At 60.0% G+C, this 56,805-nt stretch carries 51 protein-coding genes (1 of these 51 only partly in view); 36 read left to right on the top strand and 15 right to left on the bottom strand.

Translation table 11 applies throughout. From position 1 onward, the window contains the following. From PSAKL28_RS21250 to PSAKL28_RS21225, 6 genes are all read left to right on the top strand, one after another. On the top strand, positions 1–1,097 hold the 3' portion of the coding sequence (locus PSAKL28_RS21250; protein ID WP_038614269.1) for an ABC transporter substrate-binding protein. The gene continues 166 nt to the left of window position 1, outside the view; 1,097 of the gene's 1,263 nt are visible here — the last part of the coding sequence; its start codon lies beyond the left edge, outside the window; it ends in the stop codon at positions 1,095–1,097. A gap of 96 nt (positions 1,098–1,193) precedes the next feature. After that, positions 1,194–2,102: a carbohydrate ABC transporter permease gene (locus PSAKL28_RS21245; protein ID WP_038614266.1), complete on the top strand. Its 909-nt coding sequence runs from the start codon at positions 1,194–1,196 to the stop codon at positions 2,100–2,102. After that, positions 2,095–2,940, top strand: a complete 846-nt coding sequence (locus PSAKL28_RS21240) for a carbohydrate ABC transporter permease (RefSeq protein WP_038614265.1) — start codon at positions 2,095–2,097, stop codon at positions 2,938–2,940. Before PSAKL28_RS21245 ends, PSAKL28_RS21240 begins: the two co-directional genes overlap by 8 nt. Positions 2,941–2,946: 6 nt before the next feature. Beyond that, complete coding sequence (locus PSAKL28_RS21235; protein WP_038614263.1) at positions 2,947–4,104, top strand: ABC transporter ATP-binding protein; 1,158 nt, start codon at positions 2,947–2,949, stop codon at positions 4,102–4,104. A gap of 54 nt (positions 4,105–4,158) precedes the next feature. Beyond that, positions 4,159–5,505 carry a carbohydrate porin gene (locus PSAKL28_RS21230; protein ID WP_038614261.1) on the top strand — a complete coding sequence of 449 codons (1,347 nt, stop codon included), beginning with the start codon at positions 4,159–4,161 and terminating at the stop codon, positions 5,503–5,505. Positions 5,506–5,621: 116 nt separating this feature from the next. Further along, entirely contained in the window at positions 5,622–6,476 is an 855-nt protein-coding gene (locus PSAKL28_RS21225; RefSeq protein WP_038614258.1) for a D-hexose-6-phosphate mutarotase, read from the top strand. Here PSAKL28_RS21225 and hexR read toward each other — a convergent pair. Further along, on the bottom strand, positions 6,469–7,329 hold the full coding sequence (gene hexR, locus PSAKL28_RS21220; protein ID WP_174242320.1) for a DNA-binding transcriptional regulator HexR: 861 nt from the start codon (positions 7,327–7,329) through the stop codon (positions 6,469–6,471). The two genes, PSAKL28_RS21225 and hexR, sit on opposite strands and share 8 nt — an antisense overlap. Before the next feature lie 214 nt (positions 7,330–7,543). Between hexR and zwf the strand changes: the two genes are divergently transcribed. The 4 genes from zwf (at position 7,544) to PSAKL28_RS21200 (ending at position 11,328) form a co-directional block, all read left to right on the top strand. Further along, positions 7,544–9,013 carry a glucose-6-phosphate dehydrogenase gene (zwf, locus tag PSAKL28_RS21215; RefSeq protein ID WP_038614254.1) on the top strand — a complete coding sequence of 490 codons (1,470 nt, stop codon included), beginning with the start codon at positions 7,544–7,546 and terminating at the stop codon, positions 9,011–9,013. Further along, positions 9,000–9,713, top strand: coding sequence for a 6-phosphogluconolactonase (gene pgl, locus PSAKL28_RS21210; protein ID WP_038614253.1), 714 nt, complete (start codon positions 9,000–9,002; stop codon positions 9,711–9,713). The genes zwf and pgl overlap by 14 nt, the downstream gene beginning before the upstream one ends. Before the next feature lie 17 nt (positions 9,714–9,730). After that, positions 9,731–10,405, top strand: coding sequence for a bifunctional 4-hydroxy-2-oxoglutarate aldolase/2-dehydro-3-deoxy-phosphogluconate aldolase (locus PSAKL28_RS21205; RefSeq protein ID WP_038614251.1), 675 nt, complete (start codon positions 9,731–9,733; stop codon positions 10,403–10,405). Between the two features lie 182 nt (positions 10,406–10,587). Next, entirely contained in the window at positions 10,588–11,328 is a 741-nt protein-coding gene (locus PSAKL28_RS21200; protein WP_051939511.1) for a monalysin family beta-barrel pore-forming toxin, read from the top strand. Positions 11,329–11,384: 56 nt separating this feature from the next. Here PSAKL28_RS21200 and leuA read toward each other — a convergent pair whose 3' ends face one another. Next, positions 11,385–13,058: a 2-isopropylmalate synthase gene (leuA, locus tag PSAKL28_RS21195; RefSeq protein ID WP_038614250.1), complete on the bottom strand. Its 1,674-nt coding sequence runs from the start codon at positions 13,056–13,058 to the stop codon at positions 11,385–11,387. Between the two features lie 534 nt (positions 13,059–13,592). On the opposite strand from leuA, the gene PSAKL28_RS21190 reads away from it, so the two are divergent. The 9 genes from PSAKL28_RS21190 to PSAKL28_RS21150 all read left to right on the top strand — a co-directional run bounded on the left by PSAKL28_RS21190 (position 13,593) and on the right by PSAKL28_RS21150 (position 24,866). Then, positions 13,593–15,608: a type VI secretion system Vgr family protein gene (locus PSAKL28_RS21190; protein ID WP_038614248.1), complete on the top strand. Its 2,016-nt coding sequence runs from the start codon at positions 13,593–13,595 to the stop codon at positions 15,606–15,608. Further along, complete coding sequence (locus PSAKL28_RS21185) at positions 15,605–16,483, top strand: DUF4123 domain-containing protein (RefSeq protein WP_038614246.1); 879 nt, start codon at positions 15,605–15,607, stop codon at positions 16,481–16,483. Before PSAKL28_RS21190 ends, PSAKL28_RS21185 begins: the two co-directional genes overlap by 4 nt. Further along, on the top strand, positions 16,483–19,965 hold the full coding sequence (locus PSAKL28_RS21180) for a T6SS effector BTH_I2691 family protein (RefSeq protein WP_038614244.1): 3,483 nt from the start codon (positions 16,483–16,485) through the stop codon (positions 19,963–19,965). The genes PSAKL28_RS21185 and PSAKL28_RS21180 overlap by 1 nt, the downstream gene beginning before the upstream one ends. An 8-nt stretch (positions 19,966–19,973) precedes the next feature. Next, on the top strand, positions 19,974–20,720 hold the full coding sequence (locus PSAKL28_RS21175; protein ID WP_038614242.1) for a hypothetical protein: 747 nt from the start codon (positions 19,974–19,976) through the stop codon (positions 20,718–20,720). Between the two features lie 40 nt (positions 20,721–20,760). After that, on the top strand, positions 20,761–21,297 hold the full coding sequence (locus PSAKL28_RS21170; RefSeq protein WP_038614240.1) for a hypothetical protein: 537 nt from the start codon (positions 20,761–20,763) through the stop codon (positions 21,295–21,297). 5 nt (positions 21,298–21,302) lie between these two features. Next, positions 21,303–22,052, top strand: coding sequence for a hypothetical protein (locus tag PSAKL28_RS21165; protein WP_038614237.1), 750 nt, complete (start codon positions 21,303–21,305; stop codon positions 22,050–22,052). 100 nt (positions 22,053–22,152) lie between these two features. After that, complete coding sequence (locus PSAKL28_RS21160; RefSeq protein WP_157687062.1) at positions 22,153–22,629, top strand: hypothetical protein; 477 nt, start codon at positions 22,153–22,155, stop codon at positions 22,627–22,629. Between the two features lie 8 nt (positions 22,630–22,637). Then, on the top strand, positions 22,638–23,393 hold the full coding sequence (locus PSAKL28_RS21155; protein ID WP_038614232.1) for a hypothetical protein: 756 nt from the start codon (positions 22,638–22,640) through the stop codon (positions 23,391–23,393). Positions 23,394–24,113: 720 nt separating this feature from the next. Next, positions 24,114–24,866, top strand: a complete 753-nt coding sequence (locus PSAKL28_RS21150; RefSeq protein ID WP_038614229.1) for a hypothetical protein — start codon at positions 24,114–24,116, stop codon at positions 24,864–24,866. A gap of 22 nt (positions 24,867–24,888) precedes the next feature. Here the strand turns inward: PSAKL28_RS21150 and PSAKL28_RS21145 are convergent, their stop codons facing one another. The 3 genes from PSAKL28_RS21145 to PSAKL28_RS21135 are packed head-to-tail and all read right to left on the bottom strand — an operon-like array spanning position 24,889 to position 28,095. After that, positions 24,889–25,713: a M23 family metallopeptidase gene (locus tag PSAKL28_RS21145; protein WP_038614227.1), complete on the bottom strand. Its 825-nt coding sequence runs from the start codon at positions 25,711–25,713 to the stop codon at positions 24,889–24,891. 3 nt (positions 25,714–25,716) lie between these two features. Then, on the bottom strand, positions 25,717–27,096 hold the full coding sequence (xseA, locus tag PSAKL28_RS21140; RefSeq protein ID WP_038614224.1) for an exodeoxyribonuclease VII large subunit: 1,380 nt from the start codon (positions 27,094–27,096) through the stop codon (positions 25,717–25,719). A 54-nt stretch (positions 27,097–27,150) separates the two neighbouring features. Further along, positions 27,151–28,095: a LysR family transcriptional regulator gene (locus PSAKL28_RS21135; RefSeq protein WP_051939510.1), complete on the bottom strand. Its 945-nt coding sequence runs from the start codon at positions 28,093–28,095 to the stop codon at positions 27,151–27,153. Between the two features lie 102 nt (positions 28,096–28,197). On the opposite strand from PSAKL28_RS21135, the gene PSAKL28_RS21130 reads away from it, so the two are divergent. The 5 genes from PSAKL28_RS21130 (at position 28,198) to PSAKL28_RS21110 (ending at position 33,309) form a co-directional block, all read left to right on the top strand. Next, the gene (locus tag PSAKL28_RS21130; protein ID WP_038614221.1) at positions 28,198–28,980 is read left to right on the top strand and encodes a sulfite exporter TauE/SafE family protein; all 783 of its coding nucleotides are present in this window, start codon (positions 28,198–28,200) and stop codon (positions 28,978–28,980) included. An 18-nt stretch (positions 28,981–28,998) separates the two neighbouring features. After that, positions 28,999–29,556, top strand: a complete 558-nt coding sequence (locus tag PSAKL28_RS21125; RefSeq protein WP_038614219.1) for a sugar ABC transporter ATPase — start codon at positions 28,999–29,001, stop codon at positions 29,554–29,556. Positions 29,557–29,642: 86 nt separating this feature from the next. Continuing rightward, positions 29,643–31,112, top strand: coding sequence for an IMP dehydrogenase (gene guaB, locus PSAKL28_RS21120; protein WP_038614216.1), 1,470 nt, complete (start codon positions 29,643–29,645; stop codon positions 31,110–31,112). A 79-nt stretch (positions 31,113–31,191) separates the two neighbouring features. Beyond that, a complete protein-coding gene (gene guaA / locus PSAKL28_RS21115) occupies positions 31,192–32,769 on the top strand; it encodes a glutamine-hydrolyzing GMP synthase (protein ID WP_038614213.1) in 1,578 nt (525 codons plus the stop codon). Between the two features lie 177 nt (positions 32,770–32,946). Beyond that, positions 32,947–33,309 carry a YcgJ family protein gene (locus PSAKL28_RS21110; protein ID WP_257011823.1) on the top strand — a complete coding sequence of 121 codons (363 nt, stop codon included), beginning with the start codon at positions 32,947–32,949 and terminating at the stop codon, positions 33,307–33,309. 178 nt (positions 33,310–33,487) lie between these two features. On the opposite strand, the gene PSAKL28_RS21105 is transcribed toward PSAKL28_RS21110, so the two are convergent. From PSAKL28_RS21105 to PSAKL28_RS27780, 4 genes are all read right to left on the bottom strand, one after another. Further along, on the bottom strand, positions 33,488–33,973 hold the full coding sequence (locus PSAKL28_RS21105) for an ester cyclase (RefSeq protein WP_038614209.1): 486 nt from the start codon (positions 33,971–33,973) through the stop codon (positions 33,488–33,490). Positions 33,974–34,042: 69 nt separating this feature from the next. Beyond that, the gene (locus tag PSAKL28_RS21100) at positions 34,043–34,768 is read right to left on the bottom strand and encodes a cache domain-containing protein (RefSeq protein ID WP_038614207.1); all 726 of its coding nucleotides are present in this window, start codon (positions 34,766–34,768) and stop codon (positions 34,043–34,045) included. Beyond that, on the bottom strand, positions 34,765–35,520 hold the full coding sequence (locus tag PSAKL28_RS21095) for a FadR/GntR family transcriptional regulator (RefSeq protein ID WP_038614205.1): 756 nt from the start codon (positions 35,518–35,520) through the stop codon (positions 34,765–34,767). Before PSAKL28_RS21095 ends, PSAKL28_RS21100 begins: the two co-directional genes overlap by 4 nt. After that, positions 35,513–35,668 carry a hypothetical protein gene (locus PSAKL28_RS27780; protein WP_157687061.1) on the bottom strand — a complete coding sequence of 52 codons (156 nt, stop codon included), beginning with the start codon at positions 35,666–35,668 and terminating at the stop codon, positions 35,513–35,515. Before PSAKL28_RS27780 ends, PSAKL28_RS21095 begins: the two co-directional genes overlap by 8 nt. A 95-nt stretch (positions 35,669–35,763) precedes the next feature. Between PSAKL28_RS27780 and PSAKL28_RS21090 the strand changes: the two genes are divergently transcribed. The 4 genes from PSAKL28_RS21090 to tadA all read left to right on the top strand — a co-directional run bounded on the left by PSAKL28_RS21090 (position 35,764) and on the right by tadA (position 40,837). Beyond that, positions 35,764–37,257 carry an aldehyde dehydrogenase gene (locus PSAKL28_RS21090; protein WP_038614203.1) on the top strand — a complete coding sequence of 498 codons (1,494 nt, stop codon included), beginning with the start codon at positions 35,764–35,766 and terminating at the stop codon, positions 37,255–37,257. Between the two features lie 54 nt (positions 37,258–37,311). Further along, entirely contained in the window at positions 37,312–38,817 is a 1,506-nt protein-coding gene (locus tag PSAKL28_RS21085; protein ID WP_038614201.1) for an APC family permease, read from the top strand. Between the two features lie 158 nt (positions 38,818–38,975). Continuing rightward, entirely contained in the window at positions 38,976–40,355 is a 1,380-nt protein-coding gene (locus tag PSAKL28_RS21080; protein ID WP_038614199.1) for a multicopper oxidase family protein, read from the top strand. Further along, a complete protein-coding gene (gene tadA / locus PSAKL28_RS21075) occupies positions 40,355–40,837 on the top strand; it encodes a tRNA adenosine(34) deaminase TadA (RefSeq protein ID WP_038614197.1) in 483 nt (160 codons plus the stop codon). The genes PSAKL28_RS21080 and tadA overlap by 1 nt, the downstream gene beginning before the upstream one ends. A gap of 73 nt (positions 40,838–40,910) precedes the next feature. On the opposite strand, the gene mltF is transcribed toward tadA, so the two are convergent. After that, entirely contained in the window at positions 40,911–42,371 is a 1,461-nt protein-coding gene (mltF, locus tag PSAKL28_RS21070; protein WP_038614195.1) for a membrane-bound lytic murein transglycosylase MltF, read from the bottom strand. Between the two features lie 245 nt (positions 42,372–42,616). On the opposite strand from mltF, the gene purL reads away from it, so the two are divergent. Next, complete coding sequence (gene purL, locus PSAKL28_RS21065) at positions 42,617–46,516, top strand: phosphoribosylformylglycinamidine synthase (protein ID WP_038614193.1); 3,900 nt, start codon at positions 42,617–42,619, stop codon at positions 46,514–46,516. A gap of 2 nt (positions 46,517–46,518) precedes the next feature. Beyond that, positions 46,519–46,830, top strand: a complete 312-nt coding sequence (locus PSAKL28_RS21060; protein ID WP_038614190.1) for a YqfO family protein — start codon at positions 46,519–46,521, stop codon at positions 46,828–46,830. A gap of 160 nt (positions 46,831–46,990) precedes the next feature. Here PSAKL28_RS21060 and PSAKL28_RS21055 read toward each other — a convergent pair whose 3' ends face one another. Beyond that, positions 46,991–47,548 carry a L,D-transpeptidase family protein gene (locus PSAKL28_RS21055; protein WP_038614187.1) on the bottom strand — a complete coding sequence of 186 codons (558 nt, stop codon included), beginning with the start codon at positions 47,546–47,548 and terminating at the stop codon, positions 46,991–46,993. A gap of 19 nt (positions 47,549–47,567) precedes the next feature. Beyond that, complete coding sequence (locus PSAKL28_RS21050) at positions 47,568–48,122, bottom strand: NUDIX hydrolase (RefSeq protein ID WP_038614185.1); 555 nt, start codon at positions 48,120–48,122, stop codon at positions 47,568–47,570. Positions 48,123–48,255: 133 nt separating this feature from the next. Here PSAKL28_RS21050 and PSAKL28_RS21045 point away from each other — a divergent pair, with 133 nt between their 5' ends. The 5 genes from PSAKL28_RS21045 to purT all read left to right on the top strand — a co-directional run bounded on the left by PSAKL28_RS21045 (position 48,256) and on the right by purT (position 51,444). After that, positions 48,256–48,855 carry a CoA pyrophosphatase gene (locus tag PSAKL28_RS21045; RefSeq protein WP_038614183.1) on the top strand — a complete coding sequence of 200 codons (600 nt, stop codon included), beginning with the start codon at positions 48,256–48,258 and terminating at the stop codon, positions 48,853–48,855. Between the two features lie 43 nt (positions 48,856–48,898). Beyond that, complete coding sequence (locus PSAKL28_RS21040; RefSeq protein ID WP_038614181.1) at positions 48,899–49,423, top strand: gamma carbonic anhydrase family protein; 525 nt, start codon at positions 48,899–48,901, stop codon at positions 49,421–49,423. After that, on the top strand, positions 49,423–49,635 hold the full coding sequence (locus PSAKL28_RS21035) for a DUF1289 domain-containing protein (RefSeq protein WP_038614178.1): 213 nt from the start codon (positions 49,423–49,425) through the stop codon (positions 49,633–49,635). The genes PSAKL28_RS21040 and PSAKL28_RS21035 overlap by 1 nt, the downstream gene beginning before the upstream one ends. A gap of 63 nt (positions 49,636–49,698) precedes the next feature. Then, positions 49,699–50,166: a VUT family protein gene (locus tag PSAKL28_RS21030; protein WP_038614176.1), complete on the top strand. Its 468-nt coding sequence runs from the start codon at positions 49,699–49,701 to the stop codon at positions 50,164–50,166. A 96-nt stretch (positions 50,167–50,262) separates the two neighbouring features. After that, positions 50,263–51,444 (top strand): formate-dependent phosphoribosylglycinamide formyltransferase, encoded by a 1,182-nt coding sequence (purT, locus tag PSAKL28_RS21025; RefSeq protein WP_038614174.1) that lies wholly within the window; start codon positions 50,263–50,265, stop codon positions 51,442–51,444. Positions 51,445–51,518: 74 nt separating this feature from the next. Here purT and PSAKL28_RS21020 read toward each other — a convergent pair whose 3' ends face one another. From PSAKL28_RS21020 to PSAKL28_RS21010, 3 genes are all read right to left on the bottom strand, one after another. Next, positions 51,519–52,823 (bottom strand): MFS transporter, encoded by a 1,305-nt coding sequence (locus tag PSAKL28_RS21020; protein WP_038614172.1) that lies wholly within the window; start codon positions 52,821–52,823, stop codon positions 51,519–51,521. 277 nt (positions 52,824–53,100) lie between these two features. Further along, a complete protein-coding gene (locus PSAKL28_RS21015; RefSeq protein ID WP_038614169.1) occupies positions 53,101–54,312 on the bottom strand; it encodes a transporter associated domain-containing protein in 1,212 nt (403 codons plus the stop codon). A 12-nt stretch (positions 54,313–54,324) separates the two neighbouring features. Next, on the bottom strand, positions 54,325–55,137 hold the full coding sequence (locus tag PSAKL28_RS21010; RefSeq protein WP_038614167.1) for a cytochrome C assembly family protein: 813 nt from the start codon (positions 55,135–55,137) through the stop codon (positions 54,325–54,327). 196 nt (positions 55,138–55,333) lie between these two features. Here PSAKL28_RS21010 and ffh point away from each other — a divergent pair, with 196 nt between their 5' ends. Continuing rightward, complete coding sequence (gene ffh / locus PSAKL28_RS21005; RefSeq protein WP_038614165.1) at positions 55,334–56,710, top strand: signal recognition particle protein; 1,377 nt, start codon at positions 55,334–55,336, stop codon at positions 56,708–56,710. Positions 56,711–56,805 lie beyond the last annotated feature (95 nt).

Raw genomic sequence — 56,805 nt, 5'->3', positions numbered from 1 at the left:
TTATCTGGAAAGACAACGCCGTGGCCGGTGGTGGCGGCGCCGCAGCCATGACCGTGCTCAAGACCCGCGCCATTTCCGGCAACCCGCCCGCCGCGGCGCAGATCAAGGGGCCGGACATCCAGGAGTGGGGTGCGCTGGGTTTGCTGACCGAGCTCGATGAGGTGTCCAGAGCCAACAACTGGGACGCCCTGCTGCCGCAGAAAGTCGCCGAGATCATGAAGTACGACGGTCACTACGTGGCGGTGCCGGTGAACATCCACCGGGTCAACTGGCTGTGGATCAACCCGCAAGTGTTCGACAAGGCCGGCGCCAAGGTGCCGACCACCCTCGATGAACTCTTCGCCGCTGCCGACAAGCTCAAGGCCGCCGGCTTCATCCCCCTGGCCCATGGCGGCCAGCCGTGGCAGGACAGCACGGTGTTCGAGGACCTGGCCCTGAGCATCCTTGGCCCCAAGGGCTATCACGCCGCCTTCGTCGAGCTGGATGAAAAGACCCTGACCGGCGCGCCAATGATCGAAGTGTTCAAAACCTTGCAACGTCTGGGCACCTACATGGACCCCAACCGTGCCGGGCGTGACTGGAATATCGCCGCTGCCGAAGTCATCAACGGCAAAGCCGGCATGCAGATCATGGGCGACTGGGCCAAGAGCGAATGGACGGCTGCCGGCAAGGTCGCCGGCAAGGATTACCAGTGTGTGGCGTTCCCTGGCACCCAGGGCAGCTTCGCCTACAACATCGACTCGCTGGCGATGTTCAAGCTCAAGAACGAAAACGACATCAAGGCCCAGAACGACCTGGCCAAGGTTGCCCTGGAACCGCAGTTCCAGACCGTGTTCAACCAGAACAAAGGCTCGCTGCCGGTGCGTCAGGACATGGACATGAGCCAGTTCGACGCCTGCACGCAGAAGTCGGCGGTGGACTTCAAAGACGCTGAAAAAGGCGATGGCCTGCAACCGAGCATGGCCCACAACATGGCGACGACCCTGGCGGTACAGGGGGCGATCTTCGATGTGGTGACCAACTTCCTCAATGACCCGAAAGCGGATCCCGCGACGGCGGTCAAACAGCTGAATTCGGCGATCAAGTCGGCCAAATAAAGGTTTGCTGGCCTCTTCGCGGGGCAAGCCCGCTCCCACCGGTGACCACTGTGGGAGCGGGCTTGCCCCGCGATAATCACCACACGAGACCTCCTTATGAGCACTGTTGCCACTCTCAACAAGGCCTCGCCCTTCGACGCCTTGCAACGCTGGCTACCGAAACTGGTACTGGCGCCGAGCATGCTGATTGTCCTGGTGGGCTTTTATGGCTACATCTTCTGGACCTTCATCCTCTCCTTTACCAACTCCAGCTTCATGCCCAGCTACAAGTGGGTAGGCCTGGCGCAATACGCGCGGCTGATGGAAAACGACCGCTGGTGGGTAGCGAGCAAGAACCTGCTGGTGTTCGGTGGTCTGTTCATCGCCATCAGCCTGGTGATCGGCGTACTGCTGGCGGTCCTGCTCGACCAGCGGATTCGCCGTGAAGGCTTTATCCGCACGGTTTACCTGTACCCCATGGCGCTGTCGATGATCGTCACCGGTACCGCCTGGAAATGGCTGCTCAACCCCGGCCTGGGCCTGGACAAGATGCTCCGTGACTGGGGCTGGGAAGGCTTTCGTCTGGACTGGCTGGTGGACCCGGACCGGGTCGTCTACTGCCTGGTGATCGCGGCGGTGTGGCAAGCCTCGGGCTTTGTCATGGCGCTGTTCCTGGCGGGGCTGCGCAGCGTCGATCAGTCGATCATCCGCGCCGCGCAGGTCGATGGTGCCAGTCTGCCGAGCATCTACCTGCGCATCGTCCTGCCGAGCCTGCGCCCGGTGTTCTTCAGTGCGCTGATGATCCTCGCCCACATCGCCATCAAGAGCTTCGACCTGGTTGCGGCGATGACCGCAGGCGGGCCGGGGTACGCCTCGGACCTGCCGGCAATGTTCATGTACTCCTTCACCTTCAGCCGCGGCCAGATGGGCATGGGCTCGGCCAGTGCGATCCTGATGCTCGGCGCGATCCTGTCGATCCTGGTGCCATACCTGTATTCGGAACTGAGGAACAAGCGCCATGACTAGAACCCTGGCACCGCGTACTTTCAACTTCAGCCGGATCGCCATCTACGCCACGCTGTTGCTGGCCTGCGCGCTGTACCTGATTCCGCTGATCGTGATGCTGCTGACCAGCTTCAAATCGCCGGATGACATCCGCACCGGCAACCTGCTGAGCTGGCCTGAAGTGATTACCGGCATCGGCTGGATCAAGGCCTGGGACACGGTGGGCGGCTACTTCTGGAACTCGGTGAAAATCACTATTCCGGCGGTGCTGATCTCGACATTGCTCGGGGCACTTAACGGCTACGTCCTGTCGATGTGGCGCTTTCGTGGCTCGCAGCTGTTCTTCGGGCTGTTGCTGTTCGGCTGCTTCCTGCCATTCCAGACCGTGCTGCTGCCAGCCTCCTTCACTCTCGGCAAGCTCGGTCTGGCCAGCACCACCAGCGGCCTGGTGCTGGTGCACATCGTCTACGGCCTGGCGTTCACCACGCTGTTCTTCCGCAACTACTACTGCAGCGTGCCGGATGCCCTGGTACGCGCGGCGCGGCTGGACGGGGCGGGGTTCTTCACCATCTTCGGGCGCATCCTGCTGCCGATGTCGGTGCCGATCATCATGGTCTGCCTGATCTGGCAGTTCACCCAGATCTGGAACGACTTTCTCTTCGGTGTGGTGTTCGCCAGTGGCGACGCGCAACCGATCACCGTGGCCCTGAACAACCTGGTCAACACCAGCACCGGGGTCAAGGAATACAACGTCGACATGGCGGCGGCGATGATCGCCGGGTTACCGACCCTGTTGGTCTATGTGCTGGCTGGCAAGTATTTCCTGCGTGGGCTTACGGCCGGCGCGGTCAAGGGGTGAAACAACATGGCAACGCTTGAACTGCGCAACGTCAACAAGACCTACGGCAGCGGTCTGCCGGATACCTTGAAGCATATCGACCTGTCGATCGACTCCGGGGAGTTCCTGATTCTTGTCGGCCCATCCGGCTGCGGCAAGTCGACTTTAATGAACTGCATTGCCGGTCTCGAACAGATCAGCGGCGGGGCGATCCTGGTGGACGCTGCCGACATCAGCGGCATGAGCCCCAAGGACCGCGATATCGCCATGGTCTTTCAGTCGTACGCGCTGTACCCGACCATGAACGTGCGCGACAACATCGCCTTCGGCCTGAAGATGCGCAAGATGCCTGCGGCGGCGATCGATGAGGAAGTGGCGCGGGTGGCCAAGCTGCTGCAGATCGAGCACCTGCTGACGCGTAAGCCCGGCCAGCTCTCCGGCGGCCAGCAGCAACGCGTGGCCATGGGCCGGGCGCTGGCGCGGCGGCCGAAGATCTATTTGTTCGACGAGCCGTTGTCCAACCTCGATGCCAAGCTGCGGGTGGAGATGCGCACCGAGATCAAGCTGATGCACCAGCGCCTGAAGACCACCACGGTGTATGTCACCCACGATCAGATCGAAGCCATGACTCTCGGTGACAAGGTGGCGGTGATGAAGGACGGCCTGATCCAGCAGTTCGGTACACCGCAGCAGATCTACAACGATCCGGCCAATCTGTTTGTCGCCAGCTTCATCGGCTCGCCACCGATGAACTTTATTCCGCTGCGTCTACAGCGCAAGGACGGGCGTTTGCAGGCTCTGCTCGACAGTGGTCAGGCGCGCTGCGAACTACCCTTGGGAATCAGTGATGACGGCCTTGAGGAGCGTGAAGTGATCCTCGGCATTCGTCCTGAGCAGATCGCCCTGGCCCCGGCTCAGGCCAATGGCCTGCCGAGCATTCGCGCCGAGGTGCAGATCACCGAGCCGACCGGCCCGGACCTGCTGGTGTTCGTCACCCTCAACCAGACCAAGGTCTGCTGCCGCCTGGCGCCGGATGTGGCGACCCAGGTGGGCGACACCCTGAACCTGCAGTTCGATCCGGCCCGGGTGCTGTTGTTCGATGCCGCCACTGGCGAGCGCCTGGGGGTGAAGGTCACGCCACCGCAGTCCGGCCAGGACAATGTCGCGCAATTCAAGGGTCGTTGAATTGGTTGTAAGTCGTACATGCCTATCAAGAACAATAAAACGAGGAAACAAGGGATGGATCACTTCAAACACATCAAGCCGCTGGCGCCGCTGACCTTGCTGGCGGCGCTCGGGGTCAGCTGCGGGGCGCAGGCTGCCGATGCCTTTGCCCCGGAGTCGCAATGGATGACCGGCGACTGGGGCGGTACCCGTACCGAACTGCTGGAGCAGGGCGTCGACATCAAAATCGACTACGTTGGTGAAGTTGGCGCAAACCTCGATGGCGGCTTCAACGATGACAAGACTGCACGCTACAGCGACCAGTTCGGCCTGGGGGCCGCGCTGGATCTGCAAAAGCTGCTGGGCTGGGACAACACCCAGGCCAAGATTCAGCTGACCAACCGTAACGGCGAGAACATTTCCAATGACCGCATTGGCGACCCGCGTGCCGGCACCTTGAGCTCATCGCAGGAAGTCTACGGCCGGGGGCATATGGTGCGTCTGACCCAGCTGTGGATTCAGCATCAGTTCTTCGACAACAAACTCGACATCAAGGCCGGTTACTTCGGCGAAGGCGAAGACTTCAATACCTTCCCGTGCGATTTCCAGAACCTGGCGTTCTGTGGCTCCCAGGTGGGTAACTGGGCCACTAACATTTGGTACAACTGGCCGGTCAGCCAGGCGGCGATCCGCTTCAAGTACAACATCAACGATGAGCTCTATGCGCAAGTCGGGGCGTACAACCAGAACCCCTCTCAGCTGGAGCACGGCAACGGCTTCAAGCTCAGCGGCAGTGGTACCGCCGGTACGGTTTTGCCGGTCGAGCTGGTCTGGTCACCGAAAATCAACAGCCTGCCGGGCGAATACCGTGTGGGTTACTACAAGAGTACGGCCGACGCCGATGATGTGCGTGAAGATGACAACGGCCAGGATGCGGCGACCACGGGTAACAGTTATCGCGTGCATGACAGCAAGCATGGCTACTGGTTTGTCGCGCAACAGCAACTCACCCGCCATAACGGCGATGCCAGCCGTGGCCTGAACATCGCGGCAAACGCCACCTTCCATGACAAGGACACCAACTTCATCGACAACTACCAGTCGTTGATGTTTGTCTACAAAGGCCCGTTCGATGCGCGTCCGAAGGATGACATCGGCATCGGTTTTGCCCGTATCCATGTCAACGACGACGTGAAGAAAAACGCCGAGTTGCTCAATGCCGCCAACGGTGTGGGCAATTACGAAGACCCGTTGTTCTCGCCGCTGCGCACCACCGAGTACAACTACGAGCTCAACTACGGTTTCCACGTGACCAACTGGCTGACTGTTCGTCCGAACCTGCAGTACATCACCCACCCGGGTGGGGTGGACGAAGTGGACAACGCGCTGGTCGCGGGTTTGAAGATTCAGTCGTCGTTCTGAGGCAATATGTTGTAAATTTACGAGCTTATCGCGGGGCAAGCCCGCTCCCACCGGCATAATCTGTGGGAGCGGGCTTGCCCCGCGATGGCCCCAACTAACAACAAGAGTCTCAAGTTATGCCCGAGCACCCGCTACAACGCTTCTTCACCTCGCAGAGGCCGCGACCGACCTTTGAGTGGGAGCGTTATCAGCAGCGCGATGTGCTGATCATCGATCATCCCCGGTGCCAGGCCGTATTCAGCCGCCAGGGTGCACAGTTGCTGCACTTCCAGCCCACGGGCGAACGCCCTTGGCTATGGTGCGCGGCGCAGTGGCCACAAGTCGGTGCCATCCGCGGCGGTGTGCCGGTGTGCTGGCCCTGGTACGGTCGCCATCCCAGCGAAGACATGTGGCCGGCTCACGGCTGGGCACGCTTGCTCGACTGGAAGCTGATCGACAGCAGTGAAGATGAAGAGGGTGTGACCCTCAAATGGCGTTTGCAACTGTGCGACTGGCAGGTCGACCTGTTGGCCAGGTTGGGCAAGCGCATGGAGCTTGAGCTCAGTACCGAACACCAGGACAGCCAGCCTTGTCAGCTGAGTCATGCTCTGCTGGCCTATTGGCGTATTAGTGACGTTTCTGAGATAGCGCTATCTGGGCTAGAAAACATTGAGGGTTACGACCGTTTGAACCGTCAGGCCTGCCGTCAGAAGGGCGCCTTGAAGGTGCATGGCGGCTGTCAGCGGGTGTTCCCCAATGCGGCGACCGTGCAACTGCACGATCCGGCCTGGCAACGACAGCTGAGCATCGATACCGGTGACAGCGAGGACACCATCGTCTGGCACCCGGGCAGTCGCCCGTTGATGGGCGTCAGCAGCACTGAAACCCTGGGCTTCGTCTGTGTCGAGGCGGCCAGTGGCAGCAGTGACAGCCTGAGCCTGGCGCCGGGTGAACAGGCACACCTGCGCTTGCAGGCACAGCTGCTTAGTTGAGCTCGTCGTCGATCGGGTAGCGGCTGGCGTTGAGGCTCTCCTTGATCTTGCGCAGGTGTGGCTGGAAGTCCACGCCGCGGCGCAAGGTCATGCCGGTGGCCAACACGTCGAGCACCGTCAGCTGAATGATCCGCGAGGTCATCGGCATGTAAATATCGGTGTCTTCTGGCAGCGGTATGTTCAAGCTCAGGCTGCTGGCCTTGGCCAGGGGCGAATCGGCAGCGGTCAGGCCGAGTACCGAGGCGCCGTTTTCCCGGGCCAGGCGCGCGACTTCGACCAGCTCGCGGGTACGTCCGGTGTAGGAGATGATGACGAACAGCTCGCCGGTGTGGGCGACCGAGGCCAGCATGCGCTGCATCAGGACATCGGCGTGGGCCGAGACGGCCAGGTTGAAGCGGAAGAACTTGTGCTGGGCATCCAGCGCCACCGGTGCCGAGGCGCCGAGGCCGAAGAAGTGGATCTGCCGGGCCTGGATCAGCATGTCGACGGCGCGGCTGATCAGTTGCGGGTCGAGTTGCTGGCAGGCACTGTCCAGCGAGGCGATGGCGCTGCCGAAGATCTTCTGGGTGTAGGACGCCGGATCATCATCGGCTTCAACCGCCCGGCTGACGTAAGCGGCGCCGCTGGCCAGGCTCTGCGCCAGCTGCAGTTTGAGCTCGGGGTAGCCACTGACGCCGAACGAACGGCAGAAGCGGTTCACCGTCGGTTCGCTGACCTTGGCCGCCTGGGCCAGGGCGGCAATGCTGAAGCGGGTGGCTTGCTGAGGGTTGAGCAGGATGACTTCGGCGACTTTGCGCTCAGCCTTGTTCAGCTCTTCGAGGCGGCCCTGGATCTGCTCCAGGAGGTTTCGCACGCGGTCCATGGGTATGTGTCCTTGGGTCGATGAGGCAGCCCACTGCCGATGGCAGAGGGCTTTTGACGCGGTGGCCTATCGTACTGATGGCATGGGAGGCACACCACTTGAATCTGTGTTTCGGATAAAATGTTGTGGTTTTTACTACATTATTCCTTGAAAACTGCGATTGAAAACGGTATTTCTACGTCAACTTGATAAAAGAACCAACATCATGGCATCGATCAGCGTTGAACCTTGCACCTTTGCCCTGTTTGGCGCCCTCGGCGATCTGGCCTTGCGCAAGCTGTTTCCGGCGCTCTACCAGCTTGATCGCGCCGACCTGCTGCACGCGGATACCCGTGTGCTGGCCCTGGCTCGTGAGCCGGGCAGTGTCGAAGAGCACCTGGCATCGATCGAGGCGCATCTGCGCGAGTTTGTTCCGCAAGGGCAGATCGAGACCTTGGTGTTGCAGCGTTTTCTCGCGCGCCTGCGCTATCTGCACGTCGACTTTCTCAAGTCCGAGGACTACCAGGCGCTGGCCGGGCAGGTCGGCGACGACAGCCAGCTGATCGCTTACTTCGCCACGCCCGCGGCGGTCTATGGCGGTATTTGCGAGAACCTCGACAAGGTCGGCCTCAGTGCGCGCACCCGGGTGGTGCTGGAAAAACCCATCGGCCATGACCTGGACTCTTCGCGGCGGGTCAATGACGCGGTGGCGCAGTATTTCCCGGAAAACCGCGTTTATCGCATCGACCATTACCTGGGCAAGGAAACCGTCCAGAACCTGATTGCCCTGCGCTTTGCCAACAGCCTGTTCGAAACCCAGTGGAACCAGAACTCGATCTCGCACGTGGAAATCACCGTGGCCGAGAAGGTCGGGATCGAGGGGCGCTGGGGCTACTTCGACAAGGCCGGGCAACTGCGCGACATGATCCAGAACCACTTGTTGCAGCTGCTTTGCCTGATCGCCATGGACCCGCCCAGCGATCTCTCTGCCGACAGCATTCGCAACGAGAAGGTCAAAGTGCTCAAGGCGCTGGCGCCGATCACTGGCGAAGGCCTGAGCACTCACGTGGTGCGCGGCCAGTACATTGCCGGCTACAGCGAAGGCAAGCCGGTGCCGGGCTATCTGGAAGAAGACAACGCCAACGCCCAGAGCGACACCGAAACCTTTGTTGCCCTGCGCGCCGATATCCGCAACTGGCGCTGGGCCGGCGTGCCGTTCTACCTGCGTACCGGCAAGCGCATGCCACAGAAACTGTCGCAGATCGTCATCCACTTCAAGGAAACCCCGCACTACATCTTCGCCCCGGAACAGCGTTTGCAGATCGGTAACAAACTGATCATCCGTCTGCAGCCGGACGAAGGCATTTCCTTGCGGGTGATGACCAAGGAACAGGGCCTGGACAAGGGCATGCAACTGCGCAGCGGGCCATTGCAGCTGAATTTTTCCGACACCTGGCGCAGTGCACGGATTCCCGATGCCTATGAGCGCTTGTTGCTGGAAGTGATGCGCGGCAATCAGAACCTGTTTGTGCGCAAGGACGAAATCGAATACGCGTGGAAGTGGTGCGATCAGCTGATTGCTGGCTGGAAGAACAGCGGCGACGCGCCCAAGCCTTATGCCGCTGGCTCCTGGGGGCCGATGAGCTCGATTGCATTGATTACCCGTGATGGGAGGTCTTGGTATGGCGATATCTGAACTGCAACTGCCGGCTAACGTGACGGCCCATGATTTCAACGCTGCCGCGCAGCTGGCCGAAGGTTTGGCCAAGGATGTCGCCGGGCGCCTGAATGCCGCGATCGCGGCAAACGGCCAGGCTACCCTGGTGGTGTCCGGTGGGCGTAGCCCGGTGGCGTTTTTCCAGGCACTGATCCAGCAGCCGCTGGACTGGTCGAAGGTCTTAGTGACCCTGGCCGATGAGCGCTGGGTGCCGGTCGAGCATGCTGACAGCAATGCCGGTCTGCTCAAGCGCCATCTGTTGACCGGCAACGCCGCCAAGGCACGTTTCCTTGGCCTCTACCGTGCAGCGGCCAGCCTTGAAGCTGCTGCCCTGGAAGCCGAACAGGCCCTGGCCGAGCTGGCCGGCATCGACGTGCTGGTACTCGGTATGGGCGACGACGGCCATACCGCCTCGCTGTTCCCTGGCAGTCCGAACCTGAGCGAAGGTCTTGATCCGCAGAGCACGCGTCGCTGTTTGCCGATGCTGGCGCCGAGCGTGCCGCATCAACGCCTGAGCATGACTCGCGCCTTGCTGGCCAGGGCCGCCTTCACCGCCTTGTCCGTGCAAGGTCCGGGCAAACTCGCTACCCTGCGCGCCGCGCTGGCTGGCGATGACTTGAGCGAAATGCCGATTCGCGCCTTCTTACAAGACCCTCTGGATATTTACTGGTGCCCATGAGCCAAGGATCCGCCGTTATGACCACGCATGAACTGAAACAGCCGGGAGTTTCCATGGCCGACAAGATTGCCCGGATCGATCAGATCTGCACCCAGGCGCGGATTCTGCCGGTGATCACCATCGCCCGCGAAGAAGACATCCTGCCGTTGGCCGATGCGCTGGCTGCCGGTGGCATCAAGACCCTGGAAGTGACCCTGCGCTCGGCGCACGGCCTGAAAGCCATCCAGGTGCTGCGTGAACAGCGGCCGGAACTGTGCGTCGGCGCCGGCACCGTGCTGGATCGCAAGATGTTCGCTGCCGTGGAAGCGGCTGGTGCGCAGTTTGTGGTCACGCCAGGTGTTACCCAGGACATTCTTGAGGCAGGTGTGCAAAGCGACCTGCCGTTGCTGCCGGGGATCAGCACGCCATCGGAGTTGATGATGGGCTACGCCCTTGGCTATCGCCGTTTCAAGCTGTTTCCCGCGGAAATCAGCGGCGGCGTGGCGGCGATCAAGGCTTACGGCGGTCCGTTCGGTGAGGTGCGCTTCTGCCCGACCGGTGGGGTGAACCCCGGTAATGTGAAGAGCTATATGGCCCTGCCCAATGTCATGTGTGTGGGCGGGACCTGGATGCTCGACAGTGGCTGGATCAAGAACGGCGAGTGGTCGCGGATTACCGAGTGCAGCGCAGAGGCCTTGGCGCTGCTGGATTGAAAGGTTGTCGTCGCGTGTGGTTTGCAGGGCGCCTTGTCGGCGCCCTTTTTTGTGGGGGGCGGTTTTGCTCCCCGATAACGTGCAGGAAACGCGTCCTGATGCCTGCTGCAAGGAGAGCCCGTTAAGGTCGGTTGGGTAACAGCCAACCCCTAACGCAGTACTTTTTTCGCAGGAGTGACAGCATGAGCGACAAGACAAAACGGATTATCGCGGGCTTCGAGCATGTAGAGGGGTCGTACGAAATCGAGAATTATCTGTTTGGCGATCAGATCGACAGCGTTACACCGGGCTGCTGGATCTACGGCGATACCGTTTATGGCGACATGCGGATCGGCTTCAACAACTGGGGGACCTACAGTGTCCCGGTCATGGCCTACTTGGTGCACATGAACACTGTTCGCCTGCCGACCAAGGTCAAGCACCAGCAGGAGATCGCGGTAGTCAATGGCTATAGCAGCTCGGTCACCACTTCCATTGAAACTGAAATCTCCTTGGGCACCGGATTTGTTGCTATTGCCGGCGGTGGCTTGAAGATCACCAATAGCTCCACAGAAGGTATCCACAACTCCACCACGCGCAGCCAAAAGATAGAAATGGAAGGGCCGGGTACGTTCAATATCTATCAGGTGCACATCGCCTATGCCCACTGTGCTACTTCGGCTGGTTCGCTTGCGCATCTGTTCAAGTATGCCAAGACCCTCGCCAGGCCAAGCGCACGGCAGCCTGACAGGGAAGACCTGTACTTCATGACCTCGATCGCGACCAACACCATCGTCCCGGTGGCGTCGAAGAACTCCGCAGCCCCCTTGAGCTGGGCTGACATTCAGGAGGCGGCGCTGATAGAAGGTTACGACGCCGAGATCAACGGCGGTATGTGGTCGATAGACTACTCGGCGTTCGACACGCCGGGATCGCACTACTGATCGCCACGCATAAAAAAACCGCATCCTGGATGCGGTTTTTTATGCGTGGCTTGGCTTTACGCCGCTTTCGCCTCTTGCTGGCTCAGCGACCGATTCAGCGCACTGAACAATGCCTTGAAGCTGGCCGTGGTGATGTTTTCATCGATACCCACGCCGTGCACCGGACGACCACCGGCCACACGCAGTTCGATATACGCTGCGGCCTTGGCGTTGGTGCCCGCACCGATGGCGTGCTCGTTGTAGTCCATGATTTCCACGGCCACCGGCAGACCGGCCACCAGGGCTTCGAGGGCGCCATTGCCCTTGCCGCGCCAGTGCAGGGTGGTTTCGCCTTCGCTGGAGACTTCCACCTCGACCTTGCTGTTACCGTTCTCTTCCTGCAGGCGATGGCTGACCAGCGCGTACGGCGCGTTGGCTTGCAAGTATTCGCGGTGCAACAGGTTGTAGATCTGCTGGGCAGTCATCTCCAGGCCCAGACGGTCGGTTTCACCCTGTACCACCTGGCTGAACTCGATCTGCATGCGGCGCGGCAAGCTGATGCCGTATTCCTGTTCGAGCAGGTAGGTGATGCCGCCTTTGCCTGACTGGCTGTTGACGCGGATCACCGCCTCGTAGCTGCGGCCGATGTCGGCTGGGTCGATCGGCAGGTACGGCACCTCCCACTTGGCGTCGTCTTTCTGCTGGGTGAAGCCCTTGCGGATCGCATCCTGGTGCGAGCCGGAGAAGGCGGTGTGAACCAGGTCACCGACATACGGATGACGTGGGTGCACCGGAATCTGGTTGCATTCCTCGACCACTTTGCGCACGCCGTCGATGTCGGAAAAGTCCAGTTGCGGGTCCAGGCCCTGGGTGTAGAGGTTCAACGCCAGGGTTACCAGGTCGACGTTACCGGTACGCTCACCGTTGCCGAACAGGCAGCCTTCGACACGGTCGGCGCCGGCCATCAGGCCCAGCTCGGTGGCGGCCACGCCGGTGCCACGGTCGTTGTGGGTGTGCAGGCTGATGATCACGCTGTCGCGACGGTTGACGTTGCGGCCGAACCATTCGATCTGGTCGGCATAGATGTTCGGCGTCGAGACTTCGACGGTGGCCGGCAGGTTGAGGATGATCTTGTTGTCCGGCGTCGGGTTCCACACCTCGATCACCGCGTCACAGACTTCCTTGGCGAATTCCAGCTCGGTGGCGCTGAAGGTCTCGGGCGAGTACTGGAAGGTCCACTGGGTTTCCGGCTGCTGCGCGGCGTATTTGACGAACAGCTTGGCCGCGTTCACCGCGATGTCTTTCACGCCTTGCTTGTCCTGGTTGAAGACGATGCGGCGGAACGACGGGCTGGTGGCGTTGTACAGGTGGACGATGGCCTTTTTCGCACCGCGCAGCGATTCGAAGGTACGGGCGATCAAGTCTTCACGGGCCTGGGTCAGCACCTGGATGGTGGTGTCGTCAGGAATGTGGCCGTCTTCGATCAGGGTACGAACGAAGTCGAAATCGGTTTGCGAAGCCGAAGGGAAGGAGGCTTCGATCTCTTTCACGCCGACGCTGACCAGGGTCTTCCAGAAGCGCAGCTTCTTCGCCGCATCCATAGGCTCGATCAACGACTGGTTGCCATCACGCAGGTCGGAGCTGCACCAGATTGGCGTCTGGGTGATGGTCTTCGATGGCCAGGTACGGTCAGGCAAGTTGACGGTAGGGAAGGCGCTGTATTTTTTCGAAGGGTCTTTGAGCATGGTCATGAAAAGCAATCCTTGAATGTGCGGCCTGGAAAGGTGGCCTGCCGAACGAAAACGAGATGAAAAGGCGAGGCGACGCGATTCAGCTTGGTAGTCGTGCACTGACCAGGCAGAGGCTGCGATGTTGACGAAGCAGGATGAGGGTCTGAAAGGTTTTCATGGCTTCAACCCTAACCAGTGGGGTTAAAGATGGCAAGCCTTGAGAGAAAATTGAGATAAATGCTTAAAAAATTACAATTGTCGAAATTTTATGGCGGAAATTTAACGAGGATGCCGATATTTTTGCGTGATGCTGCTCGCCTGGGAGATTCGCTATCAGCGCAGTATTCGCGAAACCAGCCACCCGGTAGGAGCGGGCTTGCCCCGCGAGCTTTTTGCCCCCGCCAACTGAAGACCAGAAAATACAGATGCAGTTTAGGAAGCGTCTGACATCAAATTTTTTTCGCTCTTGGTAGCCTTTCCGGGTGTTTACGCCCGTTCAAGCGCGATATCGCTTGGGCATTGCGTGGTCTCTCTCCTCCGTTTAAGGACAAACGCATGTTCGCACCGACCAATAGCGTGCAGTTCGAATTACTTATCCCCATGGTTCGCAATGATTTCAAGGTCCTGGCGTTTGACGGCACGGAAGCCATCAGCGCGTTGTACGCGATCCACATTGAACTGGTCAGCGAGTACCCCGACCTCGATCTTGAGAGTCTGCTCAGTCAGCCGGCGTTTCTGCGCTTCGGATTGAACGGTGAAGGGCTGCATGGCCGCATCGAAGACGTTCGGGTGGAGGAGCCCGGTACACGCCTGACCCGCTATCGGCTGACCCTGGTGCCAGCGCTGTACTACTTGCAGTTCAGCCACAACCAGCGGATTTTCCAGCACCTTACGGTGCCGCAGATTATCGCTCAGGTGCTCCAGGGCCATGGCATCCAGGCCGATGCCTATAGCTTTCATGTCAGCCCCCGGCCGGTGCGCGAATACTGCACGCAGTATGGGGAGGATGACCTCAGCTTCATCATGAGGCTGTGCAGTGAAGAAGGCATTGCCTGGCATCACCAGCACAGCCCGGACGGTCATCGGCTGGTGTTCACCGACGATCAGGTCTTTTTTCCCAAACTGGGGGCAACCCCCTATCAGCAAGGCGCCGGTCTGGTGGCCGATCACCCGGTCATCAGCCAGTTCTCCCAGCGCTTCAGCACCCGGACCACTACCGTCACCCGCCGAGACTACGACCTCAAGCGCCCAAGCCGGTTAGTGGAGAGCCACTCCACTGCCGAGTTCAAGCCGGCGCTTGAGGATTACCACTACCCCGCGCTGATCGAAACCGAAGAACGCGGCAAGCAGCTTGCCCGTCGGGCCCTGGAACGGCACCGTAGTGACTACCAGTTGGCCGAAGGCAAAAGCGATCAGCCGAGCCTGCGCAGCGGTCATTTCTTCGACCTGTGCGAACACCCGCGCAAAGCGAGCAACGACTTGTGGCTATTGCTCAGCGTAAGCCACAAAGGCAAACAGCCGCAGGTGCTTGAGGAATCAGTTGCCAACGACGACCAGCCCGAAGACGGCTTCAGCCAGGGCTACCGCAACAGCTTCAGCGCTATCCCCTGGGACGTGTTCTACCGGCCACCGCTGGTCACCCGAAAATCGGTGCTGGTCAGCCAGACCGCTCGGGTCACCGGACCTGAGGGCGAAGAAATCTTCTGCGATGAGCATGGCCGGGTCAAAGTCGAGTTCCATTGGGACCGTGCCGAGCTGAACAGTGACAAGAGCAGTTGCTGGCTGCGGGTTTCATCCAGCTGGGCCGGGGAGGGCTTCGGCGCGGTGACCATCCCGCGCATCGGCATGGAAGTGGTGGTGACCTACCTTGAGGGCAATCCTGACCGGCCGTTGATCACCGGCTGTGTGCCGAACACGCGCACGGCGGTGCCGTACCCGTTGCCCGCAAACAAAACCAAAACCGTGTTGCGCAGCCACAGTTCGCCCGCCAGTGGCGGCTACAACGAACTGTCGGTTGAAGACCGGGCCGGGCAGGAAAAAATCTACCTGCGTGCCCAGCGTGACCTGGAGCAAAAAATCGAAAACGACAGCCGGCTGGAAGTCGGCAATGAACGCCGGGAAACCATCAAGGGCAACAGCATTGCGGTGCTGGAGGCAGAAGACCAGCGCACCGTGACGGCGGATCGCAAGGTCGAGCTCAAGGCCAACGATTACCTGCAAATCGCCAGCAGCAGCCACACCCGGGTCGGGCAAACGCTGGTGATCGAGGCCGGTCAGCAAGTGCACCTCAAGGCGGGCCGCGAAGTCGTGCTGGACGCTGGGGGCAGCATCAGCTTGAAAGGCGGAGGTCAGCATATCGTCGTAGGCCCAGGCGGCATCTTCAGCAGTAGCGAGATTCAAATCGGTGGTGCGCCCATTGCCGGAACCGCAGCGGCGCCGGAGTTGCCCGGCATGCTCGAAGGATTATCGACGCCACCGCCACTCGCGCTTGTGTCGCAGAGCAAGGCACTGATGCGGCCTGAGCCATGGTGTGAAGTGTGTGAACAGGCTGCGGAGGAAACTAACCAGTGAGTAGCGTCTTCCAAGCCAATTACCTATTGGTCGATGGTGTCTTGCGTCCCAATGCGCTGGCGAGTCTTTACGCCCTCGCAGAGCGGGTTGAAATCGAACCGCTGTACCTGGGAACCCGCTGGACGGAACTGAAACACCTTGGCCCGCTATTGGTGGCGATTGACGGTTCATCCAGTCTGATCGACGAAACCTGCCAACGTGCTACCGGGCAGGCCGACGCCAGCCTTTTGTACAGCCCTGCACCGATAATCGCCGTAGCCGATCATCTGCGTCGCTTCATCGCGCCATCAAATGTCCTTGGCAGCAAGGGGTTGCTGCGTTTTGCCGACCCCTTGGTGGCGCGTTACTGGCTAGGTAGTTATCAAGGTGCGCAGCGGGACGCAGTGCTGGGTCCGATCCAGGCCTGGCACCTGCCGCACAACCCTCATTCCTGGGAGCTTGCTGAGCCCGTCGAGTGGCACACAATCGCGCGCACAGCGCCGCCGCCCGAATGGGTGGATGAGTACGCTCGGTTGGGCGAAGCACAGATGCATGCGCTCGATCAGGCCGCACGCTGGCGCTTCATGGAGCGGCTGCACCATCGCTTTGAGCAAAGTCATCCTCAGCACCAGTCGCGCATCGACAAAAGCCAGTTATCCCGTTGGTTCGATGAGCGTCTGGACGAGGCCCAGGCCTGGGGCCTTGTCAGCGAGCGCAGCCTGGCGATCTGGGTTGAATACAGCCTGCGCTGGGGAGAGGGGTTTACCCAGCGCCCTCAAACGCCTTATCAGCACTGGCTGGCGCGCACCCCCGAGGCGCGCAAACTCGCCCCGGAGCTGCGTATCCAGCACATGGATAAGCAGTGCCTGCACCTCGACTTGAACAAGGACGCGTGATGAACCAGCCCGTGACAGAAGCCGAACTGAATCAGGCCCGGCGTAACCAGGAATTTACCGACGCGCCTATGGGCAGAGGCCAATGTGCCTTGCGGCACGCGCAGGTGGCGATTTTCCCGGTGCGTTATGCACTGGACGAATCACCGCTCGGCAAAGACAGCAACCAAGGGCCGAATCCACTGCCGGCCGGCTGGTCGAGCAGACTGCCCGAACTGCAGACCCGCAGCTACACCTTGCGTCAGTTACGCGATGGCTGGCTCTATGTGTGGAACAGTGTCGACCAGACCTTCCACGAATACCAGGTATCCGCTGAGCACTTCACGCGTCACACGTGGACGGAAAGTCAACTGAACCAGGATGTTCGTCACAACCCAGGCGAAAGCCATCCCTACCTGCTGTATCCCCGCCGCAGCCAACTGCGTATCGCTTACTCACCGGTGCAATGGACCTGGCGCCTGTGCGAGCTGATGCGCAGCAGCGCCACTGAACAACGCCAATGGATGCGCACCCTCGATCTGCCAGCGTTTTGCGCCAGCGGCAAAGCCGAGCACGGCGGCTCAATTACCGAACTGGGCAACAGCGTGGCGGATATTCTCGTCTACGGCGCAACAGCGCCAAGCTTCACCAGCACGCTGCTGCCGACCAGCGCCAGCGAGCCTGGTCTGCCGTACAAACCGGCGTTCGAAGAGGCGTTGGTGCGCGGCAGGGTCCCGGAACAGGACACGGCGCTGTTTATCGCCCTGGATGATCCGCTAGCCATCGTCGATGACCTGAGCATGAACCTGAGCGGCCGGCTCCTGGAGCAGAGTCAGTTTGAAAACCTGCATCAGCACACACTGGAAAGCGCCGTTGCCGTCGAGCGCTTGTGTGGTTTTGATACCGATGCGTTTATCCCGGACTCGATCAAGGACCCATTTCAACGCCAAGCCTACATCGACGACCTGTACCGCCTGCTGAAAACCATGGATAAAGTCGAGCGCGGCAAGGACCTGGTCACAGCCGATCAGGAGTACTTGGTGATGATGGGTGCCGGCCCGGAAATAGATGCCGCCCAAGCCCAGTTTAAAGCCCGATGGGGGCAACTGCCCGCTCAAGGCGATTGGCAGGCAGCCCTCGAAGAGTGGAAGGCCAAGCGTCTTTGGCGCGAGGACGTGCGCTTTGATGAAGCACAGCAGTACCTGAGTCAGACCACGGCCCAGGCTCAACGGCTCCAGGACCATTGCCAGCGTAGCGAAACTGATCTGCTCACCTGGCTTGAGCGCCTTGGCCCCGGCGCAGAAGCTGTTTATCACGACGCCTGCAACGTCGACCAATCCAGCCAACTGCTGGAGACCGCTCACGCGCTTTACACCCTGCTGGGCAATGGATCGAAGGGACAGCAGTGGTTGTGCAAGGAGGCTGAGCGACCGAGCAGCCTGTTCGGCCTGGCGCTGTTCAACTTCAACCCGCAAGTGGCGACCTTGATCAAAACGGTGTCGCACAACTTCACCACCTACGGAACACTTGACGATCAGGGCCTCGAAGGAGATGGCAGCTCACCGGCGCTGACCCCGACCTCAGCGGGCGATGCCACGAGCCTGGCCACCCGGGCCAATGAGCTCAAAGCGGTCTTCGACCTGGAGAGCTTGCAGAACAGCAAGCACTACCAGGCCATGAGTAGTGCCGCCAAACAAGCCTTGAGCACCTTGGTCAATGTCGCCAACCACCAGGCCCGGGACGCCTGGCACGGGCTGAACGGCATGTTGATGCCGGCCATGAAGCAGCAAATCGGATTTACCCTCGCGGCCACCCAGGTGTTGATCTCCACTGAAATTTCCAGCGCCACCCAGCTGCTGGTCAATCCGACCTACGCACGCGATTACCAGGTCTGGCTGCTGCAAGTGAAAACCGTGGCCAACAAAATTTCCGGCACCCAACGCGTGTTGCAACGGCCCAATACACTTTACGACCAACGCGCCGCGCGCATCGCTCTGCAAACCCTTGAAGAGCAGATGAAAACGCTGTTTTTGCAACGTCCCAATCAGATCATCGCCAAAGCGACTGGCACTACGCGCCTGGATGCTAGTCTGGGGCAAGTCAATAGCTGGCTCGCCGACCTGGGGCAGGCTGAGGTGACGGCGCAATTGAAAGTGGCAGGTACTCATGAGTACCTGAAGCGCACCAGAGCCTGGATGGGGCAGAACCTGGGCAATGCCCTGCCTGCCTTGTTGGTCGGTCTGAACGCGTGGAACGTTTGGAATACGGCCAGGCAGGCGCAGAACGATGGTCGCTTTACGGCGGATGAATGGCGCACGTTGGGAGCGAACTCCGCGTATGCAGCCAATGCCATTGCGGCGCTGTGGGTTGGGCCGGTTTGGAGTCGGGCGGGGGGGATGGCTACGGAGCTAAGTAACAGAACTCTGAAAGTTGCTGAGGCCGGATACTCTAAATGGTTGGGGCAAGCCAAAACCGCTTCCGCGGGTAGTGCAAAGGCTGCGGTGGCAAAGGAGTTCGCGAAGACTTCGAAAAGTCTGATATTGCGCACGGTGACGTGGGCAGCGTTGGGGGCTGTTGCTGCCGGGCTTGAGGCTTGGCAAATTTCTGAAGACGTTGGTGGCGCCACGAGCGAGGAAGAGAAAGCGCTGCTTTGGGCAAAGTTCGGTGTGGTTTTCGGAATGTCTTTTGCGGCAACGACCCAACTAGTCGGCGCAGGCCTTGGCTATTGGTTTGGTTTCGCGTGGGTAATGTCGACGCCAGTGACAATTATCTTAGCGCTCCTCGGCATTGCCTATTTGATGGTCACCATGGCCGCCAACCGCTTCAAACGCGAGGGGCTGCGTTTGTGGTTGTACCGTTGCACTTGGGGACGTGGGACAACACCTGAATGGCTGGGGGATGAAGGCCATCGCGAACAGATGAATACTTTGATGGAGACTCTGCAACGACCCACTGTAGTGGGCAGAGCCTTGTATCATGGCGGTGGCAGTACTCCGAGAAAATGGCTGGGCTTCTGGTTGCAAATTCAGGTGCCTACAGCGTTGGCGGGTAAAGAACTGGTCTTGCAACCGGCAATAGTCCAGAGGCGCTATTTTCTAGAAGACGAACTAAGCGTCGCGGGCAATAGCTTTTACGACCAGTTTCTCTATGGCAATTGGGTCGACCCGAGGTTACTCGGAGAGCTGCCTAGCGCGCCAGGAAGTAAAACCAGCCTAACGGATTTCACTCACACTGACGAAGAACCATATCGTCTTTGGCAAGTCTGGGTCGATAGTCGGACCGACAGCCCGACCCTTGAACTGGAGATTAAATATCCGGCTGGTGTGCGGCAGCGATCAGATCGTCGCGGTTACATGTTTCGAATGCCCTTGGAATGGGCAACAAATGAAGCCGATCGAATCAATAATGCGTTGGGCAGTGAGCTGATGGAGAAAGATGGCGTCGTGTTGCTCAACAAAAATACAAAACTACTAAAATTGGCCGTCCCAGGTTCAACTAAGCGATGAGTGCAGCAATGTTTGGCTTCAATAAAAATCTTGATCTGCCGACGCGGCTTCAGTGGAAATTTGCGCATGAGCCCGAATTGTTGGGCTGGACAATTCGAGCGCGTAACTACAATACGTTTGTAGCTAATTGCATGTTTTTATTTATGGCTGTATTGATTTTTGGTGGTGCACTCATAATGTATTCAGTGTATGAGGGGATGAGTCAGCCTTGGCGAACATTGTCTTGCGTTTTCTATTGCATGCTTACGTTGTTTGTAGTTTTATCCATGACCCATCAGCGGATGAATTTCGCCTTTCGTTTTAGTAAGTCCGGGATGGAACATTGCAAGTGGAAAGATTTTCCGAAATGGGCCCTGACATTCTTGAAGTGGCTTACTGGGATAACGGCAATTTTTTTTGTTTTCATGGCAACCATTGATCCATCATTCTTGCTTGGCGCGCTGATAGAGCCTGGTGGTCTGGGCTTGACATATCTCTCGATGGCACACTCAAAGAGCTACCAGGCAATGCATACCCACTACCACCACTATGCATTTGAGTGGGAAGAGTTCACTCAACTAGCCGTTGTTACCAATAGGGAGATCGTCGATTTAAAATACAGCGTAATCCAAGAAGGAGATGATCATATAACCAATGGGGGTATTAATATATTTTGCAAGAGGAAGCAGAAAGAGAAAGTAGCTGAATTTATTAAGCCTTATCTGTCTCCAGGTGTACCGTGCATCGAAACCAAGGCTGACGTTCCACAGTACTAATGGAGGAGACGCAGCAACGACCACTGTAGTAGGAAACGCTTTGTATTGCGGTGGTGGCAGCACCCCGAAAAAGTGCCTGGGGTTTTGGGTACAAATCCAGGTGCCGGCAGCGCTGGCGGGCAAAGAGCTGACCTTGCAACCGGCAATCGTCGAGCAGCGCTATTTCTCTAAAGATCGGCTGTATGCCACGGAGAATAACGTTTACGACCAGTTTCTTGATGGCAATTGGGTCGATCCGAAGCAGCTCGGAGAGTTGCCCGGCGGACCCGTATATAACCTTCGCCCAGCGGATTTCACTTACACCCAGAAAGATCAACACCGTCTTTGGCAAGTCTGGATTGACAGCCCAGCGGACAATCCGATCCTTGAACTGGAGGTTAAATATCCGCGCGACGTGCGGCAGCGGTCAGACGGCCGCGGCTACATGTTCCGACTGGCGCTGGAATGGGCAGCGAACGAGGCTGATCGAGTCAACAGTACATCTGGCAGTGAACTGATGGAAAAAGATGGCATCGTGCTGACACACAACAGCACTGAGCTATTAACGTTACCAGTCCCCAATTTAAGTAATAGTTGAGTGCTATGATTTTTAAATTTTATAAGCCCCTTGATCTACCGCCGCAGCTTGAGTGGAAATTTGCGCATGAGTCTGAATTATTGGCTTGGACGATTCGGGCGCGTAATTACAATACTTTTGTGGCTAATAGCATGTTTTTATTTATGGCTATATTGATATTGGGTGGTGCTTTTATTATGTATTCGGTGTATGAGGGGATGGGGCAGCCTTGGCGAATATTATCTTGTGTTTTCTTTTATGTTCTTATGTTGTCTGTGGTTTCTTCCATGACCCATCAGCAAATAAATTGCGCTTATCGTTTTAGTAAGTCGGGGCTGGAACATTGTGAGTGGAAGGATTTCCCCAAATGGGCCCTGACATTTTTGAAATGGCTTGCAGGGATAACGGCTGTTTTTTTTGTTTTCATGGCAACCATTGATCCGTCGTTCTTGCTTGGTGCAGTGATAGGTCCTGGTGGAGTGGGTTTGACATATCTTTCGATGGCATGCTCAAAGAACTATCGGGAAATGCATACCCAATACCATTGCTATGCATTTAAGTGGGAAGAACTTACGCAGCTCGCTGTTGTTACTAATAGAGAGATCGTTGAATTTAAATATAGTGTTATTCAGGAGGGGCGTGATCATATAACCGTTGGGGGGGTTAATATTTTCTGTAGAAGGAAGCAAAAAGAAAAAGTAGCTGAATTTATTAAGCCTTATCTGTCTCCAGGTGTGCCGTGCATCGAAACCAAGGCTGACGTTCCACAGTACTAATGGAGGAGACGCAGCAACGGCCACTGTAGTAGGGAACGCTTTGTATTGCGGTGGTGGCAGCACCCCGAAAAAGTGCCTGGGGTTTTGGGTACAAATCCAGGTGCCGGCAGCGCTGGCGGGCAAAGAGCTGACCTTGCAACCGGCAATCGTCGAGCAGCGCTATTTTTCTAAAGATCGGCTGTATGCCACGGAGAATAACGTTTACGACCAGTTTCTTGATGGCAACTGGGTCGATCCGAAGCAGCTCGGAGAGTTGCCCGGCGGACCCGTATATAAACTTCGCCCGGCGGATTTCACTTACACCCAGAAAGATCAACACCGTCTTTGGCAAGTCTGGATTGACAGCCCAGCGGACAATCCGATCCTTGAGTTGGAGATTAAATACCCGCGCGACGTGCGGCAGCGGTCAGATGGCCGCGGTTACATGTTCAGACTGGCACTGGAATGGGCCGTGAACGAGGCCGATCGTGCCAATAATATGTTTAACAATGAACTGATGAAAAAGGATGGAATCGTGCTGACCCACACAAGCACTGAGCTATTTAATTTACCCGTCCCCAACTCAAGCGCTCGTTGAGTCATATAATGTTTAACCTTAATAAAGCCCTTGAGCTGCCGTCGCAGCTTGAGTGGAAATTTTCGCATGAGCCTGAATTAATGGCTTGGACGATCCGGGCGCGTAACTACAATACGTTTGTGGCGAATGGTATGTTTGCGTTTATGCTAGTCGTAATAATGGGTTGGGCGTATTTTTTCTACTCAACTTCAGCGTCGGGTGAGCCTTCTTTTTCACGGTTATTGGTGAGTATATGTTTTTACATAGTATGCGCGTCCGTAATCTCTACTATGACCCATCAGCGAATGAATTTCGCTTTTCGCTTCACGAAGTCCGGCGTGGAGTATTGCAAGTGGAAAGATTTTCCCGAGTGGGCTCTGACTTTTTTGAAGTGGCTTGCAGGGATAACGGCGATTGTTTTTATTTTTATGGCGACTATTGATCCGTCGTTTTTGCTTGGTGCGTTGATAGGTCCTGGTGGTGTGGGTTTGACGTATCTCTCGATGGCGTACTCAAAGAACTATCGGGAAATGCATACGTACTACCATCACTATGCATTTAAGTGGGAAGAATTTACGCAGCTGGCCATTGCTACCAATCGAGAGGTTGTCGATTTGAAATACACCATCACTATGGATGGGGATGACTTTGAAACCAATTGGAGTCTTAATGTATTTTGCAAGCGAAAGACAAAAGAAAAGGTGGCGGAACTTATCAGGTCTTATCTGTCTCCAGGTGTGCCTTTCATTAAGGCAAAAGTTAATGTTCCGCTCAGCACCGATTGATGGTTGAGTGTTCATGGGCCCCCGACCGCTTCAAGCGTGAGGGACTGCGGTTGTGGTTGTATCGTTGTAACTGGGGGCGCGGGGCAACCCCCGAATGGTTGGGCAATGATGGGCATCTCAAGCAGATGACCTCTTTGATGGAGACGTTGCAACGACCCACGGTAATGGGAAGAGCTCTGTATTACGGTGGTGGCAGTACCCCGAGAAAATAGCTGGGCTTCTGGGTACTAATCCAGGTGCCGGCAGCGCTGGCGGGCAAAGAGCTGACCTTGCAACCGGCAATAGTCCAGAGGCGCTATTTTTTAGAAGACGAACTAAGCGTCGCGGGCAATAGCTTTTACGACCAGTTTCTCTATGGCAACTGGATCGACCGAAGTTACTCGGAGAGCTGCCTAGCGCGCCAGGAAGTAAAACCAGCCTAACGGATTTCACTCACACTGACGAAGAACCATATCGTCTTTGGCAAGTCTGGGTCGATAGTCGGACCGACAGCCCGACCCTTGAACTGGAGATTAAATATCCGGCTGGTGTGCGGCAGCGATCAGATCGTCGCGGTTACATGTTTCGAATGCCCTTGGAATGGGCAACAAATGAAGCCGATCGAATCAATAATGCGTTGGGCAGTGAGCTGATGGAGAAAGATGGCGTCGTGTTGCTCAACAAAAATACAAAACTACTAAAATTGGCCGTCCCAGGTTCAACTAAGCGATGAGTGCAGCAATGTTTGGCTTCAATAAAAATCTTGATCTGCCGACGCGGCTTCAGTGGAAATTTGCGCATGAGCCCGAATTGTTGGGCTGGACAATTCGAGCGCGTAACTACAATACGTTTGTAGCTAATTGCATGTTTGTGGTTGTGGCTGTGCTGTTGTTAGGGGTTTCATTTATCATGTACTCGGTGTATGAGGGCATGAGTCAGCCTTGGCGAACGTTGTCTTGCGTTTTCTTTTATGTGCTTATGTTGTCTGTAACTTCATCTATGACCCATCAGCGGATGAATTTCGCCTTTCGTTTTACTCAATCTGGAGTGGAGTGTTGTGAATGGAAAGACTTTCCCGAATGGGCGCTGACATTCTTGAAGTGGCTTGCAGGGGTAACGGCTATTTTTTTCATTTTCATGGCGACCATTGACCCGTCTTTCTTGCTCGGCGCGTTGATAGGGCCCGGCGGACTAGGTTTGACGTACCTCTCGATGGCTTACTCAAAAAACTATCGGGAAATGCACACCCAATATCATCATCTAATATATGAGTGGAGGGATTTTACGCAGCTCGCCGTTGCAACAAACAGAGATGTCGTGGACTTGAAGTTCACTCATTTCGATCAGCGTCTTGGTCGAGTGGTAAGTTGGAGCTTGAATATTTTTTGCAAGCGAAAGCAAAAAGAAGCTGTAGCTGAGGTTATTCGTCCTTATTTGTCACCGGGCGTACCGTTCATCAAGGCCAAAGTCAACGTCCCACTCAGCACTGACTGAAGGTTTGGTATGCCGCCAAGCGTCAGGGCTGGAACGCCCCGATGAAAATCGCCGGATCCACCCGCGCATCATTGAGGCTGACGTTCCAGTGCATATGCGGGCCGGTTGCCCGACCGGTTGCGCCTACCCGCCCGACCACTGCGCCGCGACTGAGCTGCTGGCCTGGCTTCACATCGATTTTCGACATATGGCAGAACATGCTGATAAAGCCCTGGCCATGGTCGACGAACACGGTGTTGCCGTTGAAGAAATAGTTACCCACCAGAATCACTTTGCCGTTGGCCGGGGTCTTGATCGGCGTGCCGGCAGGCACGGCGAAATCCAGGCCGGCATGCGGATTGCGCTCTTCACCATTGAAGAAGCGGCGCACGCCGAACTTGCTTGACAGCGGGCCATTGACCGGTTTGTCGAGGATCAGGTTGCTCGGCAAGTTCGGGCTGAAGCTGCGGTAGGCCTTGATCTGCTCGGCAAGCTCGGCATCGATGCGCTTGAGGTCGGCCGGGTCGGGGTTGACCTGACGCTTGTTCTTCAAGGTGATGCGTTGCTCCGGATACTTCTTGCTGCCGACGTTGAAGGTCAGCGTGCGCGTGCCCTGGGTGAGCTGCGCCTGGCCAGGTTTCTGTGTCAGCGGTAGACCGACGATGGCCAGCCAGTTGTCCTGTTCCTTGACCACCAGCACCGGTTTGCCGTCAAAGCGCGCGCTCGGTGCCTGGGCTGCGGGGCCGAGGTCAACGACCGCGACGCCACCGGGTACCGGCTTGTTCAATTGACGGGTGATGTAGCTGGCCTGGGCGCTGCTGGCGAACATCAGGCACAGCAGCAACAGCGGGGCAAACAGACGGGGCATGGTTCAGTCCAGTAGTGAAAGCGTGACCGGAGTCAGGTGGTTGTCTTCGACCCGCACTTGCAACTCGCCTTCGCCCAGGCGTGCGCTCAGGCGCTGGCCGTTGTGGGTCTGGGCGGCGCTGCGGATCGCCTGGCCGCGCTCATCGAGGAGAATGCTGTAGCCGCGCCCCAGGGTTGCCAGGGGGCTGACCACGTGAAGGGTCTGGACCTGCGCCTGCAAGCGCTGGCGGCGGTCTTTGAGGGTTTCGCGCATGGCGCGCGGCAAGCGTTCGGCGAGGCTGTCCAGGCGCTGCTTGAGCAGGGCCAGGGTGCGTCCCGGGTGTTGCGCGGCCAGGCGCGTGTCGAGCCGCGCGAGACGTTCGCGGCGCTGGTTCAGGCGCTGTTCGAAGGCGCGGCGCAGGCGCATGTCGAGGTCGTCCAGGCGCTGGGCCTGCTGGCGCAGACGCTCGCCAGGGTGGCGCAGACGTCCAGTCAGGCTGTCCAGGCGCAGGCGGTCGTGCGTCAGGCGGCTCTGCATGCGCAGCAGCAGACGCCGTTTCAGGCTGTCGATGCGTCGCTGCAGGTCGCTGCTGTCCGGGGCCAGTAACTCGGCGGCGGCCGAAGGCGTTGGTGCGCGAACGTCAGCGACAAAGTCACTGATCGAGACATCGGTTTCATGGCCGACGGCGCTGACAATCGGCGTCACACAGGCAGCGATAGCCCGGGCTACCGCTTCTTCGTTGAAGCACCAGAGGTCTTCCAGCGAGCCACCGCCACGGGCCAGGATCAGCGCATCGAAACCGCGGCTGTCGGCCAGTTGCAGGGCGCGTACGATCTGGTTGATTGCCTCGCGGCCTTGTACGGCGGTGGGGATCAGTGTCAGTTCAACCTGCGGGGCACGACGGCGGAACACGCTGATGATGTCGCGGATCACCGCGCCGGTAGGCGAGCTGACAATGCCAATACGTTGCGGGTGGGCGGGCAGGGCAACCTTGTTTTCGGCGCTGAACAGGCCTTCGGCACCGAGTTTCTCCTTGAGTGCTTCGAACGCCAGGCGCAGCGCGCCATCGCCGGCAGGTTCGACGGTGTCGAGGATCAGTTGATAGTCGCCACGGCCTTCGAACAGCGAGACCTTGCCGCGCACCTTGACCGCCAGGCCGTCGCGCAGGGCCTGGCGAACCCGCAGGGCGTTCTGCCGGAACAGTGCACAGCGCACCTGGGCACCGCTGTCCTTGAGGGTGAAATAGACATGACCGGAAGCCGGGCGGGCGAGGTTGGAAATCTCGCCTTCGACCCAGACATTGCGGAACACGTCTTCAAGCAGCACCCGGGCGCGGCCGTTGAGCTGGCTGACGGTCAGGACTTCGCGGTCCAGGCCGAGTCTTTCGAAAGGGTCTTTGATCATGGGGCAGCATCATAAAGGATTGTGGTGTCGGGGTGGCAGTGGTGCTGTGAGTCTTCAATCGCGGGGCAAGCCCGCTCCCACAGGCTCTCCACACTCGGTGGGAGCGGGCTTGCCCCGCGATGCGGTCATGTGATCTACAAACTGCCGCACCAAAGCCCCGGCATTCTGGCGATAGGCCAACGCCACCGTACTGCTGCACCCTTCATCCGTCAGGGCAATGAATCGCAGTGAAGGCGGGGCAATCTCCTGCATGCACTGCGGCAACAAAGCCACACCAAAACCTGCCTGGATCAACTGCAACTGAGTTGTCTTGCGCGATACGACCCGTGCAGCTTTCGGAAAGAATCCTGCCCCCATGCACAGCTCTGCAGACAGGTAGCTCAAGCCGCCGCGCTGGCGATGGGGGATGGAAATAAAGGCCTCGTCACGCAACTGCGCCAGGCAAACGCTGGCTTCCCTGGCCAGCGGATGATTTTCGGCAACCGCCAGCAACAAGGGCTCCTCAAACAGCGGTTGCACACAAAGCCCTTCATGCTGGCGCAGCACCGGCAAGCGCAGCAGGCCGATTTCCAGGCGGTCTTCGGCCAGCTCTGCAAGCTGAGCCTCGGAAGACTGCTGGGCGATTTCCATGGCAACGCCCGGATACTCATGCAGATAGCCACTGAGCCGGGTCAACAGCTGCCCGGTCAACGGCACCGTGCTCGAATGATTCAGGCGCAGACTGCCACGTACGCCCTGGCCGACATCCCGGGCCAGGCGTTGGGCTTTCTCCAGGTCCACCAGCAAGGTGCGGGCCCTCGGCAAGAAGGCCTGGCCGGCAGCCGTAAGGCGCGGCTGGCGAGCGGTGCGTTCGAACAGCAAGGTCTCAAGCTGCGCCTCCAGCTCCTTGATCTGCCGGCTCAGGGCCGACTGGGCAATGAACAGGCGCTCGGCGGCGGCGCTGAAACTGCCGCTTTCGGCGATTTCGACGAAGTATCGCAACTGACGGGTGGAGATCATTGGTGATATGCCGTTTCAAGATGGCTAGTGGCGTAATTGCATATTAGTCGGCATGGCTTGGCGCTGGCTAAAGTTTCCACACATTCACTGTTGGCGACCGCCATGCTCTCGACTCTGTTTGCCCAAATACCGTTCACCGCTTTCGACTGGCTGCCGATCCTGCTCGGCGTCGGCGCCGCCTATATCGTCTTTGGTATCGCCGGCTTCGGCACGGCACTGGTCGCCGGACCGGTGCTGATCAACTTCATGCCGTTGTCGCGGATCATCCCGTTGCTGGTGTTGCTGGATTTTGTCGCCGCTTTCGGCAACTGGCTGCCGGCGCGCAAGGCGGTGGCCCGCGCGGAATTGCTCCGCCTGCTGCCGTGTATGGCGCTGGGCTGCACTCTCGGTGTGGTGTTTCTGCTCAACCTCAAGTCCGACCTGTTGTTGCTGCTGATGGGCCTGTTTATCAGCGCCTATGCCCTGTACAGCCTGGCGGTGAAAATCAGGCCGGCACAGCTCTCGGCCTCCTGGTCGGTACCGATGGGAACCGTGGGCGGTTTGTTCGGTGCCCTGTTCGGCAGCGGCGGCTTTCTCTATGCCATCTATCTCAACGCCCGGCTGCCCTCCAAGGAGCAGGCGCGGGCGACCCAAAGCGCACTGATCAGCTGCAGTACCGTGGTGCGCCTGAGCCTGTTCCTGATTGCCGGGGTGTATGCCGACCTGCCGCTGTTGTTGCTGGCGCTGTGCTTGCTGCCGATGATGCTGATCGGGCTGTACCTGGGCCGGCGCCTGACCCTGAACATGTCGCGGGACGCCTTCGTGCGTCTGGTCACCTGGCTGGTGCTGGCCAGCGGCATTGCCCTGATCGGTCGCTACCTGAGTACGGTAAACTGGCAGCTTTGAGCATGTTTGGCTGCCGTCATGATTACCCAGAGCATCATTGTCCCGAAAATCTCCACCGTTCCTGTGCATGAGCCGCGCGCGCGGGCAATCCTGCGCTGGCTGGTGCGCGAGAAGATCATCGAGGAGCAACTGAGCACCTGCGGCAGCACCGGCAACCGTATGGCTTACGCCATCGCCGAAGGTGCGCGCAAAGTCGTCGAGCGCCCCGAGCTACTGCCGTTCGGGCAGGCGATCAATGGCCTGGAAGTGATTACCAAGCGTTGCATCTACACACCCCTCGACGATTTTCTCGAAGAGGCGGGCTGCGCCGAATGTCGCCGCGAGGTGGGCGTGGCGCTGTTTGAAAGCCTCGAGGAGTGGATGCCCGGGCAGACCGACAATTTCATTTGCCCGCTGTGCGGCCATGAAGACGACATCAACGGCTTCCTGTTCCTGCAGCCCTGTGCGTTTTCCAACCTGGGTTTCATCTTCAATAACTGGGGCGCGGCGGGATTCAAGCAGGCTTTTCTCGATGACTTTGCCGACTGGCTGGATCAGCCGGTGGCCGTGGTGCAGGTAAAGCGCAGCGGTAACTGACCGAAGGACCGATCTTTGCATTGAGTGAAGGGCTCTGGATGAGTATAATGGCGCGCTTCCATTTTTCCCGCCCGGGAGCCCCCGCGATGCTGCGTATCAGCCAAGAAGCCCTGACCTTCGACGACATTCTCCTAGTGCCTGGTTATTCAGAGGTGCTACCCAATGAAGTCAGTCTCAAGACCCGTTTGACCCGTGGCATCGAGCTGAATATTCCGTTGGTTTCCGCCGCCATGGATACCGTGACCGAAGCCCGTCTGGCCATTGCCATGGCCCAGGAAGGCGGCATCGGCATCATCCACAAGAACATGACCATCGAGCAGCAAGCTGCCGAAGTGCGCAAGGTCAAGAAGTTCGAGGCCGGCGTGGTCAAGGACCCGATCACCATCGAGGCCGATGCCACGGTACGTGATCTGCTCGACCTGACCCGCCTGAACAACATCTCCGGCGTTCCGGTGCTGCACAATGGCGACCTGGTCGGCATTGTCACCTCCCGCGACATCCGTTTTGAAAACCGTCTGGATGCCACTGTCCGTGAAGTGATGACGCCTAAAGAGCGCCTGGTCACGGTCATGGAAGGCGCCGACAAGAACGAAGCGCGCGAACTGCTGCACAAACACCGCATCGAGCGCGTGCTGATCGTCGACGACAAATTCGCCCTCAAGGGCATGATGACCGTCAACGACATCGAAAAAGCCAAGGCCTACCCGCTGGCCAGCAAGGACGACCAGGGTCGTCTGCGCGTTGGTGCTGCGGTCGGTACCGGCAAAGACACCGGTGATCGCGTTTCTGCACTGGTTGCTGCCGGCGTTGACGTGGTAGTGGTCGACACCGCTCACGGTCACTCCAAAGGCGTGATCGATCGCGTTCGCTGGGTCAAAGAGAACTTCCCGCAGGTTCAGGTCATCGGTGGCAACATCGCTACCGGCGCTGCTGCCAAGGCCCTGGCCGAAGCCGGCGCTGACGCGGTCAAGGTCGGGATCGGCCCTGGCTCGATCTGCACCACCCGTATCGTCGCCGGTGTCGGCGTGCCGCAGATCAGCGCCATCGCCAATGTCGCCGCGGCCCTTGAAGGCACTGGTATCCCGTTGATCGCCGACGGTGGCATCCGCTTCTCCGGTGACCTGTCCAAGGCCATCGTGGCCGGTGCTTCGGCGGTGATGATGGGCTCGATGTTCGCCGGTACCGAAGAGGCACCAGGCGAGATCGAACTGTTCCAGGGCCGTTCCTACAAGGCTTACCGCGGCATGGGCTCGCTGGGCGCCATGTCCCAGGCCCAGGGCTCCTCGGACCGTTACTTCCAGGACTCCTCGGCCGGTGCCGAGAAGCTGGTGCCGGAAGGTATCGAAGGTCGCGTGCCGTACAAGGGCACCCTGACCGCGATCATCCACCAGTTGATGGGTGGCCTGCGTTCCTCGATGGGTTACACCGGCAGCGCCAACATCGAAGAGATGCGCACCAAGCCTGAGTTCGTGCGTATCACCGGTGCCGGCATGGCCGAGTCCCACGTGCATGACGTACAGATCACCAAAGAAGCGCCAAACTACCGCGTAGGTTGATGCTTCTGGCAACACTTGCAAGCGGGGCTGTTATCGACAGCCCCGCGTCGTTTCCGATTACCACTGACGAGATTGAGTCATGGCCCTCGACATTCACGCTCACCGCATCCTGATCCTCGACTTCGGTTCCCAGTACACCCAGCTGATCGCCCGCCGCGTCCGCGAAATCGGCGTGTACTGCGAACTGCACCCGTTCGACATGGACGATGAAGCGATTCGCGAATTCGCCCCGCGCGGCATCATCCTGGCCGGCGGCCCCGAGTCCGTGCATGAAGCCGACAGCCCGCGCGCGCCGCAGGCCGTCTGGGACCTGGGTGTGCCGGTATTCGGCATCTGCTACGGCATGCAGACCATGGCCGAGCAACTGGGTGGCAAGGTTGAAGGTTCCGAGCTGCGCGAATTCGGTTATGCCCGCGTTGATGTAGTCGGCAAGAGCCGCCTGCTCGATGGTATCGAAGACCACGTCGATGCTGACGGCGTACTCGGCCTGGACGTATGGATGAGCCACGGTGACAAGGTCACCCGCATCCCGGAAGAATTCCACATCCTCGCCAGCACCCCGAGCTGCCCGATCGCCGGCATGGCCGACGACACCCGCGGCTACTACGGCGTGCAGTTCCACCCGGAAGTGACCCACACCAAGCAGGGTGGTCGTATCCTCTCGCGCTTCATCCTCGACGTTTGCGGCTGCGAAGCCCTGTGGACGCCGTCGAAAATCGCCGAAGACGCGATTGCCCAGGTGCGTGCCCAGGTCGGTACCGACAACGTCCTGCTCGGCCTGTCCGGCGGCGTCGACTCCTCGGTTGTAGCCGCGCTGCTGCACAAGGCCATCGGCGACCAGCTGACCTGCGTTTTCGTCGACAACGGCCTGCTGCGTCTGCACGAAGGTGAGCAAGTGATGGCCATGTTCGCCGAGAACATGGGCGTCAAGGTGATTCGCGCCAATGCCGAAGATCAGTTCCTGAACAACCTGGCTGGCGAAGCGGACCCTGAGAAAAAGCGCAAGATCATCGGCCGCACCTTCATCGACGTGTTCGATGCCGAGTCGAACAAGCTTGAGAACATCAAGTACCTGGCGCAGGGCACCATCTACCCTGACGTGATCGAGTCGGCTGGCGCCAAGAGCGGTAAGGCCCACGTGATCAAGTCGCACCACAACGTGGGTGGACTGCCGGAAGAGATGAACCTCAAGCTGGTCGAGCCGCTGCGCGAGCTGTTCAAGGACGAGGTCCGTCGCCTCGGTCTGGAGCTGGGCCTGCCGTACGACATGGTCTACCGTCACCCGTTCCCGGGCCCGGGCCTGGGTGTGCGCATCCTCGGTGAAGTGAAGAAGGAATACGCCGACCTGCTGCGTCGTGCCGACCATATCTTCATCGAAGAACTGCGCAAGGCCGACTGGTACCACAAGGTCAGCCAGGCTTTCGTGGTGTTCCAGCCGGTGAAATCGGTGGGTGTGGTCGGTGACGGCCGTCGTTACGCCTGGGTCGTGGCCCTGCGTGCGGTAGAAACCATCGACTTCATGACCGCACGTTGGGCGCACCTGCCTTACGAGCTGCTGGAGACTGTCAGCGGCCGGATCATCAACGAGATCGAAGGCATCTCGCGCGTTACTTACGACGTGTCGAGCAAGCCGCCAGCAACGATCGAGTGGGAATGATTGGCTGTCCGGCACTGACCGGCACCGAGTAGCAAGAAACACCCTGAAGCCCGCGTAATCGCGGGCTTTTTTCATCTCCAGCCTGGCGCGATCCCATGCGCCGGGAACATTCCATCGCAACTGACGGTCATTGTCAGGCGTGTTGGCACGCTCACTCACTTAAACGGGGTTATCCGATTGAACTCGAAATTTATTCCGTTCTCTCTGGCCATGCTGCTTGCCGCATCCGTAATACCTGCACAGGCGCAGCAAAAGGTTGCCCTCAAATCGCCTGAGCCGGGCGTGCTGTGCGACCGTTACCTGTGTGTCGACGGTAAGAGCGGCGTTTCCCGCGAATTGACCGAGAAACATCTTGGCAAGAAAACCGCGACCAAGCTGTTTTCACAAGGCGACTTCGACCCGACCCAGTTCACCTTTGCCAATGGTATTTTCTGCGACGTCAAAGAGCGGTTGTGCCGTGAGGATCGCTATTACGGTGTGGACGGCGAGCGCAGCGGGAAAGTCTCTGAGAAATACACGAAGCTGCTATTTGTCCACTAGGCCGCAAGCAACACCCCAAAGCCCGGGTCATTGCGGGCTTTGGGTATGTGGTGTCCCGGTGGGAGCGGGCTTGCCCCGCGAAGCGATGTAGCTGACGGCCTGCAATCGCGGGGCAAGCCCGCTCCCACCGGTAGTGTGCCGCGTGCCCGAAAAGGTGTAAGCCGAAGCGCTAGCTCGGTTACCAACCCAGCTGCTTGTTGAACGACAACGCATCATAGTAGTCATGCTGCGACGCGATCTTGCCGTCCTTCAGCTTGATGAAGCTGACACCCTTGAACGACAACGGCTTGTTGGTCGCTGGCGTCTCGGGAGCCCAGGCACCGGTGTTGTGCCCGTCGAACTGCCACTCGAAGGCGATGTTGTCGCCGTCGACAATCGGTTGGCCAACCATCTGCCATTTCAGGTCAGGCACTGCATCGATAAACAGCTTGATGACTTCGACCCTGGCGGCTTCCCGGCCGACTTTGGGCACCCCTACGGACGCGTCGAGAAACTCTCCGTTCTCGGCAAAGTACTGCGCCGCGGCATCGGGGTCGTGTTTGTTCCAGGCGCTCATGTAGGCGTTGATGACTTCCAGGGTCTTGTCCTTGTCCGCCGCCACCGAGAACTGGGCAAACAACAGAACGACCAGGATGCTGACAAGGCGAAGCGAGATTCGCTGCATGGTATTTCCTCTTCGATTATTGCTGTTGTTGAAAAGACGGAAATCGGTTTTGCCTAAGGATGCATCGGCCTATCGTGGCGTCGGCAGTTCCACCAGCGACCAGTCGATCGATAGCGGCTTGAGCTTGTGCACCTTGGCGGCGGCCGGGCGGCTGGCCATGTTACCGACGAACCAGTTGGTGGAGTTGGCTGCGACGATACGGCCTTCGCCGTTGATGATGAATGCCTCGTTCTGCATGCGCAGCAGGCAGCGGGTGAGCAGTTGATCGAATTCATGCATGGCTATATCCGCCGCGGCAACGCCGACAAAACGCCCACCGGCGAGGATCGGCAACGAGAACGCCAGTATGTAGAGTTCGGTGCCGTAGAGGTCCACAAAGGGGCCTTCGACCGATGCCTGCAGCGTAAGCTTCGGCCGGGTGAACCAGGGCATGCCCTGGTAGTTGTAGAAGCTTTCGCTCTGGCGATTGAAGTTAAGCATCATCGGCGCGATTTTGCCGCTGGCGGGGCGGTAGAACCACTCGAGGAAAAACTCTTGATCGGCAAGCTCGCCCGGCTCCAGCACCACACCGGTGCCATGGATGTAGGTGTCGTTGCTTGAAAGCCGCTCTTCGAGGGTCGCCTGCAGGAACGCCAGGTCTTTGGACGTGGGCTTTCTGCCTTCGGCTGCCAGCGCGTCCCACACCGTCACCACCTGTTCGGCCAGGCTGTCGAGTTGTTCGAAGACCTTGCTGAGCGCCTGTTCCAGGCGTTCGGTGCACTGGCGCAGTTGGTCGTACTGTTCTGTCGTGATCATGACAACCTGCTCTCTTGCTGCCCAAGCAACTGGAAACGCAAATCCATCAGGCGCTTGATGCCTTCTTTGATATGGGCTTCGGTCAGCGCGCTGGCCAGGTTGGATTCGCCGGCAATCACTGCCTGGAGTATGGCCCGGTGCTCGGCGATGGCGGTGTTTTTCTGTGCGTCGTCGGTGCAGATCCAGTGCAGTTCGCCAATTTCGGCTTGCAGACGCATTTCTGCATGGGTCAGGCGCACCGATTGGGCGGCGACGGCAACCTCGATATGGAAGCGCGCATCGGCCCGGCGCAGCTCGCTGCGTGCCGTGGCGTCCTGCAGTGCGCTGACGAAATGCTCCAGTCGTTGGTGCTGGACGCTGGAGGAGCGGCTGGCCGCCAGCCCTGCGGCGGTGGCGGAAATCGCGATCTGTTCGTCGCAGAGGTCGCGAAGTGCCAGCGAGCTCATGGCGCTCAACCTGGCCTTGAGAAAGTCGTCGGAAACCTCCACCGGGGCGCAGACGAAGCTGCCGCCATTTCTGCCGCGCCTGGTTGCGACAACGCCGCGCTGACGCAGGATCGCCAGGGCATCGCGCAAGGTGACGGTGGCCACGCCAAAACGGCTCGCCAGCTCGCTTTCGCTGGGCAATTGCTCGCCCTCGCCAATTAGGCCCAGGTCAATGACCTCGATCAGCCGGCGAGCTACCTCCTCGGGTTTGCCTTCCTGGCTCACCTGTAGCAAAGACAGGCGGTTCACTTTATTCGGTTCAGTCATCCGGGTCGCCGTAAAAATATGAAACTAGATTTCTTTTAGCCATCTGCCGCTTGGTGTGCAACAGAAAAGCCCATTTCAAGCGTGGAATATCTGAAAGCAGGTCGCTTTTAGATAAAAACGACACGCGGATTGGCAGTTCTTCGAACATAAGATACGGTTTCATATGTTTAATAAAAAGCCTGGTTTCCGCAGCCACGGGAGCGTTGACAGGCACTGGCATCGACACAGAGGAATGGCACCGACATGACGAATCCAACGCTTAGCACTTGGGAAGCTCGCGCACAGGCCCTGAAGATTGAAGGGCGTGCGTTTATCGGTGGGGACTATACCCACGCCATCGAACGGGAAACCTTCGATTGTCTGAGTCCGATCGATGGCCGCCTGCTGACCAAGGTCGCCAGTTGCTCGGCGGCAGACGCTGATCGCGCCGTAGAAGTGGCCCGCGCCACCTTCGATTCCGGCGTCTGGTCGCGCATGGCGCCGGCAGACAGAAAGCAGGTCATGATCCGTTTTGGCGCCTTGCTCGAAGCCCATGCCGACGAACTGGCGCTGCTGGAAACCCTGGACATGGGCAAGCCGATCAGTGACTCGCTGGCCGTCGACGTGCCGGGTGCTGCGCAAGCGCTGAGCTGGAGCGGCGAAGCCATCGACAAGATCTACGACGAAGTGGCGGCCACCGCGCATGACCAGCTCGGTCTGGTGACCCGCGAGCCGGTGGGTGTGGTTGCCGCCATCGTGCCGTGGAACTTCCCGCTGATGATGGCCTGCTGGAAACTCGGCCCGGCGCTGTCGACCGGCAACTCGGTGATCCTCAAACCGTCAGAGAAATCGCCACTGACCGCCATTCGTATCGCCCAGCTGGCGATCGACGCCGGTATCCCGGCTGGCGTCCTCAACGTACTGCCAGGCTATGGCCACACGGTCGGCAAGGCCCTGGCCCTGCACATGGACGTCGATACCCTGGTGTTCACCGGGTCGACCAAAATCGCCAAACAGCTGCTGATCTACGCCGGTGAGTCGAACATGAAGCGTGTCTGGCTGGAAGCCGGTGGCAAGAGCCCGAACATTGTCTTCGCCGATGCTGCCGACCTGCAGGCTGCAGCCGAATCGGCGGCTGGCGCCATTGCCTTCAACCAGGGTGAAGTTTGCACTGCCGGCTCGCGCCTGCTGGTGGAGCGTTCGATCAAGGACAAATTCCTGCCGCTGGTGGTCGAGGCGCTGAAAGCCTGGAAGCCCGGCAACCCGCTGGACCCGGAAACCAACGTCGGTGCCCTGGTCGATAGCCAGCAGATGAACACCGTGCTGTCCTACATCGAGTCCGGCCGCAATGACGGCGCCACGCTGCTGGTGGGCGGCAAGCGCACCCTGCAGGAAACCGGTGGCACTTATGTCGAGCCGACCATTTTCGATGGCGTCAGCAATGCCATGAAGATCGCTCAGGAAGAAATCTTTGGCCCTGTGCTGTCGGTGATCACCTTCGACAGCGTCGAAGAAGCCATCAACATCGCCAACGACACGCCGTATGGTCTGGCCGCTGCCGTATGGACCGCCGATATCTCCAAGGCGCACCTGGCCGCCAAAGCGCTGCGAGCCGGTAGCGTGTGGATCAACCAGTACGATGGCGGCGACATGACCGCGCCGTTCGGTGGCTTCAAGCAATCGGGCAACGGCCGCGACAAGTCGCTGCATGCGTTCGACAAGTACACCGAACTGAAAGCGACCTGGATCAAGTTGTAAGTCTGCAAACAAAAACAATAACTGCCGACAGGACAATGTCCTCAGGATAACAGCATGAACAGTTCCGAACTCACTGCGGTGGACCGCGATGCCGCCCAGCTCAAGGCGCTTGGCTATACGTCGAACTTCGAAAGAAGCATGAGCCTGTGGGAAAACTTTGCGCTGGGCTTCACCTACCTTTCGCCGGTCGTGGGCGTTTATACGCTGTTCGGCCTGTGCCTGGCGGCAGGCGGGCCGCCGATGATCTGGTCGTACTTGCTGGTCGGTTTCGGGCAGATGCTGGTGTGCCTGATTTTCTGCGAAGTGGTTTCGCAGTTTCCGATTTCCGGCGGCGTCTATCCATGGGCCCGCCGTCTGGTGGGCAAGCGCTGGGCGTGGATGGTCGGCTGGATCTACTCCGTGTCGCTGTGCGTGACCATTGCTGCGGTTGCGCTCGGTGCTGGTCCCTACATCGCGGCGATGCTCGGCTTCGAACCGAGCCCGGTGACCAATACATTCGTCGCGCTGGCCCTGACCGTGCTGGCAACCCTGTTGAACCTGAGCGGGACCAAGTTGCTGGCCAAGGTCGCGATGTTCGGTTTCATCTGCGAGCTGCTGGGAGCGATTGTGATCGGTGGCTACCTGCTGATCTTCGAGCGTCATCAGCCGTTTTCGGTGCTGTTCAATACCTTTGATATCAGTATCGACGGCAGTTACTGGCCGGCGTTCCTGACCGCTTCGCTGGCCGGCATGTTCCTCTATTACGGCTTCGAAGCGTGCGGTGATGTGGCGGAAGAGACGCCAAACCCGAGCAAGCGCATTCCCAAAGCCATGCGCATGACCATCTACATCGGTGGTGGTGCCGCGATTTTCGCCGCATTGGCCCTGATCCTCGCGGTTCCGGACATTGCCAAGGTGCTGTCCGGCGAAGACAAAGACCCGATGTCGACCATCATGGCCAATGCCTTCGGGCCGACCGGTTGGAAGATTGTCACGGCGGTCATCACCGTGTCTTTCGTGTCCTGCGTGCTGAGCCTGCAGGCGGCGGCCAGCCGTTTGCTGTACTCCTTTGCCCGCGACGAAATGGTCATGGGCAGCAGTGTGCTCAAGCGTCTGTCGCCCAATACCCGGGTGCCCACGGCAGCATTGATCACCTGCGGCCTGATCCCGGCTGCGATTGTCTGTGCCGGGTTCTACCTGGAAAACGCCATTGCGATCATCGTCAGCTTCGCCGCCATCGGCATTTATCTGGCCTTCCAGATGATTGTCGGCGGAGCGCTGTTCGCCCGGCTGCGCGGCTGGAGGCCGGCAGGTCAGTTCACCCTGGGCGGCTGGGGCTGGATCGTGAACATCCTGGCGCTGGTCTACGGCGTGCTGGCGATCGTCAACATGTCCTGGCCGCGTACGCCGGATGCCCCCTGGTACAGCAACTACGGCATCCTGCTGACGTCGGCGGTGGTGATTGGCATTGGCCTGGTCTACATGGTCCTGTTCAAACCCTATGACAAAGGCACGGCGCCGTTTGCCGATGCATGGAAGTTGCACAACGAGCAGAGCGTGAGCGCGCCCAGCCGGGCGTGATGCAGAAGGGCGCTCAGGCGCCCTTTTTTGCCGGCGCTTGCCTGCGGCAACACTTCACTTAATCTTTCGCAATTGCAGGTGTATCGTATTCGCCCTTCATCGCTGGTACCTGGCAAGGTGCCGGCATGTTGTTCCTAGCATTACGAGGTACCAGCTGCATGTCCTTTACCCGGCGACAAATACTCGGTGGCCTGACCGGCCTGGTGGCAATCGGTCTGGGCGCCGGTGGCGCATCCCGTTACTGGCTGGGGCGCAGCGACCCGAACGCCGGGCATGACTACGAGCTGATTGCCGCGCCTCTGGATGTCGAGCTGGTTTCCGGCCACAAGACCGAGGCCTGGGCTTTCGGTCCCTCCGCGCCGGGCACCGAATTGCGGGTGCGTCAGGGTGAGTGGCTGCGTGTGCGTTTCATCAACCACCTGCCGGTAGCCACCACCATTCACTGGCATGGCATCCGCCTGCCGCTGGAGATGGACGGTGTGCCTTACGTCTCGCAACTGCCGGTGTTGCCGGGCGAGTATTTCGATTACAAGTTCCGCGTCCCGGATGCTGGCAGCTTCTGGTATCACCCGCATGTGAACAGCTCCGAAGAGCTCGGCAAAGGCCTGGTCGGGCCGCTGATCGTCGAGGAGCGCGAGCCCACTGGTTTCAAGCATGAGCGTACGCTGAGCCTGAAAAACTGGCATGTGGACGAGCAGGGCGCCTACCTGCCGTTCAGCATCCCGCGTGAGGCCGCTCGTGGGGGCACTGCCGGGCGTTTGATCACCATCAATGGCCAGGCCAACGCCGTCATCGACATGCCCGAAGGACAGATCGTGCGGGTGCGCCTGCTCAATCTGGACAACACCCTGACCTACCGGATCAACCTCAAGGGTAACTTTGAGGCCAAGGTCTACGCCCTCGATGGCAACCCGATCACCCCGCGGCCGCTGGGCAAGGATTACTGGCTTGGCCCGGGCATGCGAATCTGCCTGGCAATCAAGATGCCACCTGCCGGCGAAGAGCTGTCGTTGCGCGATGGCTCGGTGCGCCTGGGTACCTTGCGTTCGGTAGCCAGCAGTGAGGCGCCCGGCGACTGGCCACCGGCGTTGCCGGCCAACCCGATTGCCGAGCCGGACCTGGCCAATGCCGAGAAGCTCAACTTCAATTTCGAGTGGGTGGGCTCGGTTTCGGTCAACACCGAGAACGGCAAGCCGCCTAGCCTGTGGCAGATCAATGGGCAGGCCTGGGACATCACCGACAAGACCTGTGCCGAGCGGCCGATCGCCACCTTGCAAAAGGGCAAGAGCTATATCTTCGAGCTCAAGAACATGACCCAGTACCAGCACCCGATCCATCTGCATGGCATGAGTTTCAAGGTGCTCAGCTCGAACCGCCACAAGTTCCCGGAGCAGTACTTCACCGACACTTACCTGCTGGGCAAGAACGAGAGTGCCCAGGTGGCGTTGGTCGCCGATAACCCGGGCACCTGGATGTTCCATTGCCATGTCATCGACCATATGGAAACCGGCCTGATGGCCGCGATCGAGGTCGCCTGATGCGTCAGCCGCAAATCATTGATCGCAGCCGCGACCAGGAATTCATGCGTCAGGCCCTGGAGCTGGCGGCGCAAGGTGCGGCCATGGGCGAGGTGCCGGTGGGCGCGGTGCTGGTGCAGCATGGTCAGGTCATTGGCCGGGGCTTCAACTGCCCGATCAGCGGCAGTGATCCCAGTGCCCATGCCGAAATGGTCGCCATCCGCGCCGCCGCCCAGGCCGCGAGCAACTACCGGCTGCCCGGCAGCACCCTGTATGTGACGCTGGAGCCCTGCAGCATGTGCGCCGGGCTGATCGTTCATTCGCGCATTGCGCGGGTGGTGTACGGCGCGCTGGAGCCCAAGGCGGGCATCGTGCAGAGCCAGGGGCAGTTTTTCACCCAGGGTTTTCTCAACCATCGGGTGTTGTTCGAAGGTGGGGTGCTGGCGGAAGAGTGCGGGACGATTCTGTCCGAGTTCTTCAAAGCGCGTCGGGCCAAGGCCTGAGTGGTGATTTGATCGCGGGGCAAGCCCGCTCCCACAGAGACCTGGTGGGAGCGGGCTTGCCCCGCGATGCATTTCAGAGCGGCGGCGAGGGCTCAGGCGGCTTGGTCTTGTCGACACCCGGCACGTGCAGGCTGCCTTCGGCCACCTGGCTGCCCTCCAGCTGTGGCTGGGTCACCCAGGTGAGGATGTCGTAGTAACGGCGGATGTTGGCTACAAAGTGCACGGGTTCGCCGCCGCGGGCATAACCGTAGCGGGTTTTGCTGTACCACTGTTTCTGCGACAGGCGCGGCAGCATTTTCTTCACATCCAGCCATTTGTTCGGGTTCAACCCCTCGCGTTTGGCCAGTTTTCGCGCATCGTCCAGGTGACCGCCACCGACGTTGTAGGCCGCCAGGGCAAACCAGGTGCGGTCCGGCTCCTTGATCGAGTCGTCCAGTTGTTCCTTCACGTGCATGAAGTACTTGGCCCCGCCACGAATGCTCTGCACCGGGTCCAGCCGATTGGACACACCCATGGCCTGGGCGGTGCGCTGGGTCAGCATCATCAGGCCGCGCACGCCGGTCTTGGAGGTGACTTCCGCCTGCCACATGGATTCCTGGTAGCCGATGGCGGCCAGCAGGCGCCAGTCGACCTGCTCTTTCTTGGCCGACGCCTTGAAGTGTTTCTCATAGCGCGGCAAGCGTTGCTGCAAGTGCTGGGCGAAGGTGTAGGCACCAACGTAGCCAAGCACATCGACATGCCCGTAATAACGGTCTTTCAGGCGTTGCAAGGTGCCGTTCTTCTGCACCTTGTCGAGAAATTCGTTGATCTCGTTGAGCAGGCTGTTGTCATCCCCGGCCGCCACCGCCCAGCGTTGGTCACGCGAATCACCGAGGTCGAACGCGACCCGCACGTTGGGAAAATAGACCTGGTTCATCGCCAGCTCATTGGAATCGACCAGGGTCAGATCGATCTGACCTTCATCGACCATGCGCAGCAGGTCAACCACCTCGACGGCGTCAGACTCTTCGTATTCGAGGGCCGGATACTGCTTTTTCAGCTCCGCCAGCTGTTCGGCATGGGTGCTGCCCTTGAGCACCATGATCTTCTTGCCGACCAGGTCTTTGGCATCGGTCGGCCGCGAGCGACCGTTGCGGTAGATAATCTGCGGGGTGACTTCCAGGTACGGATGGGAGAAGCGCACCTGTGACTTGCGCCGCTCGCTGCTGACCAGGCCGGCCGCCGCCACTACCGGCCCCGATGGTTTGCCGAGCTGGTCATACAGCTCGTCGAGGTTGTCGGCGGTTTCGATTTTCAGCTCGACCCCGAGGTCATCGGCAAAACGCTTGACCAGCTCGTATTCGAAGCCGGTTTCACCGTTGCGGTCCTCGAAGTAGGTGGCCGGGCTGTTGCGGGTGATCACGCGCAGCACGCCATCCTCCTTGACGCGCTCCAGGGTGCTGGGTTTTTCAACACAGGCACCGAGCATCAGGAAGAGTCCGGTTGCGATGAGCCATCTGGCGCAACGCTGGCGCAAAGCGGTTTGGGCAAACATAGGTTGCAGTATACGCAAAGGACTGGTCCCGCCATATCTCGACAACGGTTTGCTTGTCTGCTAGCGCGCTTTGCGCTAGGCCGGGGAGGGGGGCGCGGACAGGTCATTTTTTTGACCCCTGAGTCCGGTTTGTTTCGCCGACACGCGGCCGCGTCAGAATGCTGTGTTGCGGGTGCCGGAAGCGACGGATTTAGGCTAGAATGCACGGCCTCTAAGCACACCCCCTTCCTGAGGCTGTCCCGACGATGTTGATCCTGCGCGGCGCTCCTGCCCTTTCTGCCTTTCGCCACGGTAAATTACTCGAGCAATTGAGCCAGAAAGTCCCCGCTGTTAGTGGTTTGTACGCTGAATTCGCTCATTTCGCCGAGGTTGACGGCGATCTGACTGCCGACCAACAGCAAGTGCTCGCGCGCTTGCTCAAGTACGGCCCGAGCGTACCGGTACAGGAGCCGAGCGGTCGCCTGTTCCTGGTCCTGCCGCGCTTCGGCACCATCTCGCCCTGGTCGAGCAAGGCCAGCGACATCGCCCACAACTGCGGCCTGGAGAACGTCCAGCGCCTGGAACGCGGTATCGCCTACTACGTCGCCGGTGAGCTGAGCGAGGCCGACGCTGCGCTGGTCGCCCAGGTCCTGCACGACCGTATGACCCAGATTGTCCTGAGCAAGCTGGAAGAGGCCGCCGGCCTGTTCAGCCACGCCCAGCCCAAGCCGATGACCTCTGTGGACATCCTCGGCGGTGGCCGCGCGGCGCTGGCCCAGGCCAACATCGATCTGGGCCTGGCTCTGGCCGAAGACGAGATCGACTACCTGGTCACCAGCTTCCAGGGTCTGAAACGCAACCCGAACGACATCGAACTGATGATGTTCGCCCAGGCCAACTCCGAGCACTGCCGTCACAAGATCTTCAACGCCAGTTGGGATATCGACGGCGAAAGCCAGGAAAAAAGCCTGTTCGGCATGATCAAGAACACCTACCAGATGCACAGCGAAGGCGTGCTGTCCGCTTACAAGGACAACGCCTCGGTGATCGTCGGTAACGTCGCCGGCCGCTTCTTCCCGAACCCTGAGACCCGCCGGTACGGCGCGGTGCAGGAGCCGGTGCACATCCTGATGAAGGTCGAGACCCACAACCACCCGACCGCCATCTCGCCATTCTCCGGCGCGTCCACCGGTTCCGGCGGCGAAATCCGCGATGAAGGCGCCACCGGTCGTGGTGCCAAGCCAAAAGCCGGCCTGACCGGTTTCACCGTTTCCAACCTGCAGATCCCGGGCTTTGAACAGCCATGGGAGAAGGCCTACGGCAAGCCTGAGCGCATTGTCACCGCGCTGGACATCATGATTGAAGGCCCGCTGGGTGGCGCGGCGTTCAACAACGAATTCGGCCGTCCGGCCCTGACCGGTTACTTCCGTACCTTCGAGCAGTCGATCAGCACCCCGCACGGCGAAGAAGTGCGCGGTTACCACAAGCCGATCATGCTCGCTGGCGGTATGGGCAACATCCGCGAAGATCACGTCCAAAAAGGCGAGATCACCGTCGGCGCCAAGCTGATCGTCCTCGGTGGCCCGGCCATGCTGATCGGCCTGGGCGGTGGTGCAGCTTCCTCGGTTGCCACCGGTGCCAGCTCTGCCGACCTGGACTTCGCCTCGGTACAGCGTGAAAACCCGGAAATGGAACGCCGCTGTCAGGAGGTCATCGACCGCTGCTGGCAGCTGGGTGATAACAACCCGATCGCTTTCATCCACGACGTTGGCGCGGGCGGCATTTCCAACGCCTTCCCGGAGCTGGTCAACGATGGTGGCCGTGGCGGCCGTTTCGAGCTGCGTAACGTACCTAACGACGAGCCGGGCATGGCCCCGCACGAAATCTGGAGCAACGAATCCCAGGAACGTTATGTCCTGGCCGTCGATGCCGCCGATTTCGAGCGCTTCCAGGCCATCTGCGAGCGCGAGCGCTGCCCGTTCGCCGTGGTCGGCGAAGCCACCGCAGAGCCGCACCTGACGGTCACCGACAGCCACTTCGGCAACAGCCCGGTGGACATGCCGCTGGAAGTGCTGCTGGGCAAACCGCCGCGCATGCACCGTTCGGTTACCCGTGAAGCTGAGCAGGGCGATGATTTCGACCCGTCCGGCCTTGAGCTGAACGATTCGGTCGAGCGCGTGCTGCGTCACCCGGCCGTGGCCAGCAAGAGCTTCCTGATCACCATCGGCGACCGTACCATTACCGGTCTGGTTGCCCGCGACCAGATGGTCGGCCCGTGGCAGGTGCCAGTGGCTGACGTCGCCGTCACCGCCACCAGCTTCGACGTTTACACCGGTGAAGCCATGGCCATGGGTGAGCGCACACCGCTGGCCCTGCTCGATGCGCCGGCCTCGGGGCGCATGGCGATCGGCGAGACGCTGACCAACATGGCCGCTTCGCGCATTGAAAAGCTCTCCGACATCAAACTGTCGGCCAACTGGATGTCCGCCGCCGGTCACCCGGGTGAAGACGCCCGCCTGTACGACACCGTCAAGGCTGTCGGCATGGAGCTGTGCCCTGAGCTGGGCCTGACCATTCCGGTCGGCAAGGACTCGATGTCGATGAAGACCAAGTGGAGCGAAGAGGGCGCGGAGAAATCCGTCACCTCGCCGCTGTCGCTGATCGTCACCGGTTTCGCGCCGGTCACCGATATCCGCAAGACCCTGACCCCGCAACTGCGCATGGACAAGGGCGAAACCGACCTGATCCTGATCGACCTCGGTCGCGGCCAGAACCGCATGGGCGCCTCGATCCTCGCCCAGACCCACGGCAAGCTCGGTGCTCAGGCGCCGGACGTCGACGACGCCGAAGACCTCAAGGCCTTCTTCGCGGTGATCCAGGGGCTGAACAAAGACGGCCATCTGCTGGCTTACCACGACCGTTCCGACGGCGGCTTGATGACCACCGTGCTGGAAATGGCCTTCGCCGGTCATTGCGGTCTGAGCCTGGAACTGGACACCCTGACCAGCAAGCGCGAGAAAATTGCCGCCATCCTCTTCAACGAAGAGCTGGGTGCGGTGATCCAGGTGCATCAGGACGCTACTCCGGATGTGTTGGCCCAGTTCAGCGCTGCCGGCCTCGGTGAAGACTGCGTTGCAGTGATCGGTCAGCCGGTCAACAACAGCGAAGTGCTGATCCACCACATGGGCGAAGAGCTGTTCAAGGGCGACCGTCGTCTGCTGCAGCGCCAGTGGGCGGAAACCAGCTACCAGATCCAGCGTCTGCGTGACAACGCCGACTGCGCCGATCAGGAGTTCGAAGGCCTGCTCGAGGAAGACAATCCGGGCCTGAGCGTCAAGCTCGGCTTCGACGTCAACCACGACATCGCCGCACCGTACATCAAGAAGGGCATCCGTCCTCAGGTGGCGGTATTGCGTGAGCAGGGCGTCAACGGCCAGGTCGAGATGGCAGCTGCCTTCGACCGCGCTGGTTTCAACGCTATCGACGTGCACATGAGCGATATCCTCGCCGGTCGCATCGACCTGAACGAGTTCAAAGGTCTGGTCGCCTGTGGCGGCTTCTCCTACGGCGACGTTCTCGGTGCCGGTGAAGGCTGGGCCAAGTCGGCGCTGTTCAACAGCCGTGCCCGCGAAGCGTTCCAGCAGTACTTCGAACGTAGCGACAGCTTCACCCTGGGTGTGTGCAACGGTTGCCAGATGATGTCCAACCTGCACGAGCTGATTCCGGGTACCGAGTTCTGGCCGCACTTCGTGCGTAACCGCTCCGAGCAGTTCGAAGCCCGTGTGGCCATGGTCCAGGTCCAGGAGTCGAACTCGATCTTCCTGCAGGGTATGGCCGGTTCGCGCATGCCGATCGCCATCGCTCACGGTGAAGGCCATGCCGAATTCGCCAGCGAAGAAGCCTTGCTCGAAGCCGATCTGTCCGGTTGCGTGGCCCTGCGCTTTGTCGACAACCACGGCAAGGTTACTGAAACCTACCCGGCCAACCCGAACGGTTCGCCGCGCGGGATCACCGGCCTGACCAGCCGCGACGGTCGCGTCACCATCATGATGCCGCACCCTGAGCGGGTCTTCCGTGCCGTGCAGAACTCCTGGCGTCCGGATGACTGGAACGAAGACGCGGCATGGATGCGCATGTTCCGTAACGCGCGGGCCTGGGTGAACTAAGGGTGTACAAACTCGCCTTCTTCGTCCCGCCCAGCCATGTGGACGTGGTCAAGACTGCTGTGTTCGCCGCTGGCGGCGGACGCATCGGCGACTATGACTGCTGTGCCTGGCAGGTGTTGGGCCAGGGGCAGTTCCGCCCGCTGGACGGCAGTCAGCCGTTCATCGGGCAGAGCGGTGTGGTCGAACAGGTCGAAGAGTGGCGGGTAGAGCTGGTGGTGGCCGACGCGCTGATCAAGCCGGTGGTTGCTGCGCTCAAGCTCAGCCATCCTTACGAAACACCGGCTTATGAGGTCTGGCAACTCGCCGACTTCTGAGGCCTGTAAAAAAGCCGCGACCGATGCAAATCGGTCGCGGCTTTTTTGTGTCTGTCCCCGGTGGGAGCGGGCTTGCCCCGCGATTGCCAGCTGTCAGCTACATCACATCGCGGGGCAAGCCCGCTCCCACAGGGGGAATCCACAGGGGCAGGGGGTAGCCTCAGGGGCGAATTTCGATCATCGTGCCGTCGGGTACCAAATCCCACACTTCGCGCATGTCGCGATTGGTCATGGCAATGCAGCCTTCGGTCCAGTCCAGGGTATGGAAGAATTCTTCAGGGTATTCTTCGTCCAGCGGCGTGCCGTGGATCATGATCATGCCGCCGGGTTCTACACCTTCACGCCGGGCCCGCGCCGAATCGCTGATGTTCGGATAGGACACGTGCATGGCCAGGTTGTAACGGTCACTCTCTTTGCGCCAGTCGAGCCAGTAGAGTCCCTCAGGGGTGCGCTTGTCGCCTTCACGCAACTTCGGCCCCTTGGGCTGCTTGCCCAGCGAGATGCGGTAGGTTTTCAGCGGCGCACCGGCGCTGATCAGTTGCAGGCGCCGTTCCGACTTAAGTACCAGGACTTTGTCGATGAGCACCGAATGCTCGGGTTTGAGCTGGAGCGGCGAGGGCGCGACCTTTTCGATCGGCTTGGTCACGATCGTTTCGGTAAACGCTGCCTGGGACACCGATGTCACACTGAGGCAGAAAAGGGCAAACAACCAGCGCATGAAACGATATCCCTGAAAACTAGGTGTTGGGTGACGAGGCGAGCATTGGCGACAGGCATTCGCTGCCAATCGGGTAGGACTGCTCGATGCGGTCACGATAGTAGCATTTTAGGGTACGACTGACGGTGCGGAAAGCCAGCTCGTCCCATGGGATGTCACTTTCATCGAAAAGCCGTACTTCCAGGCTTTCGACGCCGACGGCAAAGTCCAGGTCGGCCAGTTCGGCGCGAAAGAACACGTGCACCTGGTTGATATGCGGCAAGTCGAACAGCTGGTACAGGCTCATCTGCCCGACGCGAGCGCAGGCTTCCTCGACGGTTTCGCGGCGGGCGGCCTGCTCCAGGGTTTCACCGTTCTCCATGAAACCGGCGGGCAGGGTCCAGTAGCCGCGGCGTGGCTCGATGGCTCGGCGGCACAACAGCACCTGGCTACCCCAGGTCGGTAGCACGCCGGCGACGATGTTGGGGTTCTGGTAATGGATGGTATGGCAGTGATCGCAGACATAGCGCAGGCGGGTGTCGCCTTCGGGAATACGCTGAATCACCGGATTACCGCACGCGCTGCAGAATTTCATGCTTTTATTCCTATAGGTTGTGCTTATCTTGGCGCGACTTTCACCGCGGCTGCAAGCCGGTTCACCTCGGGGCTTGGGCGGCTCGCGGCTTTGGTGCATCATGCAGGTCATGCTTTGGAATCGAGAGAGAGCAATGCTGGACGAGCTACTTCGCCGCGTGAGCAGTCATACGCCGGGCACCCTGGAAACCGATCGTCGTTTTCCCGAGGCCGCAGTGTTATTGCCGATTACCCGCAGCGAAGAGCCTGAACTGGTCTTGACCTTGCGCGCCAAGGGCTTGTCGACCCATGGTGGCGAAGTGGCTTTCCCTGGCGGGCGCCGCGACCCGGAAGACCCCGATCTGGTGTTTACCGCCCTGCGCGAAGCTGAAGAAGAAATCGGTCTGCCGCCAGGCCTGGTGGAAATCATCGGCCCCTTGAGCCCGCTGATCTCGTTGCATGGCCTGAAGGTCACGCCTTTCGTCGGCCTGATCCCCGATTATGTCGAGTACCAGGCCAATGATGCTGAAATCGCCGCCGTGTTCACGGTGCCGCTGGAGTTCTTTCGCCAGGATCCGCGCGATCACACCCACCGTATCGATTACCAGGGGCGCAGTTGGTACGTGCCCAGCTACCGCTTTGGTGAGTACAAGATCTGGGGGTTGTCGGCGATCATGATCGTCGAACTGGTCAACTTGCTTTACGATGCCGACATCAATCTGCACAAGCCGCCTGAGCGCTTCATTCCAATTTGAGCGGGTTCACCCGCCACCACTGCCGCACCGTGAGGAACCACGCATGAAATACCGTCTGGGCGACCTGCGGGTCGAAACCCATCCACGCAGCTGGGCGGCGCCCACTGCCACACTGATCGGTAAAGTACGCCTGCAGGCGGGGGCCAGTGTCTGGTTCGGCGCGGTACTGCGCGGCGACAACGAACTGATCGACATCGGCGAGAACAGTAATGTTCAGGACGGTACGGTGATGCATACCGACATGGGCGCGCCGCTGACCCTGGGTAAAGGCGTGACCATCGGTCACAACGCCATGTTGCATGGCTGCAGCGTCGGTGATTACAGCCTGGTCGGCATCAACGCGGTGATTCTCAACGGTGCGCGCATCGGCAAATACTGCATCATTGGCGCCAACGCGCTGATTCCAGAGGGCAAGGAAATTCCCGACGGCTCGCTGGTGATGGGTTCGCCAGGCAAGGTCGTGCGCGAACTGACCGAAGCGCAGAGGAAGATGCTTGAAGCCAGTGCCGCGCATTACGTGCATAACGCCGAGCGCTATGCCCGCGATCTGGCGCCGCAGGAGGATTGATGAGTAGTACTGAGCGTCCGGTCGCCTCGCCCTGCGTGCAAATCTGTGCCCTGGACGAGGCCGACATCTGCACCGGCTGTCAGCGCAGCGCTGCGGAAATCACCCGCTGGGGCCGAATGGACAACAGCGAACGTCGTCAGGTGCTCAAGCTGTGCCACGAGCGGGCTGTGGCGGCGGGGCTGATCTTTAGCGTCAGTGGCGCGCCGTGCTGATCCGCCACTTGGCCGCGGGCGGCTGCTCAAGTACCCTGTAGGGCTTGCCCAGCGGTCTATTCCATGCCTTTTCTGATTGCCTACATCAGCAGTGTCGTGCTGATCAACTACGCCTTCTCCAGTGCCCCGCACCTGGACGTCATCTGGTCCGCCTGGGGCGGGCTGGTGTTTATCCTCCGTGACATGGTGCAGACCCGCTACGGTCACGGTGCGCTGGTCGCCATGCTGGTCGCGCTGGTGCTGTCCTATGTCACCTCCGAGCCTGCCATTGCCCTGGCCAGTGCCAGCGCCTTCGCGGTCTCCGAACTGATCGACTGGCTGGTCTTCAGCATTACCAAGCGGCCGTTGCACGACCGCCTGTGGCTGAGCTCGGCGCTGAGCATCCCGATCGACACCTTCATCTTCTTCGGCATGATCGGTGCCTTGACCCCGGCTGTGGCCGGCACCGCCCTGGCCTCGAAATTCGCCGGGGTCACCGCGGTGTGGCTGATCATGGTCTGGCGTCTGCGCAAGACTGCCATCACTGGCTGAGGCCCAGCGGTCCGGTTGATGTAAAATGGCGCTCCTTTTCACCGGACTGGCCTGATCATCGGGCAGTCCTGGAATCCTTCCCTCTGAGGACCTGAAATGACCCGTATCGGAACCCCATTGTCGCCGACCGCGACCCGCGTACTGCTCTGTGGCTGTGGCGAGCTGGGCAAGGAAGTGGTGATTGAACTGCAACGCCTGGGCGTTGAAGTGATTGCCGTGGACCGTTACGCCAATGCCCCGGCCATGCAAGTGGCCCATCGCAGCCATGTCATCAACATGCTCGATGGCGCAGCACTGCGGGCGGTGATCGAGGCCGAGAAGCCGCACTACATCGTGCCGGAAATCGAAGCCATTGCCACCGCGACTCTGGTCGAGCTGGAAAACGAAGGCTTCAACGTGGTGCCGACCGCGCGTGCCACGCAGCTGACCATGAACCGCGAAGGCATTCGCCGTCTGGCGGCCGAAGAGCTGGATCTGCCAACCTCGCCTTACCACTTTGCCGATACCTTCGAGGACTACCGCAACGCGGTCGACGACCTGGGTTTCCCGTGCGTGGTCAAACCGGTGATGAGTTCCTCGGGCAAGGGCCAGAGCCTGCTGCGCAGTGCTGATGATGTGCAGAAAGCCTGGGACTATGCCCAGGAAGGCGGGCGTGCCGGCAAGGGCCGGGTGATCATTGAAGGCTTCATCGACTTCGACTACGAAATTACCCTGCTGACCGTTCGTCATATCGGTGGCACTACGTTCTGTGCGCCGGTTGGTCATCGTCAGGAGAAGGGCGATTACCAGGAGTCCTGGCAGCCGCAAGCCATGAGCCCGGTGGCGCTGGCCGAATCCGAGCGGGTGGCCAAGGCGGTCACTGAGGCGCTGGGCGGTCGTGGTCTGTTTGGTGTCGAACTGTTCATCAAAGGTGATCAGGTGTGGTTCAGCGAAGTGTCGCCACGTCCGCACGATACCGGTCTGGTGACCCTGATCTCTCAAGACCTGTCGCAGTTCGCCCTGCATGCGCGGGCAATCCTTGGCCTGCCGATCCCACTGATTCGTCAGTTCGGTCCGTCCGCCTCGGCGGTGATTCTGGTCGAGGGTCAATCGCAACAGACGGCTTTCGCCAACCTTGGCGCCGCGTTGAGCGAACCGGATACCGCCATTCGCCTGTTCGGCAAGCCTGAAGTCAACGGTCAGCGCCGCATGGGTGTGTGCCTGGCGCGTGACGAGTCGATCGAGGCTGCGCGGGCCAAGGCGACCCGGGCTTCTCAGGCCGTGAAAGTAGAGTTGTAAATTTTTTCGCGGGGCAAGCCCGCTCCCACAGGTTTTTTAATGGCCTGTGGGAGCGGGCTTGCCCCGCGATGCTTCTACAGCTCCGAATGCCGGGTCTCTTTCAGGCACAGCACGGCAATTAGGCTCAACACCGCCGCTGCCGACACATACCCGCCAACCCAGCTCAAGCCCCCCATCGCCACCAGCTTCTGGGCAAAGAACGGTGCCGCCGAAGCCCCGACGATACCGCCCAGGTTATACGCCGCGGAAGCACCGGTATAACGCACATGGGTCGGAAACAGCTCAGGCAGCAGCGCACCCATCGGCGCGAAGGTCACGCCCATCAAGAACAGCTCGATGGCCAGGAACAGCGCCACCCCGGCAGTGGAACCCGAGGTCAGTAACGGCTGCATGGTAAAGCCCGAGAGAATCGCCAGCACTGCGCCGACAATCAGCACCGGTTTACGCCCGTAGCGATCGCTGAGCCAGGCTGACAGCGGTGTGGCCAGGGCCATGAACAGCACCGCAAAGCACAGCAGGCCAAGGAAAGTTTCGCGGCTGTAACCCAGGGTCGATACGCCATAGCTGAGCGAGAACACCGTGGAGATGTAGAACAGCGCGTAACACACCACCATGGCCGAAGCCCCCAGCAAAACCGGCATCCAGTAGTGCGAGAAGAGTTCGATCACCGGCATTTTCACCCGCTCGTGACGCGCCACGGCCTTGGCGAAAATTGGCGTTTCTTCGAGTTTAAGGCGCACATACAGGCCAACGATCACCAGCGCCGCGCTGAGCAGGAAAGGAATCCGCCAGCCCCAGCTACGGAACTGCTCGTCCGTGAGGGTCATCGCCAGGGTCAGGAACAGACCATTTGCGGCCAGAAAACCAATCGAGGGGCCCAACTGCGGGAACATGCCGAACCAGGCCCGTTTGCCTTTCGGTGCGTTCTCGGTGGCCAGCAGCGCCGCGCCGCCCCATTCGCCACCAAGGCCCAGGCCCTGGCCGAAGCGCAGTACGCAGAGCAGGATCGGTGCCCAGGCGCCAATGCTGTCATAGCCCGGCAGCACGCCGATCAGCGTGGTACACACGCCCATCAGCAGCAGCGAGGCGACCAGGGTCGATTTGCGCCCGATACGGTCACCGAAATGGCCGAACAGGGCAGAGCCCAGAGGGCGGGCGAGGAAGGCGATGCCGAAGGTGAGGAACGCCGAGAGCATCTGTGCGGTGCCGGAGGTCTGCGGGAAGAACACCGGGCCGATCACCAGCGCGGCAGCGGTGGCGTAGACGTAGAAATCGTAGAACTCGATGGCGGTGCCGATAAAGCTGGCGGTGGCCACCCGTGCCGGCGAGTTGCCGGGGCTGGCCTGGGCCGTTTCGGAGTAGGTGCTGCTGGTCGTCATGCGATTATCCCTGACAGTCGAGTGCTCCATGGACGCCGTTGCCGGCCTGCACGGGCAGGCATCAGCACACAGGCGCCGCAAGCGGGAGCCGAAGCGTATTGTTGTTGGTCGCGTGACTGAGCATACGCCCGTTGGGGATAGGGGCGGCGCAGGCAATGTTCGGGGTGTGAAGCAATGCCGGAAAAGCGCGCTATTCAGTTGTGCGGGCTGGCCGGGAGACGCTGGGAGCGGGTAGCAAGCGAGACGGCCAGGCTGGGTAAGCGTGCTCCGAGTATAGCTAGCGAGTCACGGTCCAGACCAGTATGCGGCTGGCACAATTGTCTTCTGTTTCGAGGATTTCCAGGCGATAACGGCCGATCTTCAGGCATACCGCACTGGCCGGAATGCTTTCCAGCGCTTCGGTAACCAGGCCGTTGAGGGTCTTCGGCCCGTCGCTGGGCAGGTGCCAGCCGAGGCTGCGGTTAAGCTCGCGAATCGATACGGTACCTTCAATGACGAAGCGCCCGTCGCCCTGCGGGTGAATGTGCGGGTTGTCCTGGTGGTGCTCGTCTTCGAATTCGCCGACGATCTCCTCGAGAATGTCTTCGAGGGTGACGATGCCCAATACCTCGCCATATTCGTCGACCACCACGCCGAGGCGCCGCTGTTGCTTGTGGAAGTTGAGCAACTGCAATTGCAGGGGCGTGCTTTCCGGGACGAAGTAGGGGTCGTAACAGGCCGCCTGCAGGGCCTCGCGGGTCAATTCGGCCTTGGGCAGCAGGTGACTGATCAGCTTGGTGTTGAGGATGGCTTCGACCTGGTTGATGTCGCTGTGGTACACCGGCAGGCGGGTGTGGCGGCTGATGATCAGTTGCTCGATGATCGCCTCGATCGAGTCGTCGAGGTTGATACCGTCAACGTCGTTGCGCGGCACCAGAATGTCATTGACGGTGATCTTGTCCAGCGCCAGCAGGCTTTCGGGCAGATTCAAGCGATGGTCGGCGTGCAGGTGTTCTTCGGCGTCGGAATCGTCGTCCTGCTCGTGCAGGCTCACCGCATGCGGCTGGATGCGAAACGGGCGCAGCAGCAATCGCGCGCAGCCATCGAGCAGCCAGGCCAGGGGCTGGAGCAGCTTGAGCGGCGCTTTGAGCAGGCTGTTGCCCAGGGCAATGAAGGTGTGCGGATTGCGCCGGGCCAGTTGCCGTGGCAGGTATTCGGCCAGCACCAGCAGTACGACAGCGGCGCCCAGCCCGGCCAGCCAGAAACCGTGCTCACCGCTGTAGCGCTGACCCAGCAGACAGGCCAGGGCCAGCACCAGCAGTTTGCCCAGGGTCGAGCAGAGCACCAGGGCCTGTGGCGCGACCGCCAGTTCCGGGTGTTCGTCGGTCAGGCCGTTGCGCCGGGCGCTATTGAGTTGTTGCTGGGCGGCGTCCACCGCAGTGAACAGCGCCGACCAGAGCAGGGCCAGTACCAGTATGCCAAGCAAGGGGCCTAACGGCAGCGCGTCCATTAACTGTGCCCGTCAGATATGCAGGATGAATTCGCGTACCAGCTTGCTGCCGAAGTAGGCCAGCATCAGCAGGCAGAACCCGGCCAGGGTCCAGCGGATTGCCTTGTGACCGCGCCAGCCCAGACGGGTGCGGCCCCACAGCAGCACACTGAAGACTATCCAGGCCACGCAGGCCAGCAAGGTCTTGTGCACCAGGTGCTGGGCAAACAGGTTGTCGAGGAACAGCCAGCCGGAAATCAGCGACAGCGACAGCAGCCCCCAGCCGGCCCAGAGAAAGCCGAACAGCAGGCTTTCCATGGTTTGCAGGGGCGGGAAGTTCTTGATCAGCCCCGAAGGGTGCTTGTGTTTGAGCTGGTGATCTTGAAGCAGCAGCAACAGCGCCTGGAACACGGCGATGGTGAACATGCCGTAGGCCAGGATCGACAGCAGAATATGCGCCAGAATCCCCGGTTCTTCGTTGATCAGCGGCACCGTGCCCGGTGGCGCGAACTGTGAAGTCAGCGCCGTCAGCATGCCCAGCGGGAACAACAGCAGCAGCAGGTTTTCCACCGGAATGCGCAGGCAGGCCAGCAAGGTCAGGGTAATCACCGCCGTGGCGATCAGACTGGCGGCACTGAAGAAGTCCAGGCTCAGGCCCAGGGGCGTGAGCAACTGCCAGAACAGTGCCGTGCCCTGGGCGACAACCGCCAGCGCGCCCAGCAGGCCGAGCAGGCGTTTGTCGGCCTTGGCGCCTTGCGCCAGACGGGAGCCTTGATAGAGAGTCGCGGCGGCATACAGGCAGGCGGCGATCAGGTTGGGTAGCAAACTGGGTGACAAGGGGAGCATAAGTCCTGTTAGGCAAGCCCGAAAAGAATTGAGTTTGGCATAGAACGCGCCTGTCAAGGAAGACTGCCAGCCGACGGCGAGGTGTGCGCTTGCCCGAGTCTTCGTTATAATCGCCGATCTGCCCCTGCCCAAGGCCCGTCGAATACGCCAGAGGCAGCTGATAAACCTCGGTTCTACAGAGCCTGAAAGGATCACCATGTTTGAAAACCTGACCGACCGTCTGTCACAGACGCTGCGCCATGTCACTGGCAAGGCCAAGCTGACCGAAGACAACATCAAAGACACCCTGCGTGAAGTGCGTATGGCGTTGCTCGAGGCTGACGTCGCCCTGCCGGTGGTCAAGGATTTCGTCAACAAGATCAAGGAGCGCGCGGTCGGCACCGAGGTGTCGCGCAGCCTGACCCCGGGCCAGGCATTCGTGAAGATTGTCCAGGCCGAGCTCGAAGGCATGATGGGTGCGGCCAACGAAGAGCTGACGCTCAACGCCGCGCCGCCAGCGGTGGTCTTGATGGCCGGTTTGCAGGGTGCGGGTAAGACCACCACCGCCGGCAAGCTGGCGCGCTTCCTGAAAGAGCGCAAGAAGAAGTCGGTGATGGTGGTGTCGGCTGACGTCTACCGTCCGGCGGCGATCAAACAGCTGGAGACACTGGCGGGCGATATCGGCGTTACCTTCTTCCCGTCCGACATCAGCCAGAAGCCAGTGGCCATCGCTGAAGCGGCGATCCGTGAAGCCAAGTTGAAGTTCATCGACGTGGTCATCGTCGACACCGCCGGTCGTCTGCACATCGACGCCGAGATGATGACCGAGATCAAGGACCTGCACGCCGCGGTCAAGCCGATCGAGACCTTGTTCGTGGTCGACGCCATGACCGGTCAGGATGCTGCCAACACCGCCAAGGCGTTTGGTGATGCGCTGCCGCTGACCGGTGTGATCCTGACCAAGGTCGATGGCGACGCCCGTGGCGGTGCCGCGCTGTCGGTGCGGGCCATTACCGGCAAGCCGATCAAGTTCATCGGTATGGGCGAGAAGAGCGAAGCGCTCGAGCCGTTCCACCCCGACCGTATTGCTTCGCGCATCCTTGGCATGGGCGACGTACTCAGCCTGATCGAGCAGGCCGAGCAAACCCTCGACAAGGAAAAGGCCGACAAACTGGCCAAGAAGCTGAAGAAGGGCAAGGGCTTCGATCTCGAAGACTTCCGTGACCAGCTGCAACAGATGAAGAACATGGGCGGCCTCGGCGGCCTCATGGACAAGCTGCCAAGCATCGGCGGGGTCAACCTGGCGCAGATGGGCAATGCCCAGGGCGCAGCCGAAAAGCAGTTCAAACAGATGGAAGCGATCATCAACTCCATGACCCCGGCCGAGCGCCGCGACCCTGAGCTGATCAGCGGTTCGCGCAAGCGCCGGATCGCCATGGGCTCCGGCACCCAGGTGCAGGATATCGGTCGCCTGATCAAGCAGCACAAGCAGATGCAGAAGATGATGAAGAAGTTTTCTGCCAAAGGTGGCATGGCGAAAATGATGCGCGGCCTGGGCGGTATGATGCCCGGCGGCGGCATGCCCAAGCTGTAACCCTATTCAGGTCGTCGGCGCGAATGCGCGCCGGCGATTGGAACCCGCCCCGGGCAAAAGCTGCGAGCCTCGGTGGGAGCGGGCTTGCCCCGCGA

It is taken from the genome of Pseudomonas alkylphenolica, assembly GCF_000746525.1.
In the GTDB taxonomy this organism is placed as follows: Bacteria; Pseudomonadota; Gammaproteobacteria; order Pseudomonadales; family Pseudomonadaceae; genus Aquipseudomonas; species Aquipseudomonas alkylphenolica.
The sequence above is the reverse complement of the archived record's forward strand: the minus strand, read 5'-3'. Positions and strand labels throughout refer to the sequence as shown.

Excerpts from the sequence above, each read along its gene's own strand:
- PSAKL28_RS21245 (WP_038614266.1), top strand. The coding sequence starts at position 1,194 with ATGAGCACTGTTGCCACTCTCAACAAGGCCTCGCCCTTCGACGCCTTG.
- PSAKL28_RS21240 (WP_038614265.1), top strand. The coding sequence starts at position 2,095 with ATGACTAGAACCCTGGCACCGCGTACTTTCAACTTCAGCCGGATCGCC.
- PSAKL28_RS21235 (WP_038614263.1), top strand. The coding sequence starts at position 2,947 with ATGGCAACGCTTGAACTGCGCAACGTCAACAAGACCTACGGCAGCGGT.
- PSAKL28_RS21230 (WP_038614261.1), top strand. The coding sequence starts at position 4,159 with ATGGATCACTTCAAACACATCAAGCCGCTGGCGCCGCTGACCTTGCTG.
- PSAKL28_RS21225 (WP_038614258.1), top strand. The coding sequence starts at position 5,622 with ATGCCCGAGCACCCGCTACAACGCTTCTTCACCTCGCAGAGGCCGCGA.
- zwf (WP_038614254.1), top strand. The coding sequence starts at position 7,544 with ATGGCATCGATCAGCGTTGAACCTTGCACCTTTGCCCTGTTTGGCGCC.
- pgl (WP_038614253.1), top strand. The coding sequence starts at position 9,000 with ATGGCGATATCTGAACTGCAACTGCCGGCTAACGTGACGGCCCATGAT.
- PSAKL28_RS21205 (WP_038614251.1), top strand. The coding sequence starts at position 9,731 with ATGACCACGCATGAACTGAAACAGCCGGGAGTTTCCATGGCCGACAAG.
- PSAKL28_RS21200 (WP_051939511.1), top strand. The coding sequence starts at position 10,588 with ATGAGCGACAAGACAAAACGGATTATCGCGGGCTTCGAGCATGTAGAG.
- leuA (WP_038614250.1), bottom strand. The coding sequence starts at position 13,058 with ATGACCATGCTCAAAGACCCTTCGAAAAAATACAGCGCCTTCCCTACC.
- PSAKL28_RS21190 (WP_038614248.1), top strand. The coding sequence starts at position 13,593 with ATGTTCGCACCGACCAATAGCGTGCAGTTCGAATTACTTATCCCCATG.
- PSAKL28_RS21180 (WP_038614244.1), top strand. The coding sequence starts at position 16,483 with ATGAACCAGCCCGTGACAGAAGCCGAACTGAATCAGGCCCGGCGTAAC.
- PSAKL28_RS21175 (WP_038614242.1), top strand. The coding sequence starts at position 19,974 with ATGTTTGGCTTCAATAAAAATCTTGATCTGCCGACGCGGCTTCAGTGG.
- PSAKL28_RS21165 (WP_038614237.1), top strand. The coding sequence starts at position 21,303 with ATGATTTTTAAATTTTATAAGCCCCTTGATCTACCGCCGCAGCTTGAG.
- PSAKL28_RS21155 (WP_038614232.1), top strand. The coding sequence starts at position 22,638 with ATGTTTAACCTTAATAAAGCCCTTGAGCTGCCGTCGCAGCTTGAGTGG.
- PSAKL28_RS21150 (WP_038614229.1), top strand. The coding sequence starts at position 24,114 with ATGTTTGGCTTCAATAAAAATCTTGATCTGCCGACGCGGCTTCAGTGG.
- PSAKL28_RS21145 (WP_038614227.1), bottom strand. The coding sequence starts at position 25,713 with ATGCCCCGTCTGTTTGCCCCGCTGTTGCTGCTGTGCCTGATGTTCGCC.
- xseA (WP_038614224.1), bottom strand. The coding sequence starts at position 27,096 with ATGATCAAAGACCCTTTCGAAAGACTCGGCCTGGACCGCGAAGTCCTG.
- PSAKL28_RS21135 (WP_051939510.1), bottom strand. The coding sequence starts at position 28,095 with ATGATCTCCACCCGTCAGTTGCGATACTTCGTCGAAATCGCCGAAAGC.
- PSAKL28_RS21130 (WP_038614221.1), top strand. The coding sequence starts at position 28,198 with ATGCTCTCGACTCTGTTTGCCCAAATACCGTTCACCGCTTTCGACTGG.
- PSAKL28_RS21125 (WP_038614219.1), top strand. The coding sequence starts at position 28,999 with ATGATTACCCAGAGCATCATTGTCCCGAAAATCTCCACCGTTCCTGTG.
- guaB (WP_038614216.1), top strand. The coding sequence starts at position 29,643 with ATGCTGCGTATCAGCCAAGAAGCCCTGACCTTCGACGACATTCTCCTA.
- guaA (WP_038614213.1), top strand. The coding sequence starts at position 31,192 with ATGGCCCTCGACATTCACGCTCACCGCATCCTGATCCTCGACTTCGGT.
- PSAKL28_RS21105 (WP_038614209.1), bottom strand. The coding sequence starts at position 33,973 with ATGCAGCGAATCTCGCTTCGCCTTGTCAGCATCCTGGTCGTTCTGTTG.
- PSAKL28_RS21100 (WP_038614207.1), bottom strand. The coding sequence starts at position 34,768 with ATGATCACGACAGAACAGTACGACCAACTGCGCCAGTGCACCGAACGC.
- PSAKL28_RS21095 (WP_038614205.1), bottom strand. The coding sequence starts at position 35,520 with ATGACTGAACCGAATAAAGTGAACCGCCTGTCTTTGCTACAGGTGAGC.
- PSAKL28_RS27780 (WP_157687061.1), bottom strand. The coding sequence starts at position 35,668 with ATGTTCGAAGAACTGCCAATCCGCGTGTCGTTTTTATCTAAAAGCGAC.
- PSAKL28_RS21090 (WP_038614203.1), top strand. The coding sequence starts at position 35,764 with ATGACGAATCCAACGCTTAGCACTTGGGAAGCTCGCGCACAGGCCCTG.
- PSAKL28_RS21085 (WP_038614201.1), top strand. The coding sequence starts at position 37,312 with ATGAACAGTTCCGAACTCACTGCGGTGGACCGCGATGCCGCCCAGCTC.
- PSAKL28_RS21080 (WP_038614199.1), top strand. The coding sequence starts at position 38,976 with ATGTCCTTTACCCGGCGACAAATACTCGGTGGCCTGACCGGCCTGGTG.
- tadA (WP_038614197.1), top strand. The coding sequence starts at position 40,355 with ATGCGTCAGCCGCAAATCATTGATCGCAGCCGCGACCAGGAATTCATG.
- mltF (WP_038614195.1), bottom strand. The coding sequence starts at position 42,371 with ATGTTTGCCCAAACCGCTTTGCGCCAGCGTTGCGCCAGATGGCTCATC.
- purL (WP_038614193.1), top strand. The coding sequence starts at position 42,617 with ATGTTGATCCTGCGCGGCGCTCCTGCCCTTTCTGCCTTTCGCCACGGT.
- PSAKL28_RS21055 (WP_038614187.1), bottom strand. The coding sequence starts at position 47,548 with ATGCGCTGGTTGTTTGCCCTTTTCTGCCTCAGTGTGACATCGGTGTCC.
- PSAKL28_RS21050 (WP_038614185.1), bottom strand. The coding sequence starts at position 48,122 with ATGAAATTCTGCAGCGCGTGCGGTAATCCGGTGATTCAGCGTATTCCC.
- PSAKL28_RS21045 (WP_038614183.1), top strand. The coding sequence starts at position 48,256 with ATGCTGGACGAGCTACTTCGCCGCGTGAGCAGTCATACGCCGGGCACC.
- PSAKL28_RS21040 (WP_038614181.1), top strand. The coding sequence starts at position 48,899 with ATGAAATACCGTCTGGGCGACCTGCGGGTCGAAACCCATCCACGCAGC.
- PSAKL28_RS21035 (WP_038614178.1), top strand. The coding sequence starts at position 49,423 with ATGAGTAGTACTGAGCGTCCGGTCGCCTCGCCCTGCGTGCAAATCTGT.
- PSAKL28_RS21030 (WP_038614176.1), top strand. The coding sequence starts at position 49,699 with ATGCCTTTTCTGATTGCCTACATCAGCAGTGTCGTGCTGATCAACTAC.
- purT (WP_038614174.1), top strand. The coding sequence starts at position 50,263 with ATGACCCGTATCGGAACCCCATTGTCGCCGACCGCGACCCGCGTACTG.
- PSAKL28_RS21020 (WP_038614172.1), bottom strand. The coding sequence starts at position 52,823 with ATGACGACCAGCAGCACCTACTCCGAAACGGCCCAGGCCAGCCCCGGC.
- PSAKL28_RS21015 (WP_038614169.1), bottom strand. The coding sequence starts at position 54,312 with ATGGACGCGCTGCCGTTAGGCCCCTTGCTTGGCATACTGGTACTGGCC.
- PSAKL28_RS21010 (WP_038614167.1), bottom strand. The coding sequence starts at position 55,137 with ATGCTCCCCTTGTCACCCAGTTTGCTACCCAACCTGATCGCCGCCTGC.
- ffh (WP_038614165.1), top strand. The coding sequence starts at position 55,334 with ATGTTTGAAAACCTGACCGACCGTCTGTCACAGACGCTGCGCCATGTC.